Origin of the sequence: Amycolatopsis sp. NPDC049159, from assembly GCF_040648295.1 — a bacterium.
Lineage (GTDB): Bacteria > Actinomycetota > Actinomycetes > Mycobacteriales > Pseudonocardiaceae > Amycolatopsis > Amycolatopsis pretoriensis_A.
This window is the reverse complement of record NZ_JBEZDL010000003.1, coordinates 446,867-502,946: the sequence shown is the minus strand read 5'-3', so window position 1 is coordinate 502,946 and position 56,080 is coordinate 446,867. Positions and strand designations below refer to the sequence as shown.

52 protein-coding genes (2 of these 52 cut by a window edge) are annotated in these 56,080 nt (G+C 72.7%); 24 read left to right on the top strand and 28 right to left on the bottom strand.

Translation table 11 applies throughout. The features are described 5' to 3' along the window. Positions 1 to 832: the final stretch of a CHAP domain-containing protein gene (locus AB0B33_RS08640; protein WP_360768446.1), read on the top strand. It extends 956 nt beyond the left edge of the window; the window shows 832 of its 1,788 coding nt (coding positions 957-1,788); the start codon falls outside the window, past its left edge; it ends in the stop codon at positions 830 to 832. A 40-nt stretch (positions 833 to 872) separates the two neighbouring features. Here the strand turns inward: AB0B33_RS08640 and AB0B33_RS08635 are convergent, their stop codons facing one another. From AB0B33_RS08635 to AB0B33_RS08625, 3 genes are all read right to left on the bottom strand, one after another. Next, the gene (locus tag AB0B33_RS08635; protein ID WP_360768443.1) at positions 873 to 1,454 is read right to left on the bottom strand and encodes an HhH-GPD-type base excision DNA repair protein; all 582 of its coding nucleotides are present in this window, start codon (positions 1,452 to 1,454) and stop codon (positions 873 to 875) included. Positions 1,455 to 1,522: 68 nt separating this feature from the next. Continuing rightward, positions 1,523 to 2,071 carry a hypothetical protein gene (locus AB0B33_RS08630; protein WP_360768440.1) on the bottom strand — a complete coding sequence of 183 codons (549 nt, stop codon included), beginning with the start codon at positions 2,069 to 2,071 and terminating at the stop codon, positions 1,523 to 1,525. Positions 2,072 to 2,081: 10 nt separating this feature from the next. Beyond that, positions 2,082 to 2,516 (bottom strand): TrmH family RNA methyltransferase, encoded by a 435-nt coding sequence (locus tag AB0B33_RS08625; protein ID WP_360768437.1) that lies wholly within the window; start codon positions 2,514 to 2,516, stop codon positions 2,082 to 2,084. A gap of 197 nt (positions 2,517 to 2,713) precedes the next feature. On the opposite strand from AB0B33_RS08625, the gene AB0B33_RS08620 reads away from it, so the two are divergent. Continuing rightward, entirely contained in the window at positions 2,714 to 2,902 is a 189-nt protein-coding gene (locus tag AB0B33_RS08620; RefSeq protein WP_360768435.1) for a DUF1918 domain-containing protein, read from the top strand. On the opposite strand, the gene AB0B33_RS08615 is transcribed toward AB0B33_RS08620, so the two are convergent. Further along, positions 2,899 to 4,077, bottom strand: coding sequence for an MFS transporter (locus AB0B33_RS08615; RefSeq protein WP_247014885.1), 1,179 nt, complete (start codon positions 4,075 to 4,077; stop codon positions 2,899 to 2,901). The two genes, AB0B33_RS08620 and AB0B33_RS08615, sit on opposite strands and share 4 nt — an antisense overlap. 108 nt (positions 4,078 to 4,185) lie before the next feature. Here AB0B33_RS08615 and AB0B33_RS08610 point away from each other — a divergent pair, with 108 nt between their 5' ends. Together AB0B33_RS08610 and AB0B33_RS08605 are read left to right on the top strand one after the other, a co-directional pair. Then, a complete protein-coding gene (locus tag AB0B33_RS08610; protein ID WP_360768431.1) occupies positions 4,186 to 4,509 on the top strand; it encodes a metalloregulator ArsR/SmtB family transcription factor in 324 nt (107 codons plus the stop codon). A gap of 182 nt (positions 4,510 to 4,691) precedes the next feature. Continuing rightward, entirely contained in the window at positions 4,692 to 5,873 is a 1,182-nt protein-coding gene (locus AB0B33_RS08605) for an MFS transporter (protein WP_360768428.1), read from the top strand. A 52-nt stretch (positions 5,874 to 5,925) separates the two neighbouring features. Here AB0B33_RS08605 and AB0B33_RS08600 read toward each other — a convergent pair whose 3' ends face one another. Continuing rightward, a complete protein-coding gene (locus tag AB0B33_RS08600; RefSeq protein ID WP_360768426.1) occupies positions 5,926 to 6,249 on the bottom strand; it encodes a DUF3017 domain-containing protein in 324 nt (107 codons plus the stop codon). Continuing rightward, positions 6,246 to 7,103 carry a bifunctional methylenetetrahydrofolate dehydrogenase/methenyltetrahydrofolate cyclohydrolase gene (locus AB0B33_RS08595; protein ID WP_360768423.1) on the bottom strand — a complete coding sequence of 286 codons (858 nt, stop codon included), beginning with the start codon at positions 7,101 to 7,103 and terminating at the stop codon, positions 6,246 to 6,248. Before AB0B33_RS08595 ends, AB0B33_RS08600 begins: the two co-directional genes overlap by 4 nt. Before the next feature lie 187 nt (positions 7,104 to 7,290). On the opposite strand from AB0B33_RS08595, the gene AB0B33_RS08590 reads away from it, so the two are divergent. Continuing rightward, positions 7,291 to 10,296 carry a glycohydrolase toxin TNT-related protein gene (locus tag AB0B33_RS08590; protein WP_360768420.1) on the top strand — a complete coding sequence of 1,002 codons (3,006 nt, stop codon included), beginning with the start codon at positions 7,291 to 7,293 and terminating at the stop codon, positions 10,294 to 10,296. Positions 10,297 to 10,340: 44 nt separating this feature from the next. On the opposite strand, the gene AB0B33_RS08585 is transcribed toward AB0B33_RS08590, so the two are convergent. Together AB0B33_RS08585 and AB0B33_RS08580 are read right to left on the bottom strand one after the other, a co-directional pair. Next, a complete protein-coding gene (locus AB0B33_RS08585) occupies positions 10,341 to 10,928 on the bottom strand; it encodes a pentapeptide repeat-containing protein (RefSeq protein WP_247014895.1) in 588 nt (195 codons plus the stop codon). Between the two features lie 29 nt (positions 10,929 to 10,957). After that, positions 10,958 to 11,188 carry a hypothetical protein gene (locus AB0B33_RS08580; protein WP_360768418.1) on the bottom strand — a complete coding sequence of 77 codons (231 nt, stop codon included), beginning with the start codon at positions 11,186 to 11,188 and terminating at the stop codon, positions 10,958 to 10,960. 10 nt (positions 11,189 to 11,198) lie between these two features. Between AB0B33_RS08580 and AB0B33_RS08575 the strand changes: the two genes are divergently transcribed. Beyond that, positions 11,199 to 12,029: a helix-turn-helix domain-containing protein gene (locus AB0B33_RS08575; RefSeq protein WP_360768415.1), complete on the top strand. Its 831-nt coding sequence runs from the start codon at positions 11,199 to 11,201 to the stop codon at positions 12,027 to 12,029. Beyond that, positions 11,998 to 12,414 carry an acyl-CoA thioesterase gene (locus AB0B33_RS08570; protein WP_360768412.1) on the top strand — a complete coding sequence of 139 codons (417 nt, stop codon included), beginning with the start codon at positions 11,998 to 12,000 and terminating at the stop codon, positions 12,412 to 12,414. Before AB0B33_RS08575 ends, AB0B33_RS08570 begins: the two co-directional genes overlap by 32 nt. 210 nt (positions 12,415 to 12,624) lie before the next feature. Here the strand turns inward: AB0B33_RS08570 and AB0B33_RS08565 are convergent, their stop codons facing one another. The 4 genes from AB0B33_RS08565 to AB0B33_RS08550 all read right to left on the bottom strand — a co-directional run bounded on the left by AB0B33_RS08565 (position 12,625) and on the right by AB0B33_RS08550 (position 19,701). After that, positions 12,625 to 15,936 (bottom strand): error-prone DNA polymerase, encoded by a 3,312-nt coding sequence (locus AB0B33_RS08565; protein ID WP_360768409.1) that lies wholly within the window; start codon positions 15,934 to 15,936, stop codon positions 12,625 to 12,627. Next, on the bottom strand, positions 15,937 to 16,923 hold the full coding sequence (locus tag AB0B33_RS08560) for a hypothetical protein (protein WP_360768406.1): 987 nt from the start codon (positions 16,921 to 16,923) through the stop codon (positions 15,937 to 15,939). It abuts the gene before it with no gap. A 2-nt stretch (positions 16,924 to 16,925) separates the two neighbouring features. After that, complete coding sequence (locus tag AB0B33_RS08555; protein WP_360768646.1) at positions 16,926 to 18,488, bottom strand: DNA polymerase Y family protein; 1,563 nt, start codon at positions 18,486 to 18,488, stop codon at positions 16,926 to 16,928. Positions 18,489 to 19,011: 523 nt separating this feature from the next. Further along, on the bottom strand, positions 19,012 to 19,701 hold the full coding sequence (locus tag AB0B33_RS08550; protein ID WP_360768404.1) for a hypothetical protein: 690 nt from the start codon (positions 19,699 to 19,701) through the stop codon (positions 19,012 to 19,014). A gap of 230 nt (positions 19,702 to 19,931) precedes the next feature. Here AB0B33_RS08550 and AB0B33_RS08545 point away from each other — a divergent pair, with 230 nt between their 5' ends. Further along, positions 19,932 to 20,393, top strand: coding sequence for a GNAT family N-acetyltransferase (locus AB0B33_RS08545; RefSeq protein WP_247014909.1), 462 nt, complete (start codon positions 19,932 to 19,934; stop codon positions 20,391 to 20,393). A 62-nt stretch (positions 20,394 to 20,455) separates the two neighbouring features. Continuing rightward, positions 20,456 to 21,214, top strand: a complete 759-nt coding sequence (locus AB0B33_RS08540; protein WP_360768401.1) for a hypothetical protein — start codon at positions 20,456 to 20,458, stop codon at positions 21,212 to 21,214. On the opposite strand, the gene AB0B33_RS08535 is transcribed toward AB0B33_RS08540, so the two are convergent. The 9 genes from AB0B33_RS08535 to AB0B33_RS08495 form a co-directional block, all read right to left on the bottom strand. Further along, the gene (locus AB0B33_RS08535; protein WP_247014912.1) at positions 21,211 to 21,975 is read right to left on the bottom strand and encodes a hypothetical protein; all 765 of its coding nucleotides are present in this window, start codon (positions 21,973 to 21,975) and stop codon (positions 21,211 to 21,213) included. The genes AB0B33_RS08540 and AB0B33_RS08535 overlap by 4 nt on opposite strands. A gap of 68 nt (positions 21,976 to 22,043) precedes the next feature. Continuing rightward, the gene (purH, locus tag AB0B33_RS08530; protein WP_360768398.1) at positions 22,044 to 23,612 is read right to left on the bottom strand and encodes a bifunctional phosphoribosylaminoimidazolecarboxamide formyltransferase/IMP cyclohydrolase; all 1,569 of its coding nucleotides are present in this window, start codon (positions 23,610 to 23,612) and stop codon (positions 22,044 to 22,046) included. Further along, positions 23,602 to 24,219: a phosphoribosylglycinamide formyltransferase gene (gene purN / locus AB0B33_RS08525; RefSeq protein WP_360768643.1), complete on the bottom strand. Its 618-nt coding sequence runs from the start codon at positions 24,217 to 24,219 to the stop codon at positions 23,602 to 23,604. Before purN ends, purH begins: the two co-directional genes overlap by 11 nt. A gap of 78 nt (positions 24,220 to 24,297) precedes the next feature. Further along, entirely contained in the window at positions 24,298 to 25,731 is a 1,434-nt protein-coding gene (locus AB0B33_RS08520; RefSeq protein WP_360768396.1) for a DUF6350 family protein, read from the bottom strand. Between the two features lie 145 nt (positions 25,732 to 25,876). After that, positions 25,877 to 26,665 (bottom strand): DUF5336 domain-containing protein, encoded by a 789-nt coding sequence (locus AB0B33_RS08515; RefSeq protein ID WP_360768393.1) that lies wholly within the window; start codon positions 26,663 to 26,665, stop codon positions 25,877 to 25,879. Between the two features lie 207 nt (positions 26,666 to 26,872). After that, complete coding sequence (gene sucD, locus AB0B33_RS08510; protein WP_360768390.1) at positions 26,873 to 27,763, bottom strand: succinate--CoA ligase subunit alpha; 891 nt, start codon at positions 27,761 to 27,763, stop codon at positions 26,873 to 26,875. 1 nt (position 27,764) lies between these two features. Next, on the bottom strand, positions 27,765 to 28,934 hold the full coding sequence (gene sucC, locus AB0B33_RS08505) for an ADP-forming succinate--CoA ligase subunit beta (protein ID WP_247014922.1): 1,170 nt from the start codon (positions 28,932 to 28,934) through the stop codon (positions 27,765 to 27,767). A gap of 119 nt (positions 28,935 to 29,053) precedes the next feature. After that, on the bottom strand, positions 29,054 to 29,371 hold the full coding sequence (locus AB0B33_RS08500) for a hypothetical protein (protein WP_360768387.1): 318 nt from the start codon (positions 29,369 to 29,371) through the stop codon (positions 29,054 to 29,056). Further along, positions 29,361 to 31,166, bottom strand: a complete 1,806-nt coding sequence (locus AB0B33_RS08495; RefSeq protein ID WP_360768384.1) for a hypothetical protein — start codon at positions 31,164 to 31,166, stop codon at positions 29,361 to 29,363. The genes AB0B33_RS08500 and AB0B33_RS08495 overlap by 11 nt, the downstream gene beginning before the upstream one ends. Positions 31,167 to 32,711: 1,545 nt before the next feature. Between AB0B33_RS08495 and AB0B33_RS08490 the strand changes: the two genes are divergently transcribed. Next, a complete protein-coding gene (locus tag AB0B33_RS08490; RefSeq protein ID WP_247014930.1) occupies positions 32,712 to 33,392 on the top strand; it encodes a M23 family metallopeptidase in 681 nt (226 codons plus the stop codon). Positions 33,393 to 34,094: 702 nt separating this feature from the next. Here the strand turns inward: AB0B33_RS08490 and pcrA are convergent. Next, positions 34,095 to 36,509, bottom strand: a complete 2,415-nt coding sequence (pcrA, locus tag AB0B33_RS08485; RefSeq protein WP_247014932.1) for a DNA helicase PcrA — start codon at positions 36,507 to 36,509, stop codon at positions 34,095 to 34,097. Positions 36,510 to 36,830: 321 nt separating this feature from the next. Here pcrA and AB0B33_RS08480 point away from each other — a divergent pair, with 321 nt between their 5' ends. The 7 genes from AB0B33_RS08480 to AB0B33_RS08450 all read left to right on the top strand — a co-directional run bounded on the left by AB0B33_RS08480 (position 36,831) and on the right by AB0B33_RS08450 (position 43,817). After that, positions 36,831 to 37,256, top strand: coding sequence for a DUF1707 domain-containing protein (locus AB0B33_RS08480; RefSeq protein ID WP_247014934.1), 426 nt, complete (start codon positions 36,831 to 36,833; stop codon positions 37,254 to 37,256). 162 nt (positions 37,257 to 37,418) lie between these two features. After that, positions 37,419 to 37,715, top strand: a complete 297-nt coding sequence (locus AB0B33_RS08475; protein WP_247014936.1) for a chorismate mutase — start codon at positions 37,419 to 37,421, stop codon at positions 37,713 to 37,715. Between the two features lie 64 nt (positions 37,716 to 37,779). Beyond that, the gene (locus tag AB0B33_RS08470; protein ID WP_360768379.1) at positions 37,780 to 38,097 is read left to right on the top strand and encodes a hypothetical protein; all 318 of its coding nucleotides are present in this window, start codon (positions 37,780 to 37,782) and stop codon (positions 38,095 to 38,097) included. A gap of 334 nt (positions 38,098 to 38,431) precedes the next feature. Beyond that, positions 38,432 to 39,745 carry a hypothetical protein gene (locus AB0B33_RS08465; protein ID WP_360768377.1) on the top strand — a complete coding sequence of 438 codons (1,314 nt, stop codon included), beginning with the start codon at positions 38,432 to 38,434 and terminating at the stop codon, positions 39,743 to 39,745. Positions 39,746 to 40,004: 259 nt separating this feature from the next. Next, entirely contained in the window at positions 40,005 to 40,862 is an 858-nt protein-coding gene (locus AB0B33_RS08460; RefSeq protein ID WP_360768374.1) for a hypothetical protein, read from the top strand. A 215-nt stretch (positions 40,863 to 41,077) separates the two neighbouring features. Further along, complete coding sequence (locus AB0B33_RS08455) at positions 41,078 to 42,694, top strand: protein kinase (protein WP_360768371.1); 1,617 nt, start codon at positions 41,078 to 41,080, stop codon at positions 42,692 to 42,694. Positions 42,695 to 42,707: 13 nt separating this feature from the next. Next, complete coding sequence (locus tag AB0B33_RS08450; RefSeq protein WP_360768368.1) at positions 42,708 to 43,817, top strand: serine/threonine-protein kinase; 1,110 nt, start codon at positions 42,708 to 42,710, stop codon at positions 43,815 to 43,817. Here the strand turns inward: AB0B33_RS08450 and AB0B33_RS08445 are convergent. Continuing rightward, entirely contained in the window at positions 43,814 to 44,716 is a 903-nt protein-coding gene (locus tag AB0B33_RS08445; protein WP_360768364.1) for a LysR family transcriptional regulator, read from the bottom strand. The two genes, AB0B33_RS08450 and AB0B33_RS08445, sit on opposite strands and share 4 nt — an antisense overlap. A 102-nt stretch (positions 44,717 to 44,818) precedes the next feature. Here AB0B33_RS08445 and AB0B33_RS08440 point away from each other — a divergent pair, with 102 nt between their 5' ends. After that, the gene (locus AB0B33_RS08440; protein WP_247014950.1) at positions 44,819 to 45,721 is read left to right on the top strand and encodes a DMT family transporter; all 903 of its coding nucleotides are present in this window, start codon (positions 44,819 to 44,821) and stop codon (positions 45,719 to 45,721) included. On the opposite strand, the gene AB0B33_RS08435 is transcribed toward AB0B33_RS08440, so the two are convergent. Then, positions 45,718 to 46,398: a response regulator transcription factor gene (locus AB0B33_RS08435; protein ID WP_103353375.1), complete on the bottom strand. Its 681-nt coding sequence runs from the start codon at positions 46,396 to 46,398 to the stop codon at positions 45,718 to 45,720. The genes AB0B33_RS08440 and AB0B33_RS08435 overlap by 4 nt on opposite strands. Positions 46,399 to 46,405: 7 nt before the next feature. Then, the gene (locus AB0B33_RS08430) at positions 46,406 to 47,698 is read right to left on the bottom strand and encodes a PspC domain-containing protein (protein ID WP_360768360.1); all 1,293 of its coding nucleotides are present in this window, start codon (positions 47,696 to 47,698) and stop codon (positions 46,406 to 46,408) included. A gap of 303 nt (positions 47,699 to 48,001) precedes the next feature. On the opposite strand from AB0B33_RS08430, the gene AB0B33_RS08425 reads away from it, so the two are divergent. Further along, a complete protein-coding gene (locus AB0B33_RS08425) occupies positions 48,002 to 49,282 on the top strand; it encodes a PspC domain-containing protein (protein ID WP_360768358.1) in 1,281 nt (426 codons plus the stop codon). Then, on the top strand, positions 49,275 to 49,517 hold the full coding sequence (locus AB0B33_RS08420) for a hypothetical protein (RefSeq protein WP_086856211.1): 243 nt from the start codon (positions 49,275 to 49,277) through the stop codon (positions 49,515 to 49,517). Before AB0B33_RS08425 ends, AB0B33_RS08420 begins: the two co-directional genes overlap by 8 nt. A 70-nt stretch (positions 49,518 to 49,587) precedes the next feature. On the opposite strand, the gene guaA is transcribed toward AB0B33_RS08420, so the two are convergent. Further along, positions 49,588 to 51,144, bottom strand: a complete 1,557-nt coding sequence (gene guaA / locus AB0B33_RS08415) for a glutamine-hydrolyzing GMP synthase (RefSeq protein WP_247014956.1) — start codon at positions 51,142 to 51,144, stop codon at positions 49,588 to 49,590. Positions 51,145 to 51,253: 109 nt separating this feature from the next. Between guaA and AB0B33_RS08410 the strand changes: the two genes are divergently transcribed. Together AB0B33_RS08410 and AB0B33_RS08405 are read left to right on the top strand one after the other, a co-directional pair. Next, positions 51,254 to 51,799, top strand: a complete 546-nt coding sequence (locus tag AB0B33_RS08410; protein ID WP_360768354.1) for a DinB family protein — start codon at positions 51,254 to 51,256, stop codon at positions 51,797 to 51,799. A 69-nt stretch (positions 51,800 to 51,868) separates the two neighbouring features. Then, positions 51,869 to 52,300, top strand: a complete 432-nt coding sequence (locus tag AB0B33_RS08405) for a hypothetical protein (protein WP_360768351.1) — start codon at positions 51,869 to 51,871, stop codon at positions 52,298 to 52,300. A gap of 19 nt (positions 52,301 to 52,319) precedes the next feature. On the opposite strand, the gene AB0B33_RS08400 is transcribed toward AB0B33_RS08405, so the two are convergent. Continuing rightward, positions 52,320 to 52,940: a rhomboid family intramembrane serine protease gene (locus tag AB0B33_RS08400; RefSeq protein ID WP_360768349.1), complete on the bottom strand. Its 621-nt coding sequence runs from the start codon at positions 52,938 to 52,940 to the stop codon at positions 52,320 to 52,322. Positions 52,941 to 53,014: 74 nt separating this feature from the next. Between AB0B33_RS08400 and AB0B33_RS08395 the strand changes: the two genes are divergently transcribed. Both AB0B33_RS08395 and AB0B33_RS08390 read left to right on the top strand, forming a co-directional pair. Then, positions 53,015 to 54,049, top strand: a complete 1,035-nt coding sequence (locus AB0B33_RS08395; protein ID WP_360768346.1) for a zinc-dependent alcohol dehydrogenase family protein — start codon at positions 53,015 to 53,017, stop codon at positions 54,047 to 54,049. 55 nt (positions 54,050 to 54,104) lie between these two features. After that, on the top strand, positions 54,105 to 55,550 hold the full coding sequence (locus AB0B33_RS08390) for an aldehyde dehydrogenase family protein (RefSeq protein WP_360768343.1): 1,446 nt from the start codon (positions 54,105 to 54,107) through the stop codon (positions 55,548 to 55,550). On the opposite strand, the gene AB0B33_RS08385 is transcribed toward AB0B33_RS08390, so the two are convergent. Continuing rightward, positions 55,547 to 56,080: the 3' portion of an FAD-binding oxidoreductase gene (locus AB0B33_RS08385; protein WP_360768340.1), read on the bottom strand. The gene runs 993 nt beyond the window's last position; the window shows 534 of its 1,527 coding nt (coding positions 994-1,527); the start codon falls outside the window, past its right edge; its stop codon occupies positions 55,547 to 55,549. The two genes, AB0B33_RS08390 and AB0B33_RS08385, sit on opposite strands and share 4 nt — an antisense overlap.

The window sequence follows — 56,080 nt, the reverse complement described above, 5'->3', positions numbered from 1 at the left end:
CTGGTCCGCGTTCGGCGGCACCCAACCCACAACGGTCGTCGACCAAGCCGCCCTCGACAACGGCGACGCCGGCAGCGTCTGGAACCACACCCGCTACCGCCCGGCGGACGGAACCTTCGTGACAGGCGGCCAGAGCGGTCAGGTCTACCGCATCACCGGAGGGGCACCCGTCTACGTCTCGGCCTGGTCCGCGTTCGGCGGCACCCAACCCACCACGGTCGTCGACCAAGCCGCCCTCGACAACGGCGACGCCGGCAGCGTCTGGAACCACCTCCGCTACCAACCCGCAGACGGCACCTTCGTCAACGGCGGCCAGACCGGCCAGGTCTACCGCATCACCGGCGGCGCACCCCTGTACGTCTCCACCTGGTCCGCGTTCGGCGGGAACCAGCCCTACACGACGATCGACCAGGGAGCGATCGAGAACGCGAGCGCCGGCGGGGTGTGGAACCACCTCCGGTACCGGCCGGCCGACGGAACGTTCGTCACCGGGGCGCAAACCGGCCAGGTCTACCGCTTCGCCGGCGGCGCGCCGCTGTACGTCTCCACCTGGTCCGCGTTCGGCGGCACCCAACCGACCACCGTCGTCGACCAAGCCGCCCTCGACAACGGCGATCTCGGCGGTGTCTGGAGTCACACCCGCTACCGCCCCGCCGACGGCACCTTTGTCAGCGGCGGCCAGACCGGTCGCCCGTACCGAGTCTCCGGCGGACACGCCGCGGTCGTCGACGACTGGTCACCGTATGGCGGTGTGCAACCGACAACGGCCGTGGACCAGGCCGCGATCGACAACGCCGGCGCCGGCGGGGTGTGGAACCACCTGATCCCGTGATCCGGGGCCGGGCCGGCCTCGCGCCGGTCCGGCCTCCCGGCTATTGGGCCTTGGCGGCGGCCTTTTGGGCCTTTTTGAAGGTGCGAACCTCCTGCAACGTCTTCGCGCTGACCACATCAGCGATCGACCGGCGCGAGCCCCGGTCACCATACGAACCTGCCGCTTCGCGCCACCCCTTCGGGTGGACGCCGTACTGCTTGCCCAGCAGCGCGAGGAAGATCTTCGCTTTCTGCTCGCCGTAGCCCGGAAGCGCCTTCAACCGCTTCAACACTTCCGAGCCGTCAGGCTTTGGCCGGCCCGCGGTCCAGATCGCCTCGGCGTCGCCGTCGTAGTGCTCCACAATGTGCTGGCACAGCGCGTGCACCCGGCGGGCCATCGAGCCGCCGTAGCGGTGGATGGCCGGCGGTGTCACGCACATCTCGACGAAGTGCTCCAGATCGGACTCAGCGATCTTGCGGACGTCGAAACCGTCCATCCGGTCGGCGATCTTCCGCGGCCCGATGAACGCGACCTCCATCGGGATCTGCTGGTCGAGCAGCATACCGACAAGCAGCGCCACGGGGTCTTCACTCAGGAGCTTGTCGGCCGCCTCTTCGCCGGTCAGGTGCAGTTCACGCGTCATACGGGCCATCTTGGCAGGCTGTGACGCCGGACGGGACCTCCGGCTTGCAGTGCCGCGGCCAAGGCGGGCTAACGCACCCAGACGCGCAGCGGGCCCAGCGACCGCGCGCCGTGGTCGAGGGCGTGCCGCAAGGTGTCGCCGTGTTCGTAGCCGACCACCGGGACGCCCGGGAACGCCGCAGCCACCGCCGCGACCGCGCCCGGCCAGGCTTGCGGTGCGCCCGAGAAGTTGGACAGGCCGGCCACGCCGTCGCCGCGGTGGGCCACCACCTGGTGCTCGCCGTGGGACAGCAGCGCCACCGACGGCCCCAGCGGGGACGCGGTCCGGTGCCAGCCCGGTTCGGGGACGCCCGGGCCGCACGCGAGCCACGTCGCTTCGAACAGCACCGAGAAGCCCGGCAGGTCCAGGGTCGCGAAGCTGTCCTTCACCGAGCAGCCCGCGGAATCGTCGATGTACGGGAGGACGTCGGCGGCGGTGGCGTCGCGGGTCAGGGTGACCGCGTCCGGGTAGTACGCCCGCGTGCGCGTGGGGCTCGTCCACGCCCGGGGGCGGAACTGCCCGCCGCACACCAGGTCGCACCAGGACGCGTTCTCCGCGACCGTCCACTTCAGACTCATCGAGGCCCTCTCACACCAGTCCGGCGAGTTTGTAGAGCACCAGGCTGCCCGCCACCGCGACGTTGAGACTTGCGCCGATGCCGACCATCGGGATCTCGACCACGGTGTCGAGCAGGTCGAGCACCTCCGGCGGGATGCCGGTCTGCTCGTGGCCGAGCACGGCGATCGTGCGGCCGCGGGCCGTGGGCAGGTCGGCCAGCCGCACCGCTTCCTCCGCCAGTTCGACGCCGACCACCCGGGTGCCCGCCGCTCGTTCGCGGTCGAGCCAGGCCGGTGGGTCGTGCACCCAGTGCACGCATGCCGGGCGCCGCAACGTGTTCCCGCGGCGCAGGGCCTCCGGGACCCACGGGAACCTCGGCACGGCCAGGCACGCGCCGACCGCGTCGCACGTGCGCAGCAGTGTGCCGAGGTTCGCGCCGTGCAACGGCCAGAGCGGGGCGGCCACCAGGTGGCCCCAACAGGGATGCGCTTTGCTCCGCCGGGTCTGCCGCAACTCCCGTGGGGTGCGGACCCGGACCGAGGGGCTCACCGGCGCCGAGGCGCGGCGCCTCCGATTTCGCTGATCACGCCCCAGATCCTAACCCGTTCGCCGGGACCGGGCGCCGGTTTTCGCTCCTACCCTGGATGCGGAGGTGAAACCCCATGCACGCCACAGCAGGAGACGAAATCCGGGTGCACGGCCGGACGGTGGGGTCGGCCGGGCAGCACGGCGAGATCCTCGAAGTCCGCGGGCCCGACGGCGCGCCGCCCTACCTGGTCCGGTTCGCCGACGGGCACGAGGCGCTCGTCTACCCCGGGCCCGACTGCGAAGTCCAAGCCCGCGCCGACTAACCGACCGCGACCTGTTCCCGGGGCTCGCGGACCCGCCCCCACGCCAAGCCCACCAGCACCAGGGCGACGAGGGTGAGCGCGGCCGCGATCTCGGGGAGCAGCAGCGGGCCGCCCGAGCTCAGGACCGCGCCGCCGACGATGCCGGACAGGCCGACGCCGAGGTAGATCGCGGACGCGTTGAGCGAGAGCACCAGGCCGGCGTGGCCCGGGGACAGCTCGATCAGGCGGTGCTGCACCGGCGGGCTGAACGACCAGGTCGCCACGCCCCACACGAACAGCGCGACCCCCGCCGCGATCGGCGTCGCCGTCGCGACCGGCAGCAGCGCCAGCACGACGGTGAGCGCGGCGACCACGATCAGCAGCGGCGTGCGCGAACCCCAGCGGTCGGTCGCCCGGCCGGCGGCGAAGTTGCCGATCGCGCCGCCGACGCCGTAGCAGAAGAGCAGCACCGTGACGGTGGTGCCGTGGACGCCCGCGGTCGCGGCCAGCAGCGGCGACACGAACGTGTAGACCATGAACGCGGCGAGGCAGCCGAGGACCGTCACGGCCAGCATGACGAGCACGCGCGGGTCGCGGCCGGCGGCGAACCGCTCGGCCAGCCGGACCTTCGGCGGCGCGGCGACGGCGGGCAGTGCGACGCGCACGGCCACCGCGCTCGCCAGCGAGAACGCCGCGACCAGCGCGAACGCCGTCCGGTAGCCGAGGTGCTGCGAGATCAGGCTGCCGAGCGGGACGCCGAAGATGAGCGCGACCGTGAGGCCACCGAACACCAGCGCGACGGCACGGCCCCGGCGTTCGGGCGCGGTCAGCTCGGCCGCCACCGCGCTCGCGGCCGGCGTGAACACCGCGGCGCCGATCGCGGTCACCACCCGGGCCACCAGGAGCGAGCCGTAGCCGGGCGCGAGGGCGGCGAAGAGGTTGCCGGCGCCGGTGACGACGAGGGCGGCGACCAGCAGCGCGCGGCGCTCCCAGCCGCCGGTGGCGGCGGCGAAGATCGGCGACCCGATCGCGTACGCGATGGCGAAGGCCGTCACGAGCTGGGCGGCGGCCGTGGCTGTGACGTGCAGCTCGCCGGTCAGCGCGGGCAGCAGCCCGGCGACGATGTAACCGCTGGTCCCGACGCCGAACGCGCCGAACGCGAGGACCGAGATCCGCGGAGACGTGGGTGTGGACATGGGCTGAGGCCCCCAAGCGAAGCAGGATTGGTTCGACGAACGTCGTAGTTCGACAGTCACCGTACTACGCCGCCGCGACAATTTCGACAGCCGTCGTACAATGGGCTCATGGCCAAGTCCGTCACGCTGCCGCCGCTCGTCCACCCCGAGCGGGACGAGATCACCGTCGAAGGCGTGCTCCGCGCCCTCGCCGACCCGGTGCGGCTGGCGATCGTGCGCCAGCTCGCGGCCGCGGACCACGAGATCGCGTGCGGCGGACTGACCGTCCCGGTGACCAAGTCCACAATCACCCACCACCTGAGCATCCTGCGCCAGGCCGGCGTCGTGGCCGGCCGCCAGGAAGGCACGACCCGGTTCAACTCGTTGCGCCGCAACGACCTCGACGCCCTGTTCCCGGGCCTGCTCGCCGGAGTTCTGGCCGCTCCGCGCTGATCGCGGCGTTACGGTGTGGATCGTCACCCGCTTCCGGGATGACAACGACCCCCCTCGCTTGTTGGACTGTCCGTAGGCAGCTCACGGCGTTGGGGCCGAACGGCTGCCTTTCTTTATGACTCCGAACTGAACCGATCCAGAGATCGGCTGAGCAATCGATTTCCCACCTTGGAAGGAGTGCCGTGCCCGTCGCGCTGCTCGCGCTCGCCATCGGAGCTTTCGGCATCGGGACCACCGAGTTCGTCATGATGGGCGTGCTGCCCCAGACGGCCGCCGACTTCGGCGTCGACATCCCGACCGCCGGCTACCTCATCTCCGGTTACGCCCTCGGCGTCGTCATCGGCGCCCCCCTGCTCACCGCGGCCGCCGTCCGGCTGCCGCGCAAGACCATGCTGCTGGCCATGATGGGCCTGTTCACGCTGGGCAACGCCCTCTTCGCGCTCTCGCCCAACCAGGAGTTCGGCGTCGCGTTCCGGTTCCTCGCCGGCCTGCCGCACGGCGCGTTCTTCGGCGCGGGCGCGGTCGTCGCGTCCAGCCTGGTCGGACCCGGCCAGCGCGCGAAGGCCGTGTCGATGATGTTCCTCGGCCTGACCCTGGCGAACGTCATCGGCGTGCCGCTGGGCACGCTGCTGGGCCAGCAGGTCGGCTGGCGCGCCACGTTCGGCGTCGTCGCCGTGATCGGCCTGGTCGCCGCCGCGGCCATCGCGAAGCTGGTGCCGCACCAGGGCAAGCCCGCCGACGCGTCGCTGCGGGGTGAGCTCGGTGCGTTCAAGCGGCCGCAGGTGCACCTCGCGCTGGCGATCGTCACGTTCGGGCTCGGCGGCGTGTTCGCCTGCCTGTCCTACATCACGCCGATGCTGACCGATGTCGCCGGCTACTCGCCGTCGAACGTCACGTTGCTGCTGTCGCTGGCCGGCGTCGGCATGACGATCGGCAACCTGCTCGGCGGCCGCCTGGCCGACCGCGCGCTGATGCCGGGCCTGTACGCGGCGCTGCTGTCCCTGGCGTGCGTGCTGGGCATCTTCACGATCACCGCGCAGGGCAAGGTCGGCGCGGCGATCACGATCTTCTTCGTCGGCGTCGCCGGGTTCATGATCGGCCCGATGATGCAGGCGCGGATCATGGAGAAGGCGGGCGGCACACCGTCCCTGGTGTCGGCCGCCGTCCAGTCCGCGTTCAACATCGCCAACTCGATCGGCGCGTACCTCGGCGGGCTGGTGATCGCCGGCGGCCTCGGCCTGGTGGCACCCAACTGGGTCGGCGCGCTGCTGGCCGTCTTCGGGCTCTCGCTCGCGGTCGTGTCCGGCGGGCTCGACCGGCGTGACGCCAAGGCCGAACGCCGCGAACTGGCCCTCGCTTCCTGACCGCGACTCCCCCAAGCGCCACTTTCCCTATGAAAGTGGCGCTTGGTGCGTCCTAAGAGGAGGCGAACGGGCCGCCGATGATCGTCAAGGCCACGAACAGGACGCCGGCCGCGAGGCCGGTGTAGGTCACGATGTCCACGGCCTTGCCGCGGATCACCAGCAGACCGGCGCGTGCCGCCGGGAGCACCGCGCGCAGGATCCCCGCGAGGAGGAGCGCGACGCCGATCAGCGCCGCGCCCTCCCGCCAGTGGTACTGGACGATGCGCAGCGCCGCGACGGCCGCGACCAGGAGCACCAGCGCGAACGGCAGCTGCGTGAACCGGGGTTGCCCGCTCCGGCGGTCGCCCACGTCCCGCCGGTCTTCGGTCATCGTCATCGGCCTCGGAGCGTGCGCTCCGCCGCTTCGACGACGTTGCTGACGAGCATCGCCCGCGTCATCGGGCCGACCCCGCCGGGGTTCGGCGAAAGCCAGCCGGCCACCTCGGCCACGTCCGGGTGAACATCGCCGGTGAGTTTGCCGTCCACGTGGGACACGCCGACGTCGAGCACCGCGGCGCCCGGCGCGACCATGTCCGGCGTGATGATCCCGGGCACCCCGGCCGCGGCGATCACGACGTCGGCGCGGCGGACCTCGGCGGCGAGGTCGCGGGTGCCGGTGTGGCACAGGGTGACGGTGGCGTTCTCGCTCCGGCGGGTCAGCAGCAGGCCCAGCGTGCGGCCGACGGTGATGCCGCGGCCGACCACCGTGACCTGGGCGCCGTTCAGCTCGACGCCGTGGCGCTTGAGCAGCTCGATGATCCCGTATGGCGTGCACGGCAGCGCGCCCTGCTGGCCCAGCACGAGCCGGCCGAGGCTGACCGGGGCGAGGCCGTCGGCGTCCTTCTCCGGGTCGATCCGCTCGAGGACGCGGTTCGCGTCGAGGTGCTTCGGCAGCGGCAGCTGGACGATGTAGCCGTGGCACGCCGGGTCGGCGTTCAGCTCGTCGACGACGGCTTCGAGCTTCTCCTGGGTGATGTCCGCGGGCAGGTCGCGGCGGATCGAGTTGATCCCGATCTTGCCGCTGTCGGCGTGCTTCATCCGCACGTACGAGTGCGACCCCGGGTCGTCGCCGACCAGGACGGTGCCCAGGCCCGGCGTCACCCCCTTCGCGGCCAGCGCCGCGACGCGGGGTTCGAGCTCCGCGAAAATGGCGTTCTTGGTGGCTTTGCCGTCGAGAATCTTCGCCGTCACGGTGCCCATTCTGGCAAAGCGGCCCCCGCGCGTCGCTTCCAGGCGCGCGTGGTCGCTGCCCGTAGACTGGCCGCTACCCCACACGGTCCATTCGCGACGCTCGCCGCGATCAACCTGTGATCTACCGCACTTCGCATCACGCGAGGTCAGACCGGGTGCCGCCGGGTCGTCGAGCGGCAAAACCCACATGCGGGGTGCACACGCGCGCGCGAACAGTCAAAATGTCCCCGTGGCACAACCGACGACGCAGCTGAACGCGACCGAGCAGGACACCCTGGTCAAGCAGATCGGACTTGCCCTGCTGCGTGCCGCCCCGCGCGACTGGCGCAAAGTCACCGCGGAGTACCGGGCGGTCGGGAGGTACCACGAGCTGACCGGCGAGATCGTCACCGAAGACGGGACGGTCCACGAGTGGCTCGCCACCCACGACATCGCCACGCTCTTCGGCAGGCTTCGCGGCGGCATGTACCGGGACGGGCGCGGAACGTGGTTCAACGCGCGCTACCAGCTCGACCACCCCTCGAGCTACAACCTCGAGTACAACCGCGACGAACCCGTGTGGAACCTCGCGCCGCCGCCCCAGGCCTACTCCGACGAGCTGCGGATGTTCCCGCGCACCGAGGACAACGTGCCCGAGTGGCTGATCCGGCGGATGTCCGGGCTCGGCCCGGAGCAGCCGGGGCCGCACTTCCGGATCGCCCGGATCTTCGACACCGTCGGCCCGGCCGGCCGCCCGGTCATCAACCGGCCCGACCTCGAGGTCGACGAGCAGGACCGGCTGCTGGAGTACCTGGAACGCGCGCCGCTGGTGGTGCCCGAACGCGGGTACGACATCGACCGGCTGGCCGCGACCCCCGAGGCCACCGTCCCGGTCGCCTTCCACAGCGACGGCCAGTGGATCTGGCCCGCCGCCGTCAACTTCTACTTGCACAAGTACGGCGTTTCGCCCGAACCGGACCTCGTCGAGCACGTCCGCGCGGTCGGGTTCAAGCTGCCGCCGGTCGACGAGCCGACGCTGCAGGCCGCCGCGGGGTACCTCACGCGGGGGAATCAGCCGCCGCCCCCGCCGCAGCAGCGTCCGGCCGGGCCGCCGCCGCACCAGGGCCCGCCGCCGCAGCAGGCTCCCGCGGGCCCGCCGCCCGCCGCCGCCGTCCCGTCCCCGGTCGTGCCTCCGCAGGCGCCCGCGCCGGTGGAGGCTCCCCTCGCCGCGCACGCGCCGGTCGAGCCGGAGGCCCCGGCCGAGGAGCACGAGTACGCCGAAGAGGGTCAATACGCCGAGGACGGCTACGACGACCAGGAGTTCGACGACCGCTTCGCCGAGGACGACCAGTACGGCGGGGAGGAGTACGACCAGCAGGCCGGGCACGCCGCCGGGACGAACGGCTCCTCGCCGGAGCCGGGCCGGGTGCCCGACCTCGACGAGACCGCGGAGTACGTGCCCGACCGGCCGATCGGGCACGAGCAGGACGCCGAGCCGGTCCCCGACGAGGCCGGGCACGCGTTCGACGCCGGCCAGGCGCCCCGGCACGACGAGGAAGCCGCGCGCTCCGCCTTCCAGCCGCCGCGGCACGAGGAAGAGCACGCGGGCTTCCAGACGGGGAGCGACGGCGAAGCCTTCGCCACCGGGGAGGCACGGCACGAAGACGACGCGCACGCCTTCGCCCCGGACCAGGCCCGGCACGAAGAGGACGCGCACGCCTTCGCCCCCGGCCAGGCAGGGCACGACGACGAACACCTGTTCACCCACCAGGGCCCGGGCCGGCACGACGACGCCGACGCGCACTCCTTCGCGGCGGACCAGAAACCGCCGTTCGAGCCCCAGGACGACGAGCCGGCGTTCCAGCCCGGCCAGCGCCACGACGAGGAGCCCGCGCACGCCTTCGCGCCCGGCCAGGCCCGGCACGAGGACGAGCCGGCGTTCCAGCCGGACCGTGACGACGAGGCGGCGTCTCCCTTCCAGCCGAGCCGGGACGAGGCCGCGGCCTCCTTCCAGCCGAGCCGGCCGTCGCGGCGCGAGGAAGCGCCCGCGTTCGACCCCGGCCCGCCGACCATGATCACCCAGCCCGAGGTCCCCGGCGTCCTGCCGGTGCCAGAGCCCCCGGCGCCCCAGCCGGAGCCGGCCGCTCCCGCGCCGCGGTCGGGCCGCCGGGCCCTGCGCCGCGAGACCCCGGACCACCCGGTGCTCGCCGGGCTGCAGACCAAGCTCGACGAGCTCGACGTGCCCGAAAGCGGCTACAAGCTGGGCGAGCCGGCCGAGCACGGCTGGAGCGTCGAAGAGGTCGAGGACGGCTGGCGCGTCGGCTGGTACGACGGCAAGCTCAGCAACCCCGCGGTGTTCGGCGACGCCGAGGACGCGGCCGCGTTCATGCTCGGCAAGCTGCTGCTCAACCCGGAGGGCCACGTGCCGCCCGAGGAGCCGCCCGCGCCGGAGCCCGAACCGGAACCCGAGCCCGAGCCGGCGCCGCAGCGGGTCGTCGCGACGCTGTCGCCCGAGGTCGCCACCGGCTCGTACCCGGTCCGCAAGCCGGAGCCGGTGCCGCCGCAGGAGCAGACGGCGTTCACCAGCGCCGACGAGCTCTTCGGCGACCTCGAAGACGACGAGCCGCCGGCCCCGCCGCGCCCGCCCGTCCCGCCCGCGCCGGTCCCGGCCGGGCCGCCGCCGATGGCGCAGCAGCAGGTCGCCCCGCCGCCCGCGCCGCCGCGACGTGAACCGCCGTCGGCACCGACCGTCCTGGCCCCGGTGCCGCCGCCGGTCCAGCCCCCGGCCGCGCCGCCGGTGCCGCCGCGCCCGGAACCCGCTCGCCCGGCCGTCAACGGCGGGGGTGGCGGTGGCCAGCAGCAGTGGCCGATCGGGCCGATGGCCGGCGAACCGCCGCTGACGCTGTTCCGCGGCAAGGAACTGCGCGAGCTGCCCGCGGGCAGCGAGCTGGACCGCTTCGGCGGCCCGACCGGCAACCTGACGTACGCGGCGGGCACGCCGTTCGCGGAACGGTCGCTGGTGCCGGAGTGGGTCAACCGCCCGTACCACGTCTACCGCGTGCAGCGGCCCCTCGAGACGCTGGCCGGCGTCGCGATCCCGTGGTTCAACCAGCCCGGCGGCGGGTCGGCGTACCTGCTGCCGGCGTCGATCGAGGAACTCCTCGCCGAGGGCGACCTGATCGAACTCGACCCGGGCGAACCCCCGGTCGACTGACGTTCACCCCGGAACCGGCGGCCGCGGCCGCCGGTTCCGGCGTTTCAGCGGATGACGAGCCCGTGGGCGGCGGCGAAGGCGAGCGCCGTCTCGACGTCGACGTCGGCGCCCCGCAGGTCGGCCTGCACGAGCGCGTTCGCGTCGAGGCGTGCGCCACGCAGGTCGGCGCCGTCGAACTTCGCGCCCTGCAAGCGGGCGCCGGTCAGGTCGCTGCCGCGGAGGTCGGCGCCCGCGAGGTCGGCGTCGGTCAGGTTGGCCTCCCGCAGCCGCAGCCCGGACAGGCCCAGCTTGCGCAGCCGCGCCTTCGCGAGCGACGCCAGCGAGAGGTCGCACTCGGTCAGCGCGATCCCGGCGAACCCGCAGTCGGTGAACGAGGTGCCCAGCAGCGAACACGACGTCCAGCGGCTTTCGGCGAGCACCGTGCGCTCGAAGGTGCACGAGCGGAACGCCGACGCGTCGTGGCGCGAGCGCGAAAGATCGGCCCGGCTGAACACGCAGTCGTCGAACGTGCACCCGCGGGTCCGCAACCCGCTGAGGTCCGCCCCCGTGAAGTCGCAGCCGGTGAACCGGCGCTTTTCCCACCACTGCCCCGACAACACCGCTTCGCGGTAGTCCTCCCCGGTCTCCAGCACGGGCCCCAGGGTGTCACACGCGCCCGCCGTCAGAGCTTCGCACCCTGGACGCAGGCCATCGCCTCGACGTGCTCTCGCAGCTGTTTCCTCGCTGTCGGGCACGTGGACCGCAGGAACGCCGGGGTGTCGGCCCCGTCGCCGGGTGCGTCGAACGCCATCACGACGGCGTCGCCGATGCGGACCTCGGCGTGCCCGACCTTCCCGTCCTCGCCGACGACCCGGCCGAGCTCTTCGGCGTCGAAGGCGCGCTTCCGCTGCATACTGGGGTCCATGGGAGTTCCGCTGCGGCCGCTGGCGGTGGCCGGGGCGCGGTCGGTGTACCGCGAGGTCGCGCCGCCGCCCGCGCTCGCGGCGGTGCTGGCGTGTGGCTGGCACGGGCGGACCGGCTGGGCGCGGCCGCTGCGCGTCCTGCCCGACGGCTGCGCGGACCTGGTCTGGGACGGCACCGCGCTCACCGTGGTCGGCACCGTCGGCGCCCCGCTGCGGCTGTGGCTCCCGGCGGCGGAAACCCGCGTCGGCGTCCGGCTGCGCTGCGGTGCCGCGGCGGCGGTCCTCGGGACGCCGATGCCGGAGCTGCCCGCGGGCGCGACCCGGCTGAGCGACCTCTGGGGCGCCGAGGCCCGTCGTGCCGAAGACGCCCTCGCCGCCGCCGATCCCTTGGCGCAGCGCGGAATCCTCGAGAAGCTCGTCGCCGGCCGGGGCGTGGTGCCGGACCGCCGGGTGCTGGCCGCGATCGACGCGCTGGGCCGTCCTTCGGTGCGCGCCACCGACGTCGCCGCCGAAGTGGGCGTGAGCGAACGCGCGTTGCGGCGGCACCTCGTGCACGCGGTCGGCGCCGGGCCGAAGCAGGTCCACCGGGTCCGGCGGTTCCAGCTTTTCCTGCGCCGGCTCGAGCTTTTGGCAGATCGCCGGACGTCGCTGGCGGGCGTCGCGGCGGACCTCGGCTACGCCGACCAGTCCCACCTCGGCCGCGACTGCCGCCGCCTGTCGGGTTCGTCCCCCGCGGCGCTCGTCCGGGTGGCCGAAAAGTTCCAGACCGGCGCGGTGCCGCCGGGCCACGATCAGCGGCATGTTCCGAGTGACGATCCCGGTCCGCTGTGACGACATCGACGCGAACGGCCACGTCCGCGGCCCGGCTTACCTGGCGTACGCCGATCACGCGCGCTGGGCGTGCGTGCAGGCGGCGGGCATCGACCCGGCGGAGCTGACCGCGCGCCGCATCGGCCCGGTCAACCTGGAGACGACGCTGCGCTTCCACCACGAGCTCACCCCGGGCGGCGAGGTGTCGGTCAGCTGCGCGTTCGAGTGGGGCACGGGGAAGACATCGCGGGTGGCCCAGGAGTTCCACACCCCGGACGGCACTTTGGTGGCATCGGTGACGTCCGTGTCGGGCCTGCTGGACCTCGACCACCGGCGGCTGGTGAGCGATCCCGGCGCGCACTGGCGGGCGCTGGCCACGCGTCCCGAACTGCTGGGACTGGCTTGAGGATTGGGTTGGCCGGTATGCCCGACGAGCAGTTCGCCGATCCCGGTCTCGTCGGTGCCGGACATCGGCTGCGGCACCGGTTCTTTGCTGCACCAGGCTCCTGAATCCGACTTCGCCGTGATGACCGGCCACCGTGGGGGAAGCGGTCACGGCCGACGGGAGCACCGTCCGGTCGTGGAACGACGCCGGTCCCTTCGAGAACGGCCTCGATCACCGGAAGTCGCGGGACTTCGCCTTGATCCGCATCTGCAGCGGCTCGACGCGGTGGGCCAGGACGCTCACCACGCCGTCGGCCTTCTCCACCACCCCGCGGATCAGGAGCGCCGGGCTGCCGCGGGCCACGCGGTGGTAGCGCTGCCACAGGCCCAATGTGCAGATCACGTTCACCATCCCCGTTTCGTCCTCGATGTTGAGGAACGTGACGCCGGCCGCGGTCGCGGGGCGTTGGCGGTGGGTCACCGCGCCGCCGATCAGGACTCGGGCGCCGTCGTCGAGGGCGGCCAGGCCGCTCGCCGGGACCACGCCCAGTTCGTCGAGGTGGTCGCGGATGAACTCGGTCGGGTAGCTGTCCGGGGACACGCCCGTCGCCCAGACGTCCGCCGCCGCGAGGTCGAGGCCGTCCATGCCCGGCAGCGCCGGTGCCTGGGCGCCGATCAGGCCGGGCAGCTTCTCCGGCCGTTCGCCGGCGACCGCGCCCGCGGTCCACAACGCCTGGCGGCGGTCGCCGCCGAAGCTCGCGAACGCGCCGGCCGTCGCCAGTACCTCGATCTGCGGGGTGGTCAGCCGCACGCGGCGGGCGACGTCGGCCATGTCGCGGTAGTCGCCGTTTTCCGTCCGCTCGGCCACGATCCGCTTCGCGACGTCTTCGCCGATCTTCCGCACGGTGCTCAGCCCGGTCCGCACCGCGTGCAGCTTTCCCCCGTCCGGCAACGGTTCCAGCGTCGCGTGCGGCAAGCTGCGGTTGATGTCCGGGCCGTGCACGGTGACGCCGTGGCGCCGCGCGTCGGCGACCAGCGACTGCGGCGAGTAGAACCCCATCGGCTGCGCGCGCAGCAGGCCCGCCAGGAACGCGTCCGGGTGGTAGAACTTGAAGTAGGCACTGGAAAACACCAGGTGCGCGAAGCTCAGCGCGTGGCTCTCCGGGAAGCCGAAGTTCGCGAACGCCTTGAGCTTCAGGAAGATCTTCTGCGCCAGCTCGTCGTCGACGCCGTTCGCGGCGGCGCCTTCGAGGAACCGCTGCCGCAGCCGGTCCATCTTGCGGTCCGAGCGCTTCGACCCCATCGCGTGCCGCAGCTGGTCGGCCTCCGCCGCGGTGAAGTTGGCGACGTCGAGCGCGATCTGCATCATCTGCTCCTGGAACAGCGGCACGCCCTTGGTCTTGTGCAGCGCCTTCTCCAGCAGCGGGTGGTCGTAGCTCCACTCCTCGCGCCCCTGCTTGCGGCGGATGTACGGGTGCACCGAGCCGCCCTGGATCGGGCCGGGCCGGATCAGCGCGACCTCGACGGCGAGGTCGTAGAACTCCGTGGGCCGCAGGCGAGGCAGGGTCGCCAGCTGCGCGCGGCTTTCGACCTGGAAGACGCCGATCGCGTCGGCGCGGCACAGCATTCCGTAGATCTGCTGGTCGGCGAGGTCCAGTTCGGCGAGGTCGACGAGCTCGCCCTTGTAGTCGTGGACGAGGTCGATCATGTAGTGCAGCGCGGAAAGCATGCCGAGCCCGAGCAGGTCGAACTTGACCAGCCCGGCGGCGGCGCAGTCCTCCTTCTCCCACTGGATGACGCTGCGGTCGGCCATCCGCGCCCACTCGACCGGCACGACCTGGCTCACCGGCTCCTGGCACATGACCATGCCGCCGGAGTGGATGCCCAGGTGGCGCGGGAAGTCCTCGAGGGCGAAGGCCAGCTGGACGACGTCGTCCGGGATGTCGTGGTCGTGGTCCTTTTCGGTGCTGCGCAACGAACCCCAGCGGTCGATCTGCTTGCTCCAGGCGTCCTGCTGGCCCGGTGAGTAGCCGAGCGCCCGCGCCGCGTCGCGGACCGCGGACCGGGCGCGGTAGGTGATCACGTTCGCGACCTGGGCGGTGCGCAGGCGGCCGTGCTTCGCGAAGACGTACTGGATGGCCTCTTCGCGGCGGTCGGACTCGATGTCGAGGTCGATGTCGGGATAGCCGTCGCGGTCCGGGGCGAGGAAGCGCTCGAAGAGGAGTTCGTAGGCGACGGAGTCGACCTTCGTGATGCCGAGCGCGTAGCAGACGGCCGAGTTCGCCGCCGAGCCGCGGCCCTGGCACAGGATGTCGTTCTCGCGGCAGAACCGGACGATGTCCCAGACGATCAGGAAGTACCCGGGGAAGCCGAGTTCTTCGATGATCCGGAGTTCGTGCTCGATCTGGGCTTTCGCCTTTTCTTCGTGCGGTTTGCCCTTGAACCGTTCCTTCGCCCCTTCCTCGGTCAGCTTGCGCAGGTGGATCGCTTCGGTTTCACCCGCCGGGACGTCGAACGGCGGCAGCTTCGGGGCGAGCAGCTTCAGCGGGAACGCACATTCCATGCCCAGCAACGCACTGCGCCGGACCGCGCCCGGGTAGCGGCGGAACAGGACGTCCATTTCGGCGCCGCTGCGCAGGAACGCCGTCCCGGCCGCGGGCAGCCACCCTTCGAGCTCGTCGATCCCCCGCCGCGCCCGGATCGCGGCGAGCGCGTCGGCCAGCGGCGCCCGTTCGGGACGGGCGTAGTGCGCGGCGGTGGTGGCGACGGTCGGCAGGCCGAACTCCTCCGCGAGCCGGGTGAGGACGTCGTTGTGCGTGCTGTCCAGCGGCTGGCGGTGGTCGGTGAGCTCGACGTAGACGTGGTCGCGCCCGAAGCGTCCGACGAGTTCTCGCAGCTGTTCGGCGGCGGCCGCCGGGCCGTGCGTGACGAGCGCCGAGCGCACCGCCCCTTTGCGGCACCCGGTCAGCACGACGCACTGCCCGGCGACCTCCTCGGCGACCGCACCGAGGTCGTAACTGGGTTTGCCCTTTTCGGCGTCGTGGTGGATCTGCCCGGCGGTGATGGCGCGGCAGAGGGCCCGGTAGCCCTGGTCACCGCGGGCGAGCAGGAGGAGGTGCTCGCCTTCGGGGTCCGGGACGCCGTTTTGCGGGTTGCGCAGGCCGAAGCTGAGCTCGGTCCCGAAGACGGTGTCGACCCCGAGTTCCCGCGCGGCTTCGGCGAAGCGGACGACGCCGTACATGCCGTCGTGATCGGTGAGGGCGATGGCGTCGAGCTTGAGCCGCGCGGCTTCTTCGACGAGCTCTTCGGGGTGGCTGGCGCCGTCGAGGAAGCTGAAGTTGGAGTGGCAGTGCAGCTCGGCGTAGGGCACGCGGACGGCCTCGCCGCCGTCGTCGGTGCCGCGGGCGGGGAGGTCTTCGGGGCGCTGGTAGCCCTCGCGGTGCCGGCCCCAGGCGGGACTGTCGCCGTGGTCGCCGGGCGGGAGGTCGCCGGCGAGGGTGCGGGCGAGGTCCTGCCAGCGGACGGGTGGGTTGTTCCAGCCCATTCAGCTGCTCCCGGGATCGTCCCGCCGCTGCTCTTCGGCGGCGCGGCGACGGCGGTGCCAGTTGGAGGGGTGGTTCCACCGGCTGCGGGCTTCGGAGATGGGCCGCGGCTCGTGCGGCTCGTGCGGCTCGACGGCGGCTTCGCGGCGGCGGTGGAGGTTCGGGTCGGGGTCGCGCGAGAGGTCTTGCGGTGCGGCAGCGGCTTCACGGCGACGCGGGTTCGGGTCGGAGTCGGACGAAGGGTCTTGCGGTGCGGCAGCGGCTTCACGGCGACGCGGGTTCGGGTCGGAGTCGTGCGAAGGGTCTTGCGGTGCAGCAGGGGCTTCACGGCGATGACGAGGGTTCGATTCGGAATCGTGCGAAGGGCCTTGCGGTGCAGCAGGGGCTTCACGGCGATGCGGGTTCGGGGCGAGGTCGCGCGAGAGGTCTTGCGGTGCAGCAGCGTCGCCGCGGCGATGCGGGTTCGGGGCGAGGTCGCGCGAGAGGTCTTGCGGTGCAGCAGCGGCTTCCCGGCGGCGGGGGTTCGGGTCCGAGTCGCGCGAGAAGTCTTGCGGTTCGGCGGCCTCGGCACGGCGCAGCGAGTTCGACGGGTGGTTCCAGCGGCTGCGGGCCTCGGCCTCGCTCATCGGGTGTGGGCTTTGCGGCTCGGCGGCCTGCTCGCGGCGGCGCGAATCCGCCCCGCGCGCACTCGACGGGCCGGAGTCGCTCGGGTGGGCGGTGTCCTTGCGGCGGGTTCGGCGGCCGGGTTCGCTCAGGCGGCAGCCGTTCTCCCCGGAGGGTCGGGGCAGCGGGATCACCACTGCCAGGCCCGCGTCACCGGCGGAGGGTTCCTCGGCGGGCGGCAGCTCGCCTCGGACCGACCAGCGTTCCGCCGGTGGGTGTTCGCGCGTTCCGTCCGGGGCCGGGATGTCGCGCAGCCACTGGTGGGGTGCGGCCCCGGGCTCGGCTCGCAGCCAGGCGCGCAGGCGTCGTGCGTAGTCCTCGTCCATGCTCAGTCGTACACTCCCTCGACCGTCCACAGTGGATTTTCCGTGCCCGCGCAGTGCACCAGCACCGCTTCGGGTGGCTCGTCGCCCTCGCCGGCGAGCACCAGCTGGAGCCGGGCGCGGCGGGGGCCCGGGTGGCGGCGGTCCGGGGTCAGCGGCCACGGGCCGGCCCAGCCCACGACGGTGCGGCGGGCGCCGCCGGCGATCGTCAGGCCGGCCGGGGGTGCCGTGATCCTGTCCCGGGCCGTGAGTCCCACTTTGCGGCCGTCGGCGGCGTAGACCTGGGCGGGGACCGGCCGGTCCAAGACCGTCGCCGGGGAGGGGGACGGCAGGCGGCCCGGCCAGGTCGCGTCCGGCGGGGTGGTGCGCTCGCGGGGGTCGCCCCAGGGCACCAGGCGGACGCGGCCCGCGGGGTCGCGGCCGCCGTCGAGCAGGGGGGTGAGCACGCCTTCGGGGCCGAGCAGGCCCTGGATCCGGACGAACGCGCGCGCCGCCCGCTCGTCCTCCTCCTCGGAGCCGCCGTTCTGCCAGAGGTCGAGCTGGAGCGACCGGCCTTCGACCGTCTCCTCCGGTTCGAGCCGCAGCCGCACCACGCCGGACGTCGGGCGCTCACCCGGTGCCGCGCGCAGCCAGCCTTCGAACTGCCAGCGGACGCGGTCGGCGACGCCCGCGGGGGTCAGCGGTTCGGCGCAGCGCCACACGCGGCCGAGGTGTTCGCCTTCTTCGGTGACCGCGTAGATGCCGAGGCGCGTGCACGCCAGGCCGTGGCCGGCGAGGCCCGCGCAGAACCGCGTCGCGAGGCCCTTCGCGAGGAACGCGGCGACGTCGATCCGCTCGACGACCGGGTCGAACTCCTCGGTCAGCGTCAGCTCCGGCGGCGGACGGCGACGCAGCGGCGGCCGTTCGGAGCGGCCGCGCGCCAGCCGGTGGGCGAGCAGCCCGGCCGTGCCGAACCGGTTGGCGACGTCGCGCTCCGGCAGTTCGGCGAACGCGCCGAGCGTCTTCAACCCGAGCCGGCGCAGGAGGTCGACGAGCTCCGCGCGCTCGGCGCCGGGCTGGTCGAGCTCGGTGACGGGCAGCGGGGCGAGGAATTCGGCGACGCGCCCGGGTTCGACGAACTCTCCGCAGCGGGCGGCGAGCGTCGCGGCGAAGAGCCCTTCGGCGATCCCGACCTGGCATTCGACGTCGGCCGCGGCCGACACCTCGTCGACGAGCCGCTCGACGAGGGCGTGTTCGCCGCCGAAGTACGGCGCGGCGCCGTCGACGGGCACCGCGACGAGACCCGGCCGCACGACTTCGACGCCGACGACGAGCGCCTCGACCGCCCGCGCGACGGCCTCGAAGAGCCGGGCGTCGCGCCCGTCGTCCGCGGCGAAGACGACGAGTTCGGGACAGTTCGACTGCGCCTCCCGCCGCCGCATCCCCCGCCGCACCCGGCTCCGCCGCGCGACGGCGTTGCAGGCGACGACCCGATTCGCGCTGAAGACGGCGGCGGGTTCGGTGACGGCAGTGCCGGCGACGGCCGCGGCGGCGACGGCGGGCCAGTCCGGGCACCAGAGGACCAGCATGCGGGTGGGGGTTTCGGGGGTGCCGCGCTGGGCTGGGACGGTCATGCGGCCCCCTGTCCCTGGACCGAGCGCGGGCGGCCGGAGTACCACCGCGCGCCGAGTCCGGCGTGGTCGGTCCCAGCCGCCGGGGGCAAGCGCGAGCCGGGGCAACGGCCCGCCCCGAGGAAGGACGGAAGAGCCCAGCTCGACCACTGCTCGGGAAGAGCGGGCCGGGCAGCCCAACTCGAGCGCCGCTCGGGCGAGGACCCGAGAGCCCAACTCGACCGCCACTCGAGCAGGGACAGAAGAGCCCAACTCAAGCGCCGCTCAGGCGAGGACAGGAGAGCCCAACTCAAGCGCCGCTCAGGCGAGGGCAGAAGAGCCCAACTCAAGCGCCGCTCGGGCAAGGACAGAAGAGCCGAACTCAAGCGCCGCTCGGGCGAGGGCAGAACAGCCCAGATCGAGCGCCGCTCAGGCGGGAACAGAACAGCCCAACTCGACCGCCGCTCGGGCAGGGCCGGCCGAACCAAGGGCGAAGCAACGCTCATGCCGTCGCCACCTCGCCGAGTTCCGTCGCGCTGACCGCTTCGGTAGCCGGGCCCGGCAGGGACAGCTCCGCCGTCACGGGGCGGGCCGCCGAGCCGCGGCCGTGGGCTCGGACCAGGACCCGGCGCTCGCGGAGGTGGCCGTAGCCGTTCTCCGGGCCTGTCCAGGCCTCGCGGCGGCAGGACAGCTCGATGTCCGCTCCCGGCCAGGCTCCCCCCGTCAACAGCACTGCGCCGCGGTGGCGGGCGCGGGCCGACAAGCGGCGGGCCACCGCCGGAGACACCGTCTCGGAACGGACCGCCACCACGTCCACGCCGTCCAGCAGCGCTGCCACCACCGCCGGGAACTCCACGCCCGGGCGAGGCACCAGGGCCAGCCGGGTCAGGTCGGCTCCGTACTCGGCCGCGGCCGCCAGCCCCAGGGAGGGCATGCCGACCACCGCCGCCCAGGAACCCGCCGCCGTGGCCGGGGCGAGGAGGGCGAGCAGCAACGACGTCGAGCCGTGGACCGCCACCGTGCTCCCGCGCCGGAGCCCGGCGGCGGGCAGCAGCCCGGCCAGTGCCGGGGCGACCGGGAGCACCCTTCCCGTCGCCCGCGCGCGCTCGGCCTGGGCCGCCACCCGGCTCGCCGTGCTGACCCCGGGCAGGGCCGCCAGCCGGGCCACCGGCGGCTCCACCACAGCGGTCACCGCACGCACCTCCCCACCACGGACTGGGCCGGCGGTCGGGCCTCTCCCAAAACGCGACCGACGGCACTGGTCCGCCGCGGGGAAGGCGGCGGCACTGCATCTATCAACCATCGTCGAACACCTGTTCGACATGAACCATGAAACCCCGAACCGAAGACCCTGTCAAGTCACCCGAAAGCGGCACACAAACCAGTTGCCCGAGCCACCGCGGAACAACTAGACAGACGCCCGTGGAGCTCACCGACGCCCGGCCCGAAGACGCCCCGGAACTGCTGGTCCTGCAACGCTGCTGCTGGGTCCAGGAAGCCCTCCTGAACGACACCCTCGACATCCCCGCGCTGCACGAATCCCTCGACGACGTGCGCGACTGGACCAAGACGTGGTCGGTCTGGCTCCTGCGGGAGGACCACCGCCTGATCGGCGCCGTCCGCGCCCGGCTCGAAGGGGACCACTGGGAGCTCGGCAGGCTGATGGTCGCGCCGGACTTCGCCGGCCGCGGGCTGGGCCGCCGGCTCCTCGCCCACGCCGAAGCGCAGGCACCCGCCGAAGCCCGCCGGTTCTCGCTCTTCACCGGGGCGCGCAGCACCCGCAACATCACGATGTACCAGCGCGCGGGCTACCGGCTGACCGAGCCACCCGAAGCCGGCGGCCACATCGCCGGGGCCGTGTACCTGGAGAAGGACCGCCAATAGCCCGGTCCGCCCACCGGGTGCGACGGGGTCGGCTAGATTGCCCGGTGGACTTGGGGGTGGCGATGACCGAACGGCTGAGACGGCCGGTCCTGTGGATCGCCGGCGCGCTCGTCGCGGCGGGTGCGGTGGCCGCCGTGGTGCTGACCGCCGGTGGCGGGGTGCCCGGGGCCACGGCCGCGGCCCCGGGGCCGACGACCATGGGCGCGGAGTGGCGCTCGTTCCGCGCCGACGTCACCGGGATCCGTCCCGGCCCGGACGCAACGACCCTGTTCGTGCAGGTCGCGCTGCCCGGCAAGGACCCCGGCTGCGTCCGGGAGCCGCGGATCGAGCAGCTCGTGGAGGCGAAGGCCGACATCCGCGCCGACGTCGTCTACTCGACGCGGCCCGCGGCCGGCGGCTGCCAGGACAAGGTGCCCGCCGAGCTGCGGCTGAGCACGTCCGAGCCGGTCGCGGACCGGACCGTGATCCTCAACTCCGACACCGGCAACGCCTGGCACAAGCTCGGTGCCGGCTGGGGCCACTGCGACCGCCAGGGCACCTGCGCCCCGCCCGCCGACCACTGCGACCCCGCGTGGATCGGCGCCGCGGTGTCCGCCGCGGGCGCCGAAAGCGCCGGGACCACCCGCGCCTGCGACCCGGCCTGGCTGGTCGTCGACCTGCTGGTGAAGCAGACCGAAGCGCCTTCACGCACCGCGTTCCGCTGGGGCGACGGCGGCTGGACGTCGTTCGCGCAGACCAAGGCCGCGGGCTGCGGGGAGATCCGGGCGGCCGACCCGAAGTTCCCGGTCGCGCTGTGCAAGGCGCTGCCCGCGCCCGCCTAGCGCGGCAGCTTCTTGACGACCTCGGCGCCGACCGCCTTCACCGCCGCGTCGGACTCCTCCTGCGGCATCGGCGAGTTCGAGAAGAACCCCTTGTCCCAGCCGGAAATCTCGACCGTGACGACGTTCGCGCCGGCGAGCACGTGCAGCTCGGCGCCGCTGAACGCGCTCTTCGTGACCAGCCGGACCAGCGACGCCTTGTCGCCGAGGCCGGGTACGTCGACCGGCGGCACCTCCGGCTTCGTCGGCATGAAGTTGTCCTTCGCCTGCCGCTCCGCGTCTTCACCGGAGTACTCGACGACGCGGATGTTCATCGTCGCGTCGCGGACGTTCTCGTCGGGGCCCGGCTTGAACCCGCAGCCGATCTGCTTCAGCCCCGGCAGCGTGTCGGCGCTGCCCGGGTTGCCGCCGACGTAGCTCGGGAACCCGGCCTGCGCCAGCACCTGCGCCGGGATCGAGCACTCCGCCGGCGGCGGCACCGCGCTCGGCGCCTTGCCCGTGCTCGCGTAGTAGTCGCTCGCGACGATCGCGAGCGGGATGCCCGCACCGAGCAGCACGACGACCCCGCCGACGATGCCGAAGATCAACCCGAGACGCTTCTTCTTCGGCGGCGGCATCGGCGGGCCGTACCCCGGGTAGCCCTGCTGCGGCGGATAGCCGGGCGGCGGGTACCCCTGCTGCGGCGGGTAACCCGGGGGCGGGTACCCGGGCTGCTGACCCGGGTACCCCTGCTGACCCTGTCCGTACTGCGGCGGTTGCTGCATCGAGCCCTCCCTCTCGAAGCGCGGGGACGCTGACATCCGGGGCTTCGCCTCGGAGCCCCCGAAAGCGGTCAGTGCGCGAAGTGGCGCGTCCCCGTCAGGTACATGGTGACGCCGGCCTTCTCCGCGGCCGCGATGACCTCGGCGTCCCGGACCGAGCCACCGGGCTGCACGATCGCGCGGACCCCCGCCTCGACCAGCACCTCCAGGCCGTCCGGGAACGGGAAGAACGCGTCGGACGCACCCACCGAACCCTTGGCCCGGTCCCCCGCCCGCGAGACCGCGAGCCGCGAGGAGTCGACGCGGTTGACCTGGCCCATGCCGACGCCGACGGTGGCGCCGTCGGCGGCCAGCAGGATCGCGTTCGACTTGACCGCGCGCAGCGAGCGCCACGCGAACTCGAGGTCGCGCAGGGTCTGCTCGTCGGCCGGGGCGCCGGTGGCGAGCTGCCACGACGCCGGGTTGTCACCCGGCGCGTCGATCGCGTCGGCGGTCTGCAGCAGCACGCCGCCGGAGATCGGGCGGAATTCGATCGACGACGCCGGGGCCGCCGGCAGCTTCAGCAGCCGGATGTTCTTCTTGCGCTGCAGGATCTCCAGCGCTTCGGCGTCGAAGTCCGGGGCCAGGACGACCTCGGTGAAGACCTTCTCGATCTGCTCGGCCGCCTCGCGGGTGACCGGCCGGTTCGTCGCGATGACGCCGCCGTAGGCCGAAACCGGGTCGCACGCGTGCGCCTTGCGGTGGGCCTCGGCGACGTCCGCGCCGACCGCGATGCCGCACGGGTTGGCGTGCTTGATGATCGCGACGGCGGGCTCGGCGAAGTCGAACGCGGCGCGGCGGGCGGCGTCGGTGTCGACGAAGTTGTTGTAGGACATGGCCTTGCCGTGCAGCTGCTCGGCGTGCGCCAGGCCCGGGCGGTCGCTCTTGTACAGCGCGGCCTTCTGGTGCGGGTTCTCGCCGTAGCGCAGGACGTCGGCGCGTTCCCAGGTGGCGCCCAGGAAGTCCGGGAAGCCGGCGGCGGCGGTGGCCTCGTCCGGGGCGTACGCGCTGGCGAACCACGAAGCGACGGCCGTGTCGTACGCCGCCGTGTGCGCGTAGGCCCGGGCCGCGAGCCGCTTGCGGTCCTCGAAGTCGAAGCCGCCGTCGGCGACGCGCTCGAGCACCCAGCCGTAGCGGGCCGGGTCGACGACGACCGCGACGCTGCCGTGGTTCTTCGCCGCCGCGCGGACCATGGCCGGGCCGCCGATGTCGATGTTCTCGACGCAGTCCTCGGCGCTCGCGCCGGACGCGACGGTCTGCGCGAACGGGTACAGGTTGACCACCAGCAGGTCGAACGCCGCGATGTCCAGCTTGCGCAGCTGCTCGACGTGGTCGGGGTTGCCCTGGTCGGCCAGCAGGCCGGCGTGCACGTTCGGGTGCAGCGTCTTGACGCGCCCGTCCAGCGATTCGGGGAAGCCGGTGACCGCTTCGACCGGCGTGACCGGGATCCCCGCGTCGGCGATGACCTTCGCCGTGCCGCCCGTGGAGACGATCTCGACGCCGGCCGCGTGCAGGCCGGTCGCGAGGTCCAGCAGGCCCGCCTTGTCCGAGACGCCGATCAGCGCCCGGCGGACCGGGCGCCGTCCCAGGTCAGTGCTCACGAAATGTCACCTTTCGTCCGTCCACGGTGCAGCCACCGCGGCCGAGTCGCTCGATCGTTTCCACCAGCAGCCTGCGTTCGACGGCCTTGATCCGTTCGTGCAGGACGTCTTCGGTGTCGTCGTGCTCCACGACGACGGCTTCCTGGGCGATGATCGGCCCGGTGTCGACCCCGGCGTCCGCGAAGTGCACGGTCGAGCCGGTGACCTTGACGCCGGCCTCCAGCGCGTCGCGGACCGCGTGCATCCCCGGGAACGACGGGAGCAGCGCCGGGTGCGTGTTGACCACGGTGAACCGGCCGAGGAACTCACTCCCGAGGATCTTCATGAACCCGGCCGAGACGACGAGGTCGGGCTGGTACGCCGCGACGGCCTCGGTCAGCGCCTTGTCCCAGGCGGCCCGGTCGGGGTGGTCGGCGACGCGGACGGTGAACGACGGGACGCTCACGCGCTCGGCGCGGGTGAGGGCTTCGATGCCGGTGCGGTCGGCGCCGACGGCGACGACCTTGGCCGGGAAGCCGGACCGCCCGGTGGCGTCCAGCACCGCCTGCAGGAGGGTTCCGGAGCCCGACGCGAGCACGACGAGCTTCACCGGAGTGGGCAGCTCCAACCGTTGAGACAGAGCGGGCTCCTTGCCGCGGGCGGTGCGCAGCCGGTGCGCACGGCGCTTCACCAGGTCGCGTCAACCCTAACGGTCGGTCTCGTCCGGCTCGACGTCGCCGCAGGTCTCGGTGCCTCCGGTCACAGCTTCGTCCTCGGCCGGCTCGTCTTCGAGGCCGAGCTCGGCGTCGGCTTCGGCCTCGAACTCCGCGTCCTCGGCGGCTTCTTCATCGTCCTCTTCGGACGCTTCCAGTTCCTCGACGGCTTCGGCGGCCGCCTCGGTGTCGACGTCGTCGGCGTCTTCGAAGGCTTCGTTGTCTTCGAGCGCTTCCGGCGGCGGCGCGGGCGGCTCGTGCTCGCCGGTGAAGAACGCGACGAACGAACCCGGGATGACGATCCAGCAGAACGCGACGACGGACGCGACACCCACCGGCACGCTCACCGGGTCGAACGGGCCGTCGCCGAGCCGTCCGCCGGACAGCGTGCCGAGCAGGACGCAGCCGAGCGCGACGACCGCACCGGCCACCGCGACCGCGCGGATGCGCTGCGCCGGGTCGGCGTCGACCTTGCGCAGCGACCAGCCGACCAGCGCGCCGGTCGCCGCGGGCAGCACCAGCAGGGCCGGCCACCAGGCGGCGTGGTGGTCGGGCAGGCCGCCGAGCAGGGGGACGCCGGGCACGGCGCCGCCGCGGTAGCCGAACATCCCGACGTTGAGGTCGCCGATCGAAAACCCGGGCCCGGTGACGAAGGACAGCGAAGCGGCGACAGCGTTCGGGAGGTAGAGCACCGAGAGCAGGAAGAGCCCGAAGCTGGTGCCGAAGGCGGGCTCGTAGATGTCGGACACGGTCGCCCAGGACACCGCGGTCGCGACCGTGAACACGACGGCACCGCAGGCCACCAGCACCGCGAAGCCGAGCGCGCCGGCGCGGAGCCCGCGCAGGGCGAGGGGGTCGAGGCGCTCCGCGACGACGTCCGGCAGCCCGCAGGACCGGGTGACGCCGACGAACGCGGCCGCGGCGGCGAGCAGCCCGGGCACGGCGAAGGCGACCAGCGGGTTCGCCGTCACCGGCGAGCCCTGCGCGACGAGCGCGACGACCAGCCCGAACACCGCGTGCGCGCCGGTGATCGTGAGCAGCACGGGGAGCGCTTCGCGGGCCGACCGGCAGCCGAGGCGCTGGGCGGCGCCGGCCGCCGTCCGCGCAGCCAGCAGGGTCACGCCGAGCGTCGGCAGCAGCGGGAGCACGCCGAGCGGGTGGCCGCCGAGGCCGAGGCGGACCTGGTGCGCGGCGAGCCAGCCGGGGCCGGCGGCCAGCAGCACGCCGGTGCCGGAGAAGACGGCGCGGTCGGCGGTGAGCGCGACCAGGGTCAGCACGGCCGCGACGGCGGCGTAGCCGGTGACCAGCGGGCCGAGGGCGGCGGCGAGCAACACCCGCACCCGCGCCGCCCCGGAGAGTCCGACGCCGGGTTCGAGGTCGCTCACCGGCTCTTCGCGGGCATCGGTGAGCAGGTCCATGATCCGCACCCTGACACCCGGGCTGGTCCGTCCGGGTGAGCCACGCCGCCGCCGTCCGACGTGGGAAAGCCAACCCACCCGGTCGAGTCACCCCCGGAGCGCAAAACACCCGCTGTGACACTCTGCGTCACAGCGGGTGTTTCGGACTACCGCGTCAGTTCGACTTGCCGAAGCCACCGGGCGGGGTGCCCGGGTTGTCCGACGGCGGCTGCTGGAAGAACGAGCCCTGCTGCGGGGCGTACGTCGTGGCCTGCTGCCCCGGCGGCGGCGTGGTCGACGGCGGGTTCGGCGAGCCGTACTGGCCCGGCTGCGAGAACGGCGCCGACGGCTCTCCGGCCTGGGCGACCGGGCCCGGGCCGTGGCCCGGCTGGCCGAACTGCTGCCCCGGCTGACCCGGCTGGCCGTACTGCTGCTGCTGGCCGGGCTGGTTGAACTGCTGCTGACCGCCGTAAGACGGCGCGGCGGGCTTCGGCGACGGCGGCTTGATCACGCCGTGCTCGATGAGCAGCGCGCCGACCGCGGCGGCCGCCTGCAGGAACGCCAGGATCAGGATGACGATGACGACGCCGGGCGTCGTCTGCAGGCTGATCAGCGTGTCCAGGACGTCGAGCATGCCGAGCACGCTGAACAGCGCCGCGAACGGCAGCGTCCGCGGCCCCTTCGGCAGCACCTGGAGCGCGGCGAGCAGACCGCCACCGAGCAGGAAGACCCCGCCGAGGCCGACTTCGCCGGTGTCGACGAACCCGAGGAAGTACTGCACGAGGCTGAGGCCGGTGACGACCAGGGCGAGCAGCAGCGGCAGGTTCTGCGGCAGGCCGCCGGGGCCCGACGGCGCCGGGTGCGCGTGGGACTGCTGCGCCGGGAAGCCACTGGACGGGGGACCGGGGGGCTGTTGGCCGCCACCCTGCTGGGGGTAGCCAGGCCCGCCGCTGGGGAAGGTCATCGGATGCACTCCTGTCGGTTCGACCGGCACTCCGGGGCACGCGGGCACCCGGGGGAAGACGAGGCGGCTTGTGTGCGCAGAACGCTAGCGCACTCGCAAGCCCTCAGCCCACCAGACGCGTGAATACCTCAGGAGGTTTCGTGCTCGAACGGAGGAGAGCCGGGCACCTTGTGAGTGCCCGGCTCCACCTGCGGTTACCCGCTGTCGTCAGCCGAGGCTGTTGTACAGCTCACGTGCGAGGACGGCGGTCTCGCTCGGGGTCTTGCCGACCTTGACGCCGGCGGCCTCGAGGGCCTCCTTCTTCGCGGCGGCCGTGCCGGAGGAACCCGACACGATGGCGCCGGCGTGACCCATGGTCTTGCCCTCGGGCGCGGTGAAGCCCGCGACGTAACCGACGACCGGCTTCGTCACGTTCTCCTTGATGTAGGCCGCGGCGCGCTCTTCGGCGTCGCCACCGATCTCGCCGATCATCACGATGACCTTGGTCTCGGGGTCCGCCTCGAACGCCTCGAGGGCGTCGATGTGCGTGGTGCCGATGATGGGGTCACCGCCGATGCCGACCGCGGTGGAGAAGCCGATGTCCCGCAGCTCGTACATCATCTGGTAGGTCAGCGTGCCGGACTTCGACACGAGGCCGATCTGGCCCGGGCCGGAGATGTCGGCCGGGATGATGCCGGCGTTCGACTTGCCCGGGCTGATCACGCCGGGGCAGTTCGGCCCGATGATCCGGGTCGTGCCGCCCTTCGCGACGGCGTGCGCCCAGAAGTAGGCCGAGTCGTGCACCGGGATGCCCTCGGTGATGACGACGGCCAGCGGGATCTCGGCGTCGATCGCCTCGATGACCGCGTCCTTCGCGAACTTCGGCGGCACGAAGATGACCGACACGTCCGCGCCGGTCTCCTTGATCGCCTCTTCGACGGTGCCGAAGACCTTGAGGTCCTTGCCCTCGATGGTGACGGTCTGGCCGGCCTTGCGGGCGTTGACGCCACCCACGATGTTCGTGCCGGACTTCAGCATCTTGGTCGCGTGCTTCATACCCTCGGAGCCGGTGAGCCCCTGCACGATGACCTTGCTGTTCTCGTTGATGAAGATCGACATCTCACGCACCTGCCGCGGCGAGCTCGGCAGCCTTGTCGGCCGCGTTGTCCATTGTGTCCACCACGGTGACGAGCGGGTGGTTCGCGTCCGCCAGGATCTGGCGACCCTCCACGACGTTGTTGCCGTCCAGGCGGACGACCAGCGGCTTGCTGGCCTCGTCGCCCAGGATCTTCAGGGCCTCGACGATGCCGTTCGCCACCGCGTCGCAGGCGGTGATGCCGCCGAAGACGTTGACGAAGACACTCTTCACGTCGGTGTCGTTGAGGATGACGTCCAGCCCGGCCGCCATGACCTCGGCCGACGCGCCGCCGCCGATGTCGAGGAAGTTCGCCGGCTTCACGCCGCCGTGCTTCTCGCCCGCGTACGCCACCACGTCCAAAGTGGACATGACGAGGCCCGCGCCGTTGCCGATGATGCCGACCTGGCCGTCGAGCTTGACGTAGTTGAGGTTCTTGGCCTTGGCCTTCGCCTCGAGCGGGTTCTCGGCTTCCTTGTCCACCAGGGCTTCGTGGCCCGGCTGGCGGAAGTCCGCGTTCTCGTCGAGGGTGACCTTGCCGTCGAGGGCGATGATCTTGTCCTGCGGGTCGCGGACCAGCGGGTTGACCTCGACGAGGGTGGCGTCCTCGGAGACGAAGGTCTCCCAGAGCTTCACGACGACGTCGGCGGCCTCGTCGATGATGTCGGCCGGGAAGTTGCCGGCCTTCAGGATCTCGAGCGCCTTCGCCTTGTCGACACCGGCGATCGAGTCGACCGGGATCTTCGCGAGCGCTTCGGGGCGCTCGACGGCGAGCTGCTCGATCTCCATGCCGCCCTCGGAGGACGCCATCGCCAGGAACGTGCGGTTCGCGCGGTCCAGCAGGAAGGAGAAGTAGTACTCGGACGCGATGTCCGAAGCTTCCGCCACGAGCACGCGGCGCGTGATGTGGCCCTTGATGTCGAGGCCGAGGATGGCTTCCGCCTTCTCCTTCGCCTCGTCCGGCGTCTGGGCCAGCTTGACGCCGCCCGCCTTGCCACGGCCGCCGACCTTCACCTGCGCCTTGACGACGACCTGGTTACCGATCTGCTCCGCGGCGGTCTTGGCTTCTTCGGGGGTGCTTGCCACCGAGCCCGGCAGAACCGGTACTCCGTGGGCGGCGAAGAGATCCCTCGCCTGGTACTCGTAGAGGTCCACTACTCCAGTCTCCTGACGACACGCCACTGTGGTGGTCCGCGTTACCGGACCGCGCTGTCGGACCAGTCGAGGTTAGCGACCTGCGTGAACGGCGGGGACTCCGCACCTGGTGAAGTCGGTCACCGTGCGCGGTCAGACGGTGTTCCCGAGGTGTGAGACCGCCCACCGGGCAGCCATTCCACGGCTTCTTCGGGGGTCGTGAAGACGGCGAAGTCGCTCAGCGCGGCCTCGAGTTCCGCCGAGGGCGGGTCGCCGAGGACGCCCACCGCGTCCGGGTCCTCCTGCTCGGCGGTGCGCAGGATCTGCTCTTCGGTGGCCAGCGGTCCGGCGTGGACGACCTCGACGCCTTCGTCGCGCAGGAGGCGGCCCAGCGCGACGGCGGCCGGGTCGGGCCGGGCGAACTCGACGAGCAGCACCCGGCGGCGCTCACGCGCCACGGCGTCCGCCGGCGGCGGCCAGCCCGGCCGCGATCAGCAGCGCGACGGCGGCGGCGAGGGCGAGCCAGAACCCGGTCGCCGGGCTCGCGCCGCCGAGCGTCCCGCCGACGAGCGGCAGCTCCGCGGCGTGCAGGCCGGTGAGCACGGCGGCGCCGGCCAGCAGCGCCGCCGCGGGCTTCGGCCGGGAGCGCAGCGCGAGCGCGGCGGCACCGACGACGGCCACGGCGGCGGTCAGCAGCCCCCACGACGGGGTGTCGAAGTCCGACCACAGCCCGGGCGCGACGTAGCCGGGCACGGTGAAGACGGGCAGCCCGAAGCCGGCGACGGCCAGCACGGCCCCGGCGACGACGGGCGTGAGCACGTTCTTGTCCGCCTCGGCGGCGCTCCCGGCGTCCTCGCGTTCGACGACCCCGGTCCCGACGGCGGCGAGGGCGGTCAGCACGGCGAGCACGAGCGCGGCGAACGTCCAGGCGGCGCCGGCCCCGAGGTCGTAGCTGAAGGCGGGGGCGGCGGTGCCCCCGAAGCCACCGAGGTTGCCGGCCTGGGTGGCGGTGAGCGCGGTGTTGAGGACGGCGGTGCCCGCGAGGACGATCCCGGCCCAGAGGAGCCCGAGCAGCGGCCGCGCGCCCGGCGCGGTTTTCGGGACGAGGACGCCGAGTGCGGTCACGGCCAGCACGACGGCGGCGACGAGCAGGAACCAGCGAGCCGGACTTTCGGCGGCGGCGCTGACCGGCGCGGTGGCCCCGGGGTTCAGCGCGGTGACGGCGACCTGCGGCGCGAAGCTGCCGATCAGCGCGGCGACCGCGGTGACGAGGCCGAGCAGCCCGGTGACGAGCCGCCACCAGAAGAGGCCGGGGATCTTCAGGTCGGCTTCGTCGATCGCGGGCCGTTCGGTGAGCCGGGTGAAGGCGAGCCCCCCGATGACAGCCGTCGTGAGGAGGACGAGGACGGGCCCCCAGGTGACGCCGAGGTCGGCCCGCAGGAGCCCGGCGAGCACGGGCGGCACGGCGACGCCGAAAGCACCGGCGGCCAGCCCGAGCAAAGCCCCGCGAGCGGTCCGTTCGGCGGGCGCGGCGAGCGCGAGCGCGGCGGCCAGCGGAAGCGCGGCGGCGAGCAGGAGGTAGCCGCCGAGGGCGGGCCAGGGTCCTTCGAAGGACGAGCGCGCGAGGAGGAAGCCGTTGGTGGCGGAGACGGGAGCGGTCAGCAACCCGACCGAAGCGGTGACGGCGAGCAGCGGCACGAGCAGCCGCCACCGCCGCCGTTCGGGTTCTTCGGCGGACCGGCTCGCCCGCCAGGCCGCGACGCCCGCGGCCACGGTGAGCAGGTGCCCGGCGACGAGCAGCCAGAACCCGGCACCGACGGCCGAGCCCCCGACGAACCGGTCGGCGAGGTAGAGCTCCGGCCGGACGGCGAGCGGCCCGTTGACGGCGAACTGGAGGTCGAGGACCAGCCGTCCGGGCGCGAGGGCGGCGAGGCCGAGGATCAGGCCCCCGGCCAGCGCGGGCCGCTTTCCGGCGGCCCAGATGGCGGCGGCGACGGGAGCCAGCGCGAGAACGGCGAGCCAGGGCCAGCTGGTGAACCCGGGAGCGGCGTCCGGTGAGACGTGCGCGACGGCACCGGCGGCGAGCGCGACGGCACCGCCGGCGGCGAGCCCGAGGGCGAGGGTCTGGGGGCGGTCGTCTTCGACCCAGGTCTGCGGTGGGGTCCGCTCGCTGGTGGGACGGGCCGCGGGAGCCGGCGGGGTGGCCGGGGCGCCGGGGGTGCTCCGGCCTGGGGGTTCTGAGCGTGGGGGCATTGCTGGCGACGCTAGCAAGGTTGGGCGGAGCGGGAGGGACCAGCGGGCCACGAGTCGGCGAACGGGCCCGGGTGGAGTGACCGGGGGTGCGGTGGGGGCAGGCGGAGGAGGGGAGGGAGGGGCGGACACGGGAAGCGGCGAACGGCGTGGGCGACCGGCGGGGGGGCGGCGGGCCGGAGAGCGCGGGTAACCCGGGGGGCGCCGGATCGGCGAAGCCGCAGGGCACGGGCGACTTGGGGGGCGGAGCCGGAGAGCGCGGGCGACCTGGGGCGGGGCCGGCGGAGCCGGAGAGCGGGCGCCGGATCGGCGAGGCGGAAGGGCGCGCATCACCGAGACCGCCAGGCCAGCGAGGCCGAAGAGCGCGCATCACCGAGACCGCCAGGCCAGCGAGGCCGGAGGGCGCGGGCAATCCGGGGGCGCCGGGCCGGCGAGCGCGGACCACCGAGGACGCCAGGCCGGCGAGGCCAGAGGGCGCGGACCGCAGAGGACGCCAGGCCGGCGAGGCCAGAGGGCGCGGACCGCCGAGGACGCCGGATCGGCAAGGCCGAAGGGCACGGGTGATCGAAAGCGCCGGACCGGCAAGGGCGAGAGAGCGAGGCGGGTGCGGGAAGCTCCGGGAGAGGTGGGCACAGGGTCTGGCGAGGTCGGGCGAGAGGCGCGTGGGCTGGCTGGCGAAGCCCGCAACGAGAGGGAAGGGCCAGCGGGCCACGAGTCGGCGAACGGGTCCGGGTGAAGTCACCGACGCTCGGCTTGAGTCGGGTTCTGCGCGGACCGGCGAGGTGAGGCGCGTACCGGACCGGTTCGGGCGCGAGTCGATGATCAAGCGAGGTGCACGAGAAGCCTTCGGCCCGCGAGAGCTGCATCGCGGACCTCGGGCGCACCGCGCGTGCCTCTGGGGGGCCGATCACGGGTGCGCAAGGGGACAAATCCGGCAGTCAACCGCGATCTTGCTCAATCAGTCGGCGAGCGGTTCTCCTGCGTCGATGAACGGTCACATCCGCCCGCGGCTCAACGCGCCTGCGAGCAGGCCGGAAAGGCTCCTCGACCGACCCGATGGAGTCGAAGATGTTTAAACATCCCCTGGCAAACCCTTATTCCGACCCTCAGGGGCGTCCCCGGAGCTTGGTTGGCTTAAACCGCCCGCAAGAGCTGTAAGGCAAGTCACAACCAAAGCAGTAAACCCCCTCTAACTTTGGGTAATTGTCACAGGTGAGCGTCGCCCGGCTGCCACCCGATCGGCCGCCGGATGGGGCAGATCTTGCCGATAGCGGTGCCCCTTCGTTACTGTCCCGGGGTCCCCATTACAGTCAGGTCACGAAGTAGGACACCGAGCAAACCACCCCCGAGGTTGGCTCACCGGGTTCCCCCGCCCGCAGTCCTCGACCCGGCTCCCCGACGATGGAAGGCCCTGTCTTGGCTTCACACCGCTCCCCCGGCGGCCAAGCTCCTTCCCCGGCACTGAAGGACGCACTGGAAGGTGCGGTCGTTCGTGTCCGGGGTGCGCACCGCATCGCCCCGCCCTCCTCGGCCCTTCGCGGCCGTGTCGTGGTCGCCGCTGTTGCTGCCGGAGCGTTCGCTGCCGCAGCGGCGGGGCAGACCCTCAAGACCGTCACCGACTCCGACGCGGCCGTGACGCCGCTGGCCAACAGCCAGGACGCCAGCGCTTCGCTCACCGCGGGAGGTGCGGGCACCGGGGGCGCCCCGGAACTCCTGCCGACCGGCCACGCCGTCGACGCTTCCGCCGAGGCCGCCAAGATCGCGGACTCCGCCTCCATCACGCAGGCCCGTGAGCAGCGCGAAGCCGACGCCGCCCGCAAGGCCGCCGAAGAAGCCGCTCGCCCCAAGACCTGCCTGCCCGCGCACGGCACCTTCACCTCGGGCTTCGGTGCCCGGTGGGGCACGAGCCACCTCGGCATCGACATCGCCAACGCCATCGGCACCCCGATCTACGCCGCCTCCGACGGCACCGTGATCGAGGCCGGCCCGGCCAGCGGCTTCGGCCTCTGGGTCCGCGTCCAGCTCGACGACGGCACGATCCAGGTCTACGGCCACATGAACAGCTTCTCCGTCAAGGAGGGGCAGAAGGTCAAGTGCGGCCAGCAGATCGCCGAGATCGGCAACCGCGGGCAGAGCACCGGCCCGCACCTGCACTTCGAGGTGTGGCAGAACGGCACCAAGAAGATCGACCCCCGGCCGTGGCTGGCCGCGCGCGGCATCGTTCTCTGATCCGTTCCCACCCCGGCCACCCTTCGAGGCGGCCGCACCCCGGCCGTCCCTCGGGAAAGCCGTACGCGCAGTGGTCCGGACCTCATCGGACGCGGAACCGGCCTCAGCGCCGCCGGAACCCACCGGAACGTCCGGAACCACAGCGGGGCCCCGAAAAGCCCGCCACCGGCTTCTCAGCGCCCGCAACGCATTAGCGGTACCCGCCCGGCAGCCGGCGAAGGAAATACGCCACCGCGACCTGCCACACCGAGCACAGCTCGGCCGGCCGTCGCACGGGCAGCCAGCCCCAGGGCACGACGCCCCGTGCGCCCCCCGCGGAGCGGACACGCGCGGCACTCCGGGCCCTGGTCGTCCAGCGGCGTCCCCGGCCGCAGGTGACGCAGTGCCCGTCCGCGCCGAGCTCGTGCTGCCTGAGCAGCGCTCGCCAGGCGGCGGCCAGCCGGCACGCCTCCGCTCCCGCACGCGAGGCGCTTCCTGAGGCCCCCGAAGGCTCCGAACCCCGATCCGAAACCGTCGTCCGCAGGACTCCTCGCAGGTATTTTTGTACCCCTTCGGCCAACAGGTGAAACAGCACCGCGTCCACACCACACTACCCCCTCCATCGAACCTTTGTTCGATTACGGGGTCAGTTGTACCGGGTGGGTACGACGATTCCGGCGGCGATCGCGGGGATCGCCGCCGGATTCACTCGTCCGGGTTGCGCTAGAGCTTCACCATCGGGACGCTGCCGATCAGCATCAGGCGGACCTTGCCCGCCGCGCCGAAGTCGATCGTCGCCGTCGCGCGGGGGCCGACACCGTCGCAGGAGATGACCGTGCCCAGGCCGTACTTGTCGTGGCTGACCCGGTCGCCGACGTCCAGCTTCAGCGCCACCGTGTCCTTCCAGCCCTTGCCGAACGACGGTGTGCCCGACGAAGCCGACGGGGACGAAGTCCGCCTGCCGCCCCACGTCGTCGCCGCGCGCGGGGTGCCGCGCGAGCCGCCGCCGAAGCCGAAACCGGGGCTGGACGGTTCCAGGCGCCGCCAGTCCACGAGGTCCGCCGGCAGCTCGTCGAGGAACCGCGAAGCCGGGTTCATCGACGGCTGGCCCCACGCCGAGCGCGTGATCGCGCGCGAGACGTACAGCCGCTTCCTCGCCCGCGTGATCGCGACGTACGCGAGCCGCCGTTCTTCGGCCAGCTCCGTCGGGTCGCCCAGCGCCCGCATGTGCGGGAAAACGCCGTCCTCCCAACCGGTGCAGAACACGACCGGGTACTCCAGGCCCTTCGCGGTGTGCACGGTCATCAGCGTGACCACGCCCGCACCGCCGTCGCCTTCCTCGCCGCCGTCCGGCGAAGGCACCGAATCGGCGTCCGCCACCAGGGAAACACGCTCCAGGAACGCGGGCAGCGAACCCGGCGCCGGCACCCCGGGCTCGACGACGAGCTCGGCGTTCTCGTCCGCGACGACCTCGGCGGTGATCTCGGTGAACTCGCGCGCGACCGTGACGAGCTCGTCGAGGTTCTCCACGCGCGTGTGGTCCTGCGGGTCTTCCGATTCCTCGAGTTCGATGCGGTAGCCGGTCTTCTCCAGCACGGCTTCGAGGACGTCGTGCACCTCGGCGCCCTGCTCGACCAGCAGCCCCAGTTCGTCGAGCAGCCCGACGAACCCGGTGATCGCCTTGACCGAGCGCGGGTTCAGCAGCGGCACCTTGCCTTCGACGGCGTCGCGCAACGCGGCCGCGAACGAGATCCGCTCACGCTCGGCGTGCGTCGCCACGACGGCTTCGGCGCGGTCGCCGATGCCGCGCTTGGGCACGTTCAGCACGCGCCGCAGGCTGACCGTGTCCTCCGGGTTCGCCAGCACGCGCAGGTACGCGATCATGTCGCGGACTTCGCGCCGCTCGTAGAACCGCACGCCGCCGACGACCTTGTACGGCAGGCCGAGCCGGATGAAGATCTCTTCGAAGACGCGGGACTGGTTGTTGGTGCGGTAGAAGACGGCGACGTCGGAGTAGTCGGCCTCGCCCCGTTCCGCCAGCGCGTCGATTTCGCCCGCCACGAACGCGGCTTCGTCGTGGTCGTTGTCCGAGACGTAGCCGACGATCTTCTCGCCGTCGCCCGAATCCGTCCACAGCCGCTTCGCCCGGCGGTTCGGGTTGCGCTCGATGACGGCGTTGGCCGCGGACAGGATCGTCTGCGTGGAGCGGTAGTTCTGCTCCAGCAGGATGGTGTGCGCGTTCGGGAAGTCCCGCTCGAACTCTTCGATGTTGCGGATCGTCGCGCCGCGGAAGGCGTAGATCGACTGGTCCGCGTCACCGACCACGACCAGCTCGGCCGGCTCGACGCCCGCGTCGTTCGGCACGGTCCCGGCCAGCTCGCGGACCAGCGTGTACTGCGCGTGGTTCGTGTCCTGGTACTCGTCGACCAGCACGTGGCGGAACCGGCGCCGGTAGTACTCGGCGACGGCCGGGAACGCCTGCAGCAGCGAAACCGTGCGCATGATGAGGTCGTCGAAGTCAAAGGCGTTGGCCTGGTTGAGCCGCCGCTGGTACTCGGCGTAGACCTCGGCGACGCGGCGCTCGAGGTCGTTGCCCGCGTTCGCCGCCGCCGTCTCCGGGTCGGTGAGCTCGTTCTTCAGGTTCGAGATGTGGATGGCGAGCGTGCGCGCGGCGTACCGCTTCGGGTCGATGTCGAGGTCCCGCGCCACCAAGGTGATCAGCCGCTTGGTGTCGTCGGAGTCGTAGATCGAGAAGCTCGACGACATGTCGAGCGTTTTGGCTTCACGGCGCAGGATCCGCACGCACATCGAGTGGAACGTCGACACCCACATGGCGTTCGCGCGGCGCCCGACGAGCGCGGCGACGCGCTCGCGCATTTCGGCGGCGGCCTTGTTGGTGAACGTGATCGCCATGATTTCGCCCGGGTGCACGCGGCGTTGCCCGAGCAGGTAGGCGATCCGGCGGGTCAGCACCCTGGTCTTGCCCGATCCCGCGCCCGCCACCACCAGCAGCGGGCCACCGGCGTGGGTGACGGCTTCGCGCTGGGCGGGGTTGAGGTCGTCGAGCAGCTCGGCCTGCCCGCCGGCGGCGGGCTTGCGCGCAGGGGTCGCGGCGGGGAGATCGAAGAGGGTGTCCATCGTCCGTCCACGCTACCCCGGGCGGGCAGGAGGACGGCAGAGCGTGCCCGGCGCGGGGCCGCGGTGTCGGGGTTCGCGCGGGGGCGCGTGTGCGGGCGGACGCGTGTCCGCGCGCGAAGCGGCGTGCGCCGCTCGGTTGCGGGCGCGGGGCGAAAGGTGGCCGGAGAACCGAGGCGGTCGGGACGCGGGCTGGCGGGGCGCAGCCGAGCCGGGCGCCCGTCCGGTGGCGCGGTCCGGACCCGGGTACCGCGCCGGGCGTAGCGGGGAGTGTCGCCTGCCGCCCGACGCGCCGACGCCGCGCCGCGCGGAGCATCGGTGGACATGAACGCACCGAACCCCGCCCGCATCCGGGCCGCCGACGCCGATCGCGAGCGCGTCGCCAAGACCGTCCAGTCCGCCGGTTCCGAAGGCCGGCTCACCCTCGAAGAGGTCGAAGAGCGCCTCTCCGGCGTCTACGCCGCGCGGTTCACCGACGAACTGACCGCGCTCACCACCGACCTGCCGCGGCCCGCCCCGCCGCGACCGGGGTTCCCGCTCACCCGGGACGCGTTGCGGCGGCACCCGGCGCTGCGCTTCCACCTCGCCGTCGTGGTCGCGCTCTCGGTGGTGGCGATCGTCCGGTGGGCGGTGCTCGGCGCCGGCTTCTTCTGGCCGGCCTTCCCGATGTTCTGGCTCACCGTCAGCCTCGTGGTGCACGCGGGCGCGCGGTCGTTCCGGGAGCGCGCCGGTGCCCCTGTGCCATACTGAGCGCATGCGGCACCACGCTGAGCGATTTTTTTACGGGACCCGGACTCCGGCTCCCGTGATCGCGTAGTGCCACTACCGCCATCACCGCCAGCCCCGGAGTCCACGGACCCGGGGCTGTCGCCGTCCCTGGGGCCGGGTCCGGGATTCGAGGAAGAGGTCCCGATGAACGCACAAGCGACGAACGCCGACGGCCAGCCCGCCGAGCACACCCCCGCGGGCGACGACATTTCCGCGCTGCGCGAGGAGATCGACTGGCTGGACAAGGAGATCCTGCGGCTGGTGAAACGCCGGGTCGAGGTGTCCAAGACGATCGGGGCCGCGCGGATGGCCGCCGGCGGCACGCGCATCGTCTACAACCGCGAGATGGACGTGCTCGCGCGCTACCGCGAACTCGGGCCGGACGGCCGCCAGCTCGCCATGGCGCTGCTGAACCTGGGCCGGGGCAGGCTCGGCCGGTAACGGTTGGCCGAATTCGGGGACTTCCCGGAGGCACCGGTGGCCCGGGCACAGGCAGACTGGGCACATGGACTCGCTCGTGAACCTCATCGCCGTCATCGTCGCGCTCGCCGGCGTGCTGGCCGCACTGGGCCATGTGGGTTATCTGGCGCTGCTGAACAGCGCGGCGGGCAAGCGCGGTGCCAGCGGGGCCCCGGTCGGGCAGTACGTCCGCAGCCGGTGGGCCGTCGCCGGCGGCACCACCGCGGCTTCGCTCTTCGCCTGGTTGCTCACGGCCGGGGGAACGACGCTCGACATCGTGGCGATCCTCATCGCCGCGGGTAGCGGTGCGGTGGCCACGAAGGCCCTGCAATCCACCCGGAACCGTTACCGCACCGGCGGCTGAATCCCCTGAACCGGCCTGATGGCGCAGCGTGAAACTCCATAGCGTCACCTTCGCCCGATCGGTCGCGCCCGACCGAGTGAAACCTCTGCAACTTGCAGGTTTGGGGGCGACTTTCGCCGCCGGATGCTTTTAGGGTTGGCGTCGTGAGGACCCTTGCGTCTGGGTCGGGCGATGCCCGGAAGACGCGCGGGGGCACCGGCCCCGCGCGTCCGCTGTCGCATGCGCGTGCATCTGCGCAGGATTCCGAACGCGATTCCGCTCGTGAGGGTGCTCCGTTCGGGTCGTCCCGCCGCCGGATGGCGTCAGGACTCGTCGGCCGGGTGGTCGAGCCCACATGAGCAACGGCACGGAGTTCCACGGACGCGGCGCCGCTCCCGCGCACCCCGGACGGCACCGGCCCGGCGGCGCGGAAGACTGGACGCCGCCGCTGCCGCCGCACCGCCCGGTGCGCCACCGCGCGACCCCGGTCGACCCGCCGGTGTCCGGCTCACTCCCCCTGTACCGCGCGGCGGCGCCGGACCCCGGCTCACGTCCCTTTCGGCGGCAAGGCGGACCGGGCACCCTGTCCGCCACGCAGCCGTCCGGCCCGCTCCCGCTGCTCCCGCAGCCGGGGGGCGGCTCGCTCTCGGGCTCGCTCCCGCTGCCCCAGCCGCGGGACGGCGGCCCGCTGTTCCCCGCCGCGCACGGCAGCCTCCCGGTGGACACCGTCCCCGACGACCACGACGACTTCGAGCCCCCACCGGCCGAGTCCCGCGCCGACCAGGCCGCGCGCCGCACCCGTGTCTCGCTGGCCGCGCCGCCGCCGCGCGGCGTCGACCTGGACGAAGACGACGTCCGCATCTACAGCGCGCCCCCGATCGACGGGCTCGGCGGCTTCACCATCGGCTCGGTGCCCGCGTCCGTGACGCCGCCGAAGACGTGGCGCAAGGCCGCCTGGTTCGCCACCGGCGCGTCCGGCGCCGTCGTCGTCGGGCTGCTGTGCGCCGGGTCCTTCCTCGTCGGGAAACCCCCGGTGGACCAGGCCGTCCAAGGGTCGTGGCCCGGTTACCAGGGCGTGCCGACGGTCGTCGACCCGACGGGCGGGGACCAGCCGCCTTCCGAGGGCGGTTCCGCGCCCGGGCCGGAGAGCTCGCCCCGGCCGGACAACGACAACGCCGGCGAGAAGAAGACCAGTGGCGGCAGCGGCCCGGGGCCGGTCGACGACTCGGCCTCCGCGCCGGGCAGCACCACCTCCGCCGGCCCCTCGGGGACGACGGCCGGCACGACCAAGCCGACCAGCGCGCCGCAGAAGCCGCCGGTCACGCCCGCCCAGCGCGAGAACCCGGTCAAGCCGCCGTGGTGGTACTCCTTCCCGCCGGACGCCCAGACGATGGGCGACAACTCGGAGAAGTTCTTCAACACGGTCACCACCGACCCCGCGTCGGCGTCGTCGGTGACCACCGGCGACCTGCACGACCAGGGGCCGCACGCGCTCGCGGAGCGGTACGCCGGCATCGCCTACTTCGAGGTCAAGAAGGTCAGCATCGACCAGCAACGCGGCGTCACCGTCAACACCGTCGAGGTCACCCACACAGACGGGACCAAGACGATCGAGGAGCGCACCTTGACGTTCGGCGACGGCGACAAGATCGCGGCTGACGGCCAGTAACCGTATGTGCACGTGCGGTTCGCCCGTTCTGATGCACGTGCGGATCGCCGAACGGTTATGCCTGGTCCGGGTGGGTGACATAAGCTGCCGCTCGTCGTATCGCGACGGCATTCCGGCGACAGAGCCTGGTGGTCGCCGTCCGCACAGGGTTACCTGACGACAGCGGATCCGGAACCGGCCACGAGTCGGCCGACCGGACCAACGGACGCTCGGCTGAACGGCCGAGCGACCGTCCCCGGAACCCAGAGCGAGGACTTTCGTGCTTGATCGGCAGCGCACACGGCGGGAAACACCCCACGCCGTCCGCGTCGAGGACGTCATCCCGGCCGAGATTCTCGACGGCGTCGGCGACGCCGACCGCGACTATCTCGAGCAGGTCTTCCGCGACCCGCAGAAGTTCCTGCCGCCGCGGCCCGAGCCGGTGCGCGAACCGGAGCAGGCCGTGGACGACGGTGAGCCCGAAAGCCGGTTCGCCCGCCGCGCCAAGCTGACCGGCCTCGTCGCCGCGGGCGCGCTCGTCGCCGGCGCGGTGATCGCCGCGCCGATGCTGACCGGTTCGCACCGCGCGGTGTCCGCCGGCGGCCAGTCCACCCCCGCCGGCTTCAGCGGCGCCGCGGAGCTCGGCGGTCTCGCCGTGCCGCAGCACCAGGCCGGTGGCGGCACCCCGGCGCGGCCCGGGCAGTCGACGGAGGGTTCGCCCGCCGACGGCGGCACGACGGCCACCAAGACGACCGAGGACGCGCGGCAGGAAACGACGCCGAGCACCGCCGAGCCGGTTCCGGACAAGGCGGCCGACGCGCGCAGCGCGAGCCGGAAGATCCAGGCGGTCAAGGACTTCTACGCCGCCATCGCGCGGGACTCGAGGGGCGCGCTCGCCCTGCTGAGCCCGGACCTGGCGGGCGGCGCGGCGGGCGAGCTCGTCCGCACCTGGAGCTCGATGGACGCCATCGACGTGCAGGAAGCCGACACGCAGATCAAGCCGGACGGCTCGATCCTCGCGGTCGCCACGCTGCACCGGCCGGACGGCGCGCTGGTGCGCGTCACCCAGCTGTTCCGGGTCGCCGACACCGGCGGGCTGATCACCGAGGCCGAGCTCGTTTCGGCCCAGTACATGTAGCCCTCGGCGATCATCCCTTCACCCCTGGTTCAAGTGCCCGTGCCGGATTCGTGTGCGCAGAGTGAGCGCCTAGCCTTGTCACGGGCCGGTCTCGGAAAAGCCGGCACAGAGCCCACGACATGTGCATACGCTCCAGCGACGCGGCGTGTTCGCGGCCGCGTCACCAGGCACCTATCCTCACGCCCTGGTGAAGTCGGAGCCCAAAGGGAGGTCGCGTGAGCGACGAGGGTCGTCTGGTCGCCGATCGATACCGCATCGTCGGCCGGATCGGCACGGGCGCGATGGGGGCCGTCTGGCAGGCGCACGACGAGGTCCTGGGCCGCACCGTGGCGATCAAGCAGCTCCTGCTCCAGCCGCACCTGGACGAGCACGACAAGGAAGACGCCCGCCAGCGCACCATGCGCGAGGGCCGGATCGCGGCGCGGCTGCACCACCCGAACGCCATCTCCGTCTTCGACGTCGTCACCGACGACAACGGCCAGCCCTGCCTGATCATGGAGTACCTCAACTCCACCAGCCTGGCCGCCGTGCTGCAGGAACGCCGCACGCTGCCGCCGACCGAGGTGGCGCGCATCGGCGCCCAGGTCGCCGCGGCGCTGCGCGAGGCGCACGCGGTCGGCATCGTCCACCGCGACATCAAGCCGGGCAACATCCTGCTCGCCGGCAACGGCACGGTGAAGATCACCGACTTCGGCATCTCCCGCGCCAAGGACGACGTCACGGTCACCAAGACCGGGATGATCGCCGGCACGCCCGCCTACCTGGCCCCCGAGGTCGCCATCGGCGGCGACCCCGGCCCGGAGTCCGACGTCTTCTCGCTCGGATCGACGCTGTACGCCGCGTGCGAGGGCCAGCCGCCGTTCGGGCTGTCCGAGAACACGCTGAGCCTGCTGCACGCGGTCGCGGCCGGGCAGATCAACCCGCCGCGCCAGTCCGGGCCGCTGGCCAGCGTGCTGGCCGTGCTGCTGCACCCGGACGTCGAGCACCGGCCGACCGCCGAGGAGTGCGAGGAGCTGCTCGCGGCCGTCGCGCGCGGCGAGACGCCGCTCGGCGGCCCGGCGGAGGAGACCATGCTCGCGCCGGCCGCCGGCGTCCTCGGCGGGGCCGCGCTCGCCGACCCGAACGCGACCCAGATGTTCGACGAGATCCCCGCCGGGCACTCGGGCAGCCTGCTCGACGGGCAGGCGCCGACGCAGGCCGTCCCGTACTACGACGAGGACGACTACCCGGAGGGCACCGGCTACCCGGAAGACGACTACGACGGGTACGACCCCTACCCCGAGGACAACCGCCACGGTGGCGTGCCGCCCGGGCTGGCCGCGACCCGCGCGGTCCCGGTGCCGCCGCACGGCCAGGACGCGTACGCGGACGACTACGACGATTACGACGACGAGCCGGCCCCGCCGCCCCCGCCGCGGCCCCGCCCGCAGCAGCGGCCCGAAGACGACGACGAGAAGCCCGGCGCGTGGAAGCGCCCGGCGATCATCGGCGGCGTCGTGGTCGTGGGCCTGGTCGCCCTCGTCGTCTGGCTGCTGAGCCCGAACAACCCGGAGGCCCCGGCCGCGCCGGTGTCGAGCAGCAAGCCGAAGCCCGCCGCGACGTCGGAGTCGCTGCCGTCGACGACGGACCTGCCGACCAGCACGGTCGACCTGCCGTCGAGCACGGAGGAAGCGACGTCGTCGTCGAAGAAGACGACGTCGCGGGCCACCGAGACGGAGAGGCCGACGACGCCGAAGTCGACGACGCCGAAGCCCACGACTTCGGAGCAACCGACGACCAGCGAAGTCCCGACGACCACGCCGGTTACAACCACACCTCCAGCCGGCGGATGACCGAGGATCCGAGTTGAGTTCTGAAGGCACCATCGTCGGCGGCCGGTTCCGGCTGGACCAGCCGATCGGCCGCGGCCGCGCGGGCATCGTGTGGCTGGCGTTCGACACGCGGCTGTTCCGCACCGTCGCGATGAAGCGGATGTACCTGCCCGTCGGCGGCGGTGACCGCGCCGAGCAGGCGCGCGCGGCCGCCATGCAGGAGGGAAAGGACGCGGCCCGGATCGAGCACCCGAGCGCGATCAAGGTGTTCGACGTGCTGCCGGAGGGCCAGGACGTCTGGCTCGTGATGGAGTACATCCCCTCGCGCAGCATGGCGACGTTCCTCGCCGAGCACGGCAGGCTCACCTCGGACCAGGCGGCGGCGCTGGGCATCCAGCTCGGGAACGCGCTGGCCGCGATCCACACCGCCGGGTTCGTGCACCGCACGCTCGAGCCGGGCACGGTCCTGCTGGCCGACGACGGCGGCGTGAAGCTCACCGACATCGGCATCAGCGGCGGCGGGCCCCACGCGGCGTACGTGGCGCCGGAGGTAGTGCGCGGGCTGCCGCCGACGCCGGCCGCGGACGTCTTCTCGCTCGGCGCGACGCTCTACACCGCGGTGGAGGGCGTGCCGCCGTTCGGCGACGACGGCCAGTCGTCCGAGCGCCCGCCGCAGAACGCGGGCGTGCTCACCGAGGCGCTGCGCAAGATGCTGCGCCCGGACCCGAAGACGCGCCCGACGATGGCGGACACCGTCCGCTCGCTGAAGGCGATCACCGAAGGCCGCGAGACGGCGTTCATCCCGCCGACCGCGCCCGGGATGCCGCCGCCCCCACCCCCGCCGGCCCCGCCGTTCAACCCGGGGCTGGTGCCCGCGGCGCCGCCGATGCCGCCGTCGGGCCCGCAGTTCCAGCAGCAGATCCCGGTCTCCCCGCCGCCCCCCGGCTTCTCCGCGGCGGAGGAAACCCAGCGGATGCAGCCGGTTCCGCCGCCGACGGCGCAGTACGCGCCGGCACCGGCCGCGCCGGCCCGGCCCGCCGAGGCGTGGAACCTGCCGGTGTCGAAGAAGACGCTGGTCACCGTGGCCGCGATCCTCGCGGCCGTGCTGGTCGGCATCCTCGTTTCGGAGCTGTTCTTCGTCTAGGCCGCCTTGGCGGTCGCCGCGCGCATGGCGTCGAGCAGCGTGCGGACGGCCGGGTGGCCCGCCGCGCGCGACGCGACGGCGGCGTGGATCGCGCGGACCGGCTCCGGGTTGCGGATCCGGCGGACGACGACGCCGGGGTGCTGCGCGCCGAGACCGAGCTCCGGGATCAGGCCGACGCCGATGCCGGCGGCGACGAACCCCTGCGCCGTCTGGTAGTCCTCGGACTCGACGACGACGTTCGGCGCGAACCCGGCGGACGCGCAGGCGCTGTCCAGGATGTCGCGGCAGATGCCGGGCAGGCCGTCGACGCCGACCCACGGCTCTTCGGCGAACTCCGTCAGGTCCAGCACGCGCTTGCGGGCCAGCGGGTGCGCCTTCGGCAGCACGGCGCGGTACGGGTCGTCGAGCAGGTGCATCAGCTCGACCCCCTTGCCCGGCGGGGTCTTGCGCGGGAAGACGGTGATCGCGACGTCGGCCTTGCCCGCCTCGACGTCCGTCATCGGGTCGTCGGGTTCGACGAGCTTGAGGTCGAGGTGCACGCCGGGGTGTTCGCGGCGGACCGCGGCGATCGCGGGCGGTACCAGGGACGCGCCCGCCGTGGCGAAGTAGCGGATCGAGACGCGGCCGGTGCGGCCCTCCTTGAGCTCGGCCAGCGCCGCCTCGGCCCGGGCGAGCTCGGTGCTCAGCGTCTCGGCGTGCTCGGACAGCAGCGCGCCCGCCGGCGTCGGCCGGACACCGCGGCCGACGCGTTCGAGGAGTTCGGTGCCGGCTTCGCGTTCCAGCGCGGACAGCTGCTGGCTGATCGCGGACGGCGTGTAGCCCAGGTTGCGGGCCGCGGCGGTGATCGACCCGCTGGTGATCACGGCGCGGAGGACCTGCATGCGGCGGACGTCGAGCATGGCCCGATCGTACAGCTGAGCTTAAGTGTTCCTGCAGTTAATTTCGCTTGTCCTTACGTCTGGTTGGCGTGAAGCTGACGTCGGATCATGAAGGAGGACCGGGTGGGCGAGACGAAGACCCTGCTGCGGATCGGCGCGCTGGCGTTGATGTGGGGCTCGAGCTTCTTCTGGATCAAGCTGGGGCTGGGGATGTTCTCGCCGGTCCAGCTGGTGCTGGCGCGGCTCGTGCTGGGTGCGGCGATGCTGCTGGTGCTGTGCCGGCTGCAGCGGGCGAAGCTGCCGCGCGACCGCCGGATGTGGGGGCACCTGGCCGTCGCGGCCTTTTTCCACAACGCGCTGCCGTTCCTGCTGTTCGCCATCGGCGAGACGACGGTCGATTCGGGGATCACCGGCGTGCTGAACTCGACGACGCCGCTGTGGGTGCTGCTGGCGGCGCCGCTGATGGGGACGTCGTCGCGGATGAGCGGCGCGCGGCTGGCGGGGCTGCTGATCGGGCTGGGCGGGATCCTGCTGATCTTCGCGCCGTGGCAGGCGTCGGGCCTGCTGAGCTGGGGCGCGCTGGCGTGCCTCGCGGCGGCGGCCAGCTACGGCTTCGCGTTCGTCTACGAGGGCAAGTACCTGTCGGACTCGTCGCTGTCGCCGTACGCGACTTCGGCGGGCCAGATGCTGCTGGCCAGCGGGATGCTGGTGCTCGCGCTGCCGGCGGGCGGGTTCACGCCGGTGCACGTGTCGACCGGGCCGCTGCTCGCCATCCTGGTGCTGGGGATCGGGTCGACGGGCTTCGCGTTCGCGCTCAACTACCAGCTGCTGGCGAGCGAGGGCGCGGTCGCGGCTTCGGTGGTGGGTTACCTGCTGCCGATCGTTTCGGTGCTGCTCGGCGCGCTGTTCCTGGGCGAGCAGCTGCACCTGCGGGTGATCGCGGGCATGGTGGTCGTGCTCGGCGGCGTCGCGTTGACGCGGCTCCCGAAGCGGGCGCCGGTGGAGCCGGTGCTGGAACGGGTCTAGACGAGGCGGCGGTCGGAGGCCCAGCGGGAGAGCTCGTAGCGGTTCGAAAGCTGGGTCTTCCGCAGCACGCTCGACACGTGCGTCTCGACCGTCTTCACCGAGATGAACAGCTCCGACGCGATTTCCTTGTACGCGTAGCCGCGGGCCAGCAGGCGCAGGACGTCGCGCTCGCGGGGGGTCAGCAGGTCGAGCTCGGGGTCGTTGATCGGGGCCGAACCCGGGCGGTCGGCGAACGCGTCCAGGACGAAGCCGGCCAGGCGCGGGGAGAACACCGCGTCGCCGTCGGAGACGCGGACCACCGCGCGGACCAGTTCCTTCGACGAGATCGTCTTCGTCACGTAGCCGCGGGCGCCGGCGCGGATGACCGCGATGACGTCCTCGGCGGCGTCCGAGACCGAAAGCGCCAGGAAGACGACGTCCGGCAGCTCCGGGCGGACGCGGCGCAGCACTTCGGCGCCGCCGCCGTCGGGCATGTGGACGTCGAGCAGCACGACCTGCGGCTTCGTCCGCGCGATGCCGGCGACCGCCTCCGCGACCGACCCGGCCTCACCGACGACGCGGACTTCGTCGGTGATCGAGTCGAGCTCGGTGCGCACCCCCGCGCGGAACAGGGCGTGGTCGTCGACGAGGAACACCTTGACCGGTTCACGCTGGCTGTCCGTCACGTCGTCGAGCATAGCCGCCTCACGCCGCTCCCTTGCCCGCTTTCACCGGCATGGCGAGCTGCACCTCGGTGCCCTCGCCCGGCGCGGTCCGGACCTTGCAGGTGCCGCCGTGCCGCGTCATCCGGCCGCGGATGGAGTCGGCGAGGCCGTGGCGGTCGTCCGGGACGAGGTCGGGGTCGAAGCCCTTGCCGCGGTCGCGGACGAACACCGTGACCGCGGTCGGCTCGACCTCGGCGTAGACGCTGACCTCGTCGACCCCGGCGTGCTTGGCGGCGTTGACGATGGCCTCGCGGGCGGCCTGGACGAGCGCGACCAGCGCGTCGTCGAGTTCGGCGTCGCCGACGACGACCTGGCCGACGGAGATGGCGAAGGTGTCCTCGACCTCGCCGCACGCCGTGGCGAGCGCTTCGGACAGCTGGCCGGTCGCTTCCTCCGCGTTCTCGACCGGCTTGCCGTAGCCGTTGGGGCCGTAGAGCCAGCCGCGCAGCTCGCGTTCCTGGCTGCGGGCCAGCCGGGCGACCTCGCGGGGCTGCTCGCTCTGCTTCTGGATGAGGGCGAGGGTCTGCAGCACGGAGTCGTGCAGGTGGGCGGCGATCTCGGCGCGCTCGTCGGTGCGGATGCGGGCCTTGCGCTCGTCGGAGAGGTCGCGGACCAGCCGCAGCCAAAACGGCACGGTCAGCACGGCGACGCCGATCAACGTCGCGAGGACGGCGATCAGCGCGAACTGGACCTGGTCGAGCGTTCCGCTGCGCAGCACCACGACGGTGATGCCGGTGATCACGAGCGCGACGCCGGCGACGATCCGGATGGCGGCCGACCAGCCGCCCCCGCCGAGGAAAGCACCCGCGAAGCCGTCCTTCGCCCCGACCCGCCAGCGGCGGCGCTGCGACTCGTCGGCCTCCCGCCAGACGACCGCGAGACCGATCATGGCGACGGCGAGCGGCACGGCGACCCAGCCGCTGATGAACCCGGTGAGCGTCCCGCTGGCGACGGCGAGGCCGACCCCCAGCGCGATCAGGCCGAACGCCTGCTGCCGTTCCTTGGGCGCCGGTGCTTCCGCGGCTTCCTGGGCCTGCTGCTGCACGAACACCCAGAGCAGCCCGTAGGCGAGCAACCCGGCCCCGTTGAGCGCGGCGAGCAGCGCGAACGCCGTCCGCACCCAGAGCACCGGCACCCCGAGGTGATCGGCGAGCCCACCGGCGACCCCGGCGATCGCCCGCCCGGACCGCCGCCGGAACATCTTGGGCTTGTCCGAGACGACGACCGCCTGCTCGGTGGTCACGAGGTCGAGGGAGTCCTGCACGTGCTCCATGGTCACACGCAGGGGCTTGGGGTTCCATCGGGGAAACCCCTGATCCATTGCGTGGCCCTTCGTGAACGTCGAAGTCGTGACTACAGCGGCGACGCGGGCGCCGTGCACGGAGTAGCAGGTACCGCCGAAGCGTCCGTCGGGTGCGCAGGCACGCCTGCCGCGCTTCACGGGCCTGTTTTCGCCGCCACAGCGCGATCCCCCGGATCGTCGCGCCGGGGAGCCGGCCGTTGCGCGACCCTCTCCGGGAAACCTCAGGGACCATCCCGGATGTCCCGCCGCGGCCCGTGCCGCATGCTCTTCGGTATGAGTGGTGCGAGTGAAAGCCGGTCGTCGAAGCCGGGGGTGCTGAACGGCTTCGAGGAGACCGTCAAGGACTTCTGGGTCAGCCGGCCGCGGCGGCCGCAGGCGGGGCGGAAGGTCGCCGGGGTGGCGGCCGGAATCGGGTACCGGTACGGGGTGGATCCCGTCGTCGTGCGGATCGCGCTGGTGGTCGCGACGGTCTTCGGGGGCTTCGGGCTGACCTTCTACCTGCTGGCGTGGCTGTTCCTGCCCGGCGAAAACGACGAGGTGTCCGGCTTCGAAGGCCTCATCGGTCGGGGCCGGTCGTCGGTGTCGCCCGCCTTCGCCGTCGTGCTGGCCGTGCTCACCGTCGTCAGTGCCGGCGGGATGTTCAGCTCCACCTGGTTCGACGGGGGCGGCCTGATCGGCTTCGCGCTCATCTCCACCGCTCTCTACCTGCTGCACCGCAGCCGCGGGCACCTGAACCGGCCAGCGCCGGTCGTGGCCAGGGCGCGGACCGAGGCCTTCACCGGGAACGGAGCCTTCACCATGACCGACACCGCCGAGGCGCCGTCGCCGTCGCGGGGGTTCGACCCCCTCGCCGCCGACCCGGCCGGCTGGGACCTGCCCGACGCGGCGCCCGAGCCGCCGCGGCCGACGCCGCCGCCGTCCTACCGGGCCCCTGAGCGGCGGCCGCACTCCAAGGTGGGTTCGGTGACCTTCGCGGTCGCCGTGCTGACCGCCGGCGCCGGCGTGCTGCTGAACCTCAACGGCGCGGACTGGTTTTCCGCGCAGCACATCATCGGGCTCGTGCTCGGCGTGGTCGGCATCGGCCTGGTCGCCGGTGCCTTCGCCCGCGGCGGGGGCGGCCTGATCGGGCTCGCGGTGCCGCTGGCGATCGTCGGGATGGTCCTGACGACGGCGCCGTTCGAAAACCTCGACTTCCGCGGCGGCGTCGGCGACATCACCGAGACCCCGCGCACGGTGGCCGACGTCCGGCCGCTCTACCAGCACGCGGCCGGCGACATCGACATCGACCTGACCCAGCTGCCCCTCGGCGACCCGTACTCGACGACGATCACCAACGGCGCCGGCGACACCAAGGTCATCGTGCCGAAGGACGCCGACGTCACCTACGAGTGCCACACCGGCGCCGGCTCGGCGGACTGCTTCGACCACTCGACCGACGGCATCAGCCAGGGCGCGCTCAAGGGCACGGACAACGGCTCCGACGGCGTCGGCGGCCAGAAGATCACCCTGAAGGTGGACAACAGCGTGGGCAGCGTGGAGGTGCGACGTGGCTGAGCAGAACCCCTACGTCTACGACGAACCGGCGGACACCCAGCCCGCCAAGCGCGGCGGCGTGAACGTCTTCACCCTGATCGTCGGCATCGCGACGCTGCTGGTCTCGGCCTACGTCCTCTCGGACGGCGCGAGCTGGCTGCCCTCGTTCGACTTCCGCTGGGTGATCGCCGGCGGCGCGGTGTTCGTGGGGCTGCTGCTCCTCGGCGCTTCCTTCGGCGGCAAACGCCGACGCTGATTCAGGAACACCACTCACTCTCGAGGCCCCGGATCCCACGCCGGGGCCTCGAGTCCTGTCTACAGTGGACTCATTCCCACTCGATGGTGCCCGGCGGCTTGGACGTCACGTCCAGTACCACCCGGTTGACCTCCGCCACCTCGTTGGTGATGCGCGTGGAGATCCGCTCCAGGACGTCGTAGGGCAGGCGCGTCCAGTCCGCGGTCATCGCGTCCTCGGACGACACCGGCCGCAGCACCACCGGGTGCCCGTAGGTCCGGCCGTCGCCCTGGACGCCGACGCTGCGGACGTCCGCGAGCAGCACCACCGGGCACTGCCAGATGCTGCGGTCCAGCCCGGCCGCCGTCAGCTCCTCGCGCGCGATCAGGTCGGCCGCGCGCAGGGTGTCCAAGCGCTCCTGGTCGACCGCGCCGATGATGCGGATGCCCAGGCCGGGGCCGGGGAACGGCTGGCGCTGGACGATCGTCTCGGGCAGGCCCAGCTCCGTGCCGACCTTGCGGACCTCGTCCTTGAACAGCAGCCGCAGCGGCTCGACCAGCTCGAACTCGAGGTCGTCCGGCAGGCCGCCGACGTTGTGGTGGCTCTTGATGTTGGCCGCGCCCTCGCCGCCGCCGGACTCGACGACGTCCGGGTAGAGCGTGCCCTGGACCAGGAACTTGTAGTCGCCCTGGGCCTTGAGGTCGCGTTCGGCCTGCTCGAAGACGCGGATGAACTCGCGGCCGATGATCTTGCGCTTCTGCTCCGGGTCGGTGACGCCGGCGAGCGCGCCGAGGAAGCGCTCGCGCGCGTCCACGGTCACCAGGTTGACCCCGGTGGCGGAGACGAAGTCCTGCTCGACCTGGGTGCGCTCGCCTGCCCGCAGCAGGCCGTGGTCGACGAACACGCACGTGAGCCGGTCGCCGATGGCGCGCTGGACCAGCGCGGCCGCGACGGCGGAGTCGACGCCGCCGGAGAGGCCGCAGATCGCCCGGCCGTCGCCGATCTGGTCGCTGATCCGCTGGACCTGGTCCTCGACGATCGACGACGTCGTCCACTGCGGCTCGATGCCGGCGATGTCGCGCAGGAACCGGCGCAGCACCTCCTGGCCGTGCGGCGAGTGCGCGACCTCCGGGTGGTACTGGACGCCCGCGAAGCGACGCTTGACGTCTTCGAAGCCGGCGACCTCGGCACCGTCGGAGGAGGCCGTGACGACCGAGCCCTCCGGGGCCTTCGTGACGCTGTCGTTGTGGCTCATCCACGCGGGCTGGTGCGCGGGCAGGCCGGCGTGCAGGACGCCGCCGTCGCCGGTCACGCGGACCTCGGTGCGGCCGAACTCGCGGACGCCGGTCGGCTCGACGACGCCGCCGAGCGCGCTGGCGAGCAGCTGGTGGCCGTAGCAGATGCCGAAGATCGGGACGCCCGCTTCGGTGAGCTTCGGGTCCATGCCCGGGGCGCCTTCGGCGTACACGCTCGAGGGGCCGCCGGAAAGGATGATGGCCGCGGGGTTCTTCGCGAGGATCTCTTCGGTGGACGCGCTGTGCGGCACGACCTCCGAGTAGATCTGCGCCTCGCGGACGCGCCGGGCGATCAGCTGCGCGTACTGCGCCCCGAAGTCCACGACGAGAACCGGACCGGTGGGGTTGGGCACCTGACGACCTCCTGGCGAGAAGCGGGAATCGAGGTCCATCGTCCCAGGTGGGCTGGGTCACCCGGGATTCAGGGCCGCCCCTGTCCGCGATCGGGCCTACGGTCCGCGTATGGCTGTGAACTGGACCAAGGAACTGACCGACCAGCTCGACTTCCACTGGAACGTGCACACGCGCCCGAAGCTCGGGGGGCTCACCGACGAGGAGTACCTCTGGGAGCCGGTCGCGGCCTGCTGGACCGTGCGGCCGCGCAAGTCGGACGACGAGCCCGGCACCGGCCCGTTCACCATCGACTTCGCCTTCCCCGAACCGGCTCCGCCGCCGGTCACGACGATCGCGTGGCGGCTCAACCACGTCCTGGTCGGCGTCCTGGGCATGCGGACGGCGTCGCACTTCGGCGGCCCGGCGATGACCTACGACGACTACCCGTACCCGGGGACGGCCGCGGAAGCGATGGCGGCGCTGGACGAGTACTACGCCCGGTGGGTCGAAGGGGTGAAGTCACTCGACGAGGAGGCCCTGGCACGCCCGTGCGGACCGGCCGAAGGGCCGTACGCCCAGTACCCGATGGCGACGCTGGTGCTGCACATCCACCGCGAAATGATCCACCACTGCGCCGAAGTCCTCCTGCTGCGCGACCTGTACCGCAGCCGGTGAGCTGTAACGGGGAGTCACCGTCGGCCCGATTCACGGGTATCGAGAACGGCTTCCGAGGGGGACCTGCGCATGCTCTACCGACTCCGCCCGAAAGGCGTGCTGACCTGGTGTGACGTGCCCGGCTACGTGGTCTGCCGCGCCGACGACCAGCCCCCGCCCGACTGGGAGCGGCTGTCGTGGGTGCCCGCGGAGACGCGCGAGTTCAGCGCCGACCTCCTGCGGATCGCCGTCCGGTACGGCGCGCGCTCGGGCAGCGGGATCATCCTCGACGCCCGGCACACCGAGGACCTGGGCCGGGCGGACGAGCTGCGCTGCGACCGGATCGCCGCCGCGCTGGCCCGGGCGGACCGGTGCGAGAGCGCGGACGAGGACCTGGAGTGGACCCGCGCCGAGGCCGCGGCCCGCCAGGCCGAAGCGGACCTCGCCGAGCTCCTGGCGGTGCCGCCGCAGCCGCACCTGGTCGCGCACTGGTGCCGGCTCGGCGGCCACTACCCCGACTGACGGACCGCCTCGTGGGTGTTCAGGGGGTCTGACCCTCCTGAACACCCACGACCGGGCGGCGGGGCAGGAGCAGGAAGCCGAGGGCCAGGCCGAGCAGGGCCGGGACGCCGTGGTTGTCGTGCGCGACCGTGTCCACCACGGCCAGCACCGGCACCGCGAACGCCATGACCCGGAACTGGATCGGCAGCACCACGCCGTAGCGGCGGGAAGCCGTCATCACCACCGCCGCCAGGCCGCCGATCAGGCCCGCCACGCACATCGAGTTGCCCGCCCCGACCGGGTTGAGCCACACGTAGCTCGTGAACTGGCCGAAGAGGCCGCAGCCGAAGTACAGCAGCAGCCAGCGGGCGCGGCCGAACACGCGCTCGGCGAGCGTGCCGAACACCACCAGCCAGAGCAGGTTCGACACCAGGCCGAACGCCCGCGCGTCCTGGAAGAACATGCCCGTCACCAGGCGGTACCACTCGCCCGCGTCGATGCGGGCCGCGTCGCGGACGACGTGGTCGTAGAGCCCGCGGGCCGTCAGCTGCGCGATCCCGCACGCCAGCGTCACCGCGAACACCGCGGCCGTCAGGTACGGGCGGCGGGTGGCCCCGGTGAGGGCCGCGAACGGGTTGCGGGATGCGGCGCGCGTGCTCATGGACGAAAATCTAGGCGCGTCCCCGCCGCCACACCCCCGACGTTTGTCACGTTCAGCCCAGGGAAGGCACCACCATGCGAGCGACAGTCATCTACGGCGCCGGCGACGTCCGGGTCGAGACCGTGCCGGACCCGGAGCTGGCCGAGCCCACCGACGTCATCCTGCGGGTCGTGCGGTCCTGCATCTGCGGCAGCGACCTCTGGCCCTACGCCGACATGCCGCCGCGCGAGCACGGGCGGCGGATCGGCCACGAGTTCCTCGGCGTCGTCGAAGAGACCGGCGCCGACGTCGAAACCGTCAAGAAGGGCGACCTCGCCGTCGCGCCGTTCGTCTGGTCCGACAACACCTGCGAGTTCTGCCGCGAAGGCCTGCAGACGTCCTGCCTGCACGGCGGCGGCTGGGGCGCGAAGGGCGTCGACGGCGGCCAGGGTGAGGCCGTGCGCGTGCCGCAGGCCGACGGCACCCTGGTCAAGCTGCCGCACACCGAGGACGACGACCTGCTCGCGTCCCTGCTGACGCTGTCGGACGTCTTCTCCACCGGCCACCACGCCGCCGTGAAGGCGCGCGTGCGCGAAGGCCAGAACGTCACCGTGATCGGCGACGGCGCGGTCGGGCTCTCCGCCGTCCTCGCGGCGAAGCGCCTGGGCGCCGACCGGATCGTCCTGATGGGACGGCACCAGGCCCGCACCGACCTGGGCCGCGAGTTCGGCGCGACCGACGTCGTCGCCGAGCGCGGGGACGAAGGCATCGAGAAGGTGCGCGAACTGACGAACGGCCAGGGCACGCACGCCGTGCTCGAGTGCGTCGGCACGAAGGGCGCGTTCGAGATGGGCGTCGGCGTCGTGCGCGCGGGCGGCGCGGTCAGCCGCGTCGGGCTGCCGCAGTACGAAGACGCGCCCGCCGGCGTCGGGGTGTTCCGCCGCAACGTCACCATCACCGGCGGCGTCGCGCCCGCCCGGCACTACATCCCCGAACTGCTGCCGGACGTCCTCGAGGGCAGGTACCAGCCGGGTCGCGTCTTCGACCGGACCATCGACGTCGAGGGCGTGCCGGACGGCTACCGCGCGATGGCGGACCGCGAAGCGCTGAAGGTGCTCATCAAGCCGTGACCCGTCCGGGTGGGGGTCCCACGCCCGGCCCGCCACCCGGATTACGTTGGTGCGCATGGACATGATCACCCCCGAGCCGCGCCCCGCCTGGATCGCCGGCCGCCCCGAGGCGGGCGCCACCACCCTCGTCGTGCACCACCCGTACGACGGCAGCGAGGTCGCCACGGTCGCCGTGCCCGGGCCGGAGCAGGTCGAGCGCGCGGTCGCGGCCGCGGCGTCGGTCGCCCGCGAGTTCCGCGGTACGCCCGCGCACGTCCGCGCGGGCGCGCTGGACCACGTCTCCCGGGTGCTCGCCGCGCGTGCCGAGGAGATCGCCGAGGTGATCACGGCCGAGAACGGCAAGCCGCTCAAGTGGGCCGAGGCCGAGGTCACCCGCGCGGTTTCGGTGTTCCGCATCGCCGCCGAGGAGGCCCGCCGGTTCACCGGCGACGTCCAGCGCCTCGACACCGACCCCGCGGGCGAGGCGCGGCTGGCGCTGACCCGCCGCGTCCCGCGCGGGCCGGTGCTCGGCATCGCGCCGTTCAACTTCCCGCTGAACCTGGTGGCGCACAAGGTCGCGCCGTCGCTGGCGATCGGCGCGCCGATCATCGTCAAGCCCGCGCCGCGGACCCCGTTGTCGGCGCTGGTCCTCGGCGAGATCCTGGCCGAGACGGACCTGCCGGAAGGCGCGTTTTCGGTGCTGCCGCTGGGGAACGAGGAGACCAAGGCACTCGTCGCCGACCCGCGGCTGCCCGTCGTGTCGTTCACCGGCTCGGGCCCGGTCGGCTGGTCGCTGAAGGACGCGGCGCCGCGCAAGCACGTCGTGCTCGAACTCGGCGGCAACGCGGCGGCCGTCGTGCTGCGCGACTGGCCCGACCCCGAAGGCGCCGCGCACCGCATCGCCACCTTCGGCAACTACCAGGCCGGCCAGTCCTGCATCGCGGTGCAGCGGGTGATCGTGGACGCCGCCGTGGCCGAGGAGTTCGTGCCCGCCCTGCTGGAAGCCGTCGAGGCGCAGCGCACCGGCGACCCGTACGACCGCAACACCGACGTCGGCCCGGTCGTCGACGAAGCCGCCGCGGAACGGATCGTCGCGTGGGTGGGCGAAGCCGTCGAGGCGGGCGCGAAGGTGCTGACCGGCGGCACCCGCGACGGCGCGACCGTCGCCCCGACGCTGCTCACCGAGGTCCCGCCGGACACCAAGGCGTGGAACGAAGAGATCTTCGGCCCGGTCCTCGCGGTGTCCGTTGTGGACGGTGTGGACGCCGCGTTCCGGTCGGTCAACGACTCCGCGTACGGCCTGCAGGCCGGCGTCTTCACCACGGATGTCCAGCTGGCGTTCCACGCGTCGGCCGAGCTCGAGGTCGGCGGCGTGATCATCGGCGACGTGCCGTCCTACCGCGCGGACCAGATGCCGTACGGCGGGGTGAAGGGCTCCGGAGTCGGCCGCGAAGGCGTGCTCGCGGCCATGCACGACCTGACCGAGGAACGCGTGACGGTCTTCACCGGCATCGACCTCTAAGCCTGAACGCTCTGCCCGAACCGGAAGACGTTGTCGGGGTCGTACTTCTTGGCGACGTCCTGCAGCCGCTTGGCGTTGTCGCCGTAGTAGGCGGTCTTCCAGTCGGGCAGAGCCGGGTCGATGTAGTTGACGTACCCGCCGCCGGCACCGGCCGCGGCGAGCCCGGCGGCGACCTCCCCGACCGACTGCGTGACCTTCTGCTGGGTCTTCGCCGTCGCGGGCGCGTAGATCTGGACGCTGGCCAGCGCGTCGCGGTGCCAGAACGCCGTCGCGTCCTTCGCCGGTTCGCCCACCTTGCCGCCGAGGCCGTCGATGAGCAGGTCGGTGCCGGTGCGGCCGTCGGCGAGCGCGACGACCTTCGCGGCGTCCACCGGGCTCGTGACGATCCGAGACGACGCCACGAACGACTGCCGGTTCGAGCTGCCGGAGAAGTAGTTCATGGCGCCGAGGTAGTCGAGGCTCTTCACGGTTCGCTGGGTCGGCCGCGCGCCGGCGTTGGTGGTCAGGTTGGTGAGCAGCGTGTTCAGCCC

What these genes read in the sequence shown, in the direction of transcription:
- AB0B33_RS08635 (WP_360768443.1), bottom strand. Translation starts at nt 1,454, where the DNA reads ATGACGCGTGAACTGCACCTGACCGGCGAAGAGGCGGCCGACAAGCTC.
- AB0B33_RS08630 (WP_360768440.1), bottom strand. Translation starts at nt 2,071, where the DNA reads ATGAGTCTGAAGTGGACGGTCGCGGAGAACGCGTCCTGGTGCGACCTG.
- AB0B33_RS08620 (WP_360768435.1), top strand. Translation starts at nt 2,714, where the DNA reads ATGCACGCCACAGCAGGAGACGAAATCCGGGTGCACGGCCGGACGGTG.
- AB0B33_RS08615 (WP_247014885.1), bottom strand. Translation starts at nt 4,077, where the DNA reads ATGTCCACACCCACGTCTCCGCGGATCTCGGTCCTCGCGTTCGGCGCG.
- AB0B33_RS08610 (WP_360768431.1), top strand. Translation starts at nt 4,186, where the DNA reads ATGGCCAAGTCCGTCACGCTGCCGCCGCTCGTCCACCCCGAGCGGGAC.
- AB0B33_RS08600 (WP_360768426.1), bottom strand. Translation starts at nt 6,249, where the DNA reads ATGACGATGACCGAAGACCGGCGGGACGTGGGCGACCGCCGGAGCGGG.
- AB0B33_RS08590 (WP_360768420.1), top strand. Translation starts at nt 7,291, where the DNA reads ATGCGGGGTGCACACGCGCGCGCGAACAGTCAAAATGTCCCCGTGGCA.
- AB0B33_RS08580 (WP_360768418.1), bottom strand. Translation starts at nt 11,188, where the DNA reads ATGCAGCGGAAGCGCGCCTTCGACGCCGAAGAGCTCGGCCGGGTCGTC.
- AB0B33_RS08575 (WP_360768415.1), top strand. Translation starts at nt 11,199, where the DNA reads ATGGGAGTTCCGCTGCGGCCGCTGGCGGTGGCCGGGGCGCGGTCGGTG.
- AB0B33_RS08570 (WP_360768412.1), top strand. Translation starts at nt 11,998, where the DNA reads ATGTTCCGAGTGACGATCCCGGTCCGCTGTGACGACATCGACGCGAAC.
- AB0B33_RS08565 (WP_360768409.1), bottom strand. Translation starts at nt 15,936, where the DNA reads ATGGGCTGGAACAACCCACCCGTCCGCTGGCAGGACCTCGCCCGCACC.
- AB0B33_RS08560 (WP_360768406.1), bottom strand. Translation starts at nt 16,923, where the DNA reads ATGGACGAGGACTACGCACGACGCCTGCGCGCCTGGCTGCGAGCCGAG.
- AB0B33_RS08555 (WP_360768646.1), bottom strand. Translation starts at nt 18,488, where the DNA reads ATGCTGGTCCTCTGGTGCCCGGACTGGCCCGCCGTCGCCGCCGCGGCC.
- AB0B33_RS08540 (WP_360768401.1), top strand. Translation starts at nt 20,456, where the DNA reads ATGACCGAACGGCTGAGACGGCCGGTCCTGTGGATCGCCGGCGCGCTC.
- AB0B33_RS08535 (WP_247014912.1), bottom strand. Translation starts at nt 21,975, where the DNA reads ATGCAGCAACCGCCGCAGTACGGACAGGGTCAGCAGGGGTACCCGGGT.
- AB0B33_RS08515 (WP_360768393.1), bottom strand. Translation starts at nt 26,665, where the DNA reads ATGACCTTCCCCAGCGGCGGGCCTGGCTACCCCCAGCAGGGTGGCGGC.
- sucD (WP_360768390.1), bottom strand. Translation starts at nt 27,763, where the DNA reads ATGTCGATCTTCATCAACGAGAACAGCAAGGTCATCGTGCAGGGGCTC.
- AB0B33_RS08495 (WP_360768384.1), bottom strand. Translation starts at nt 31,166, where the DNA reads ATGCCCCCACGCTCAGAACCCCCAGGCCGGAGCACCCCCGGCGCCCCG.
- pcrA (WP_247014932.1), bottom strand. Translation starts at nt 36,509, where the DNA reads ATGGACACCCTCTTCGATCTCCCCGCCGCGACCCCTGCGCGCAAGCCC.
- AB0B33_RS08480 (WP_247014934.1), top strand. Translation starts at nt 36,831, where the DNA reads ATGAACGCACCGAACCCCGCCCGCATCCGGGCCGCCGACGCCGATCGC.
- AB0B33_RS08475 (WP_247014936.1), top strand. Translation starts at nt 37,419, where the DNA reads ATGAACGCACAAGCGACGAACGCCGACGGCCAGCCCGCCGAGCACACC.
- AB0B33_RS08470 (WP_360768379.1), top strand. Translation starts at nt 37,780, where the DNA reads ATGGACTCGCTCGTGAACCTCATCGCCGTCATCGTCGCGCTCGCCGGC.
- AB0B33_RS08465 (WP_360768377.1), top strand. Translation starts at nt 38,432, where the DNA reads ATGAGCAACGGCACGGAGTTCCACGGACGCGGCGCCGCTCCCGCGCAC.
- AB0B33_RS08445 (WP_360768364.1), bottom strand. Translation starts at nt 44,716, where the DNA reads ATGCTCGACGTCCGCCGCATGCAGGTCCTCCGCGCCGTGATCACCAGC.
- AB0B33_RS08435 (WP_103353375.1), bottom strand. Translation starts at nt 46,398, where the DNA reads ATGCTCGACGACGTGACGGACAGCCAGCGTGAACCGGTCAAGGTGTTC.
- AB0B33_RS08430 (WP_360768360.1), bottom strand. Translation starts at nt 47,698, where the DNA reads ATGGAGCACGTGCAGGACTCCCTCGACCTCGTGACCACCGAGCAGGCG.
- AB0B33_RS08425 (WP_360768358.1), top strand. Translation starts at nt 48,002, where the DNA reads ATGAGTGGTGCGAGTGAAAGCCGGTCGTCGAAGCCGGGGGTGCTGAAC.
- AB0B33_RS08410 (WP_360768354.1), top strand. Translation starts at nt 51,254, where the DNA reads ATGGCTGTGAACTGGACCAAGGAACTGACCGACCAGCTCGACTTCCAC.
- AB0B33_RS08405 (WP_360768351.1), top strand. Translation starts at nt 51,869, where the DNA reads ATGCTCTACCGACTCCGCCCGAAAGGCGTGCTGACCTGGTGTGACGTG.
- AB0B33_RS08400 (WP_360768349.1), bottom strand. Translation starts at nt 52,940, where the DNA reads ATGAGCACGCGCGCCGCATCCCGCAACCCGTTCGCGGCCCTCACCGGG.
- AB0B33_RS08395 (WP_360768346.1), top strand. Translation starts at nt 53,015, where the DNA reads ATGCGAGCGACAGTCATCTACGGCGCCGGCGACGTCCGGGTCGAGACC.
- AB0B33_RS08390 (WP_360768343.1), top strand. Translation starts at nt 54,105, where the DNA reads ATGGACATGATCACCCCCGAGCCGCGCCCCGCCTGGATCGCCGGCCGC.